Source organism: Variovorax sp. F042 (genome assembly GCF_057814215.1).
In genome coordinates this window covers 57,672-113,483 of record NZ_JBVASX010000013.1, presented here as the reverse complement: position 1 = coordinate 113,483, position 55,812 = coordinate 57,672, and the positions used below count along the sequence as shown (strand labels likewise).

Below are 55,812 nucleotides of genomic sequence, written 5' to 3'. Positions count from 1 at the left end.
ACGTGCAGGTGATCACCGCGGTGATCATCGGCGTGCTGCTCGGCCACTTCTATCCCGCGGCCGGCGAGGCGATGAAGCCGCTGGGCGACGGCTTCATCAAGCTGATCAAGATGATCATCGCGCCGATCATCTTCTGCACGGTGGTGGTGGGCATCGCCGGCATGGAAGACATGAAGAAGGTCGGCAAGACCGGCGGCCTGGCGCTGCTGTACTTCGAGGTCGTCAGCAGCATCGCGCTCATCGTCGGGCTGGTGCTGGTCAACGTGCTCAAGCCCGGCGCGGGCATGAACGTCGACCCGGCCACTCTCGACACCAAGTCGATCGCCTCCTACACCGGCCCCGGCAAGATGACCGGCACGGTCGACTTCATCCTGAACATCATCCCCAACACGCTCGTCGACGCGTTCGCCAAGGGCGAGATCCTGCAGGTGCTGCTGATCGCGGTGCTGTTCGGCTTTGCGCTGCACCGCTTCGGCGGCCGCGGCACGCTGGTGTTCGACGTGATCGAGAAGGGCTCGCACGTGCTCTTCGGCATCGTCAACTACATCATGAAGCTGGCACCCATCGGTGCCTTCGGCGCGATGGCATTCACCATCGGCAAGTACGGCCTGGGCAGCCTGTTCTCGCTCGGCAAGCTGATGGGCACGTTCTACCTGACCTGCCTGCTGTTCATCTTCGTGGTGCTGGGGCTCATTGCAAGGTTCCACGGCTTCAGCATCTGGAAGTTCATCAAGTACATCAAGGAAGAACTGCTGATCGTGCTGGGCACCTCGTCGAGCGAGTCGGTGCTGCCGCGCATGATGGAGAAGATGGAGAACCTGGGCGCGAACAAGACCTGCGTGGGCCTCGTGATTCCCACGGGCTATTCGTTCAACCTCGACGGCACCTCGATCTACCTGACGATGGCGGCCGTGTTCATCGCCCAGGCGACCAACACGCCGATGACGCTCACGCAGGAGATCACGCTGCTGGCCGTGCTGCTGCTCACATCGAAGGGCGCGGCGGGCGTCACGGGCAGCGGCTTCATCGTGCTGGCGGCCACGCTGTCGGCGGTGGGCCACGTGCCGGTGGCGGGGCTTGCACTGATCCTGGGCATCGACCGCTTCATGTCGGAGGCGCGCGCGCTCACCAACCTGATCGGCAATGGCGTCGCCACCATCGTGGTTGCCAAGTGGACCAACGAGCTTGACGAGACGCGGCTGCAGGCGGGGCTCAACAACGAGACTTGGGTAGAGGCGCAAGAGCCTGAGACGTTGGAGGCTGCTCGCACCAGCAAGATGGCCGGCTGATCGCTCGGCACGACAGCCGGGCCCTGGACAAGATGGCCGTGTGAAATAAAAGGGCAGACATCGTTCCTGCAAAATGGAGCGATGCCCCACAGCGTTTCCCTCATCAACACGATTGCCGCCGGCTTGGGGCTGGCGCTGGTGTTCGGATTCCTGGCAGCCAAGCTGCGGCTGCCCGCGCTGGTCGGCTACCTGTTGGCGGGCGTGATCATCGGCCCGTTCACACCGGGCTTCGTGGCCGACGCGGAAATCGCCGCCCAGCTTGCCGAAATCGGCGTCATGTTGCTGATGTTCGGCGTAGGCCTTCATTTTTCCCTCGACGACCTGCTAGCCGTACGCAAGATCGCACTGCCCGGCGCGATCGCGCAGATCGGCGTGGCCACGCTGCTCGGCGGTGGGCTGGCCCTGTGGTGGGGCTGGAGCCCCGGCGCAGCGCTCGTGTTCGGGCTCGCGCTGTCGGTGGCGAGCACGGTCGTGCTGCTGCGTGCGCTCGAAAGCCTGGGCATCCTCGATTCGTTCACTGGCCGCATCGCCGTCGGCTGGCTCGTGGTCGAAGACCTGGCGATGGTGCTGGTGCTCGTGCTGTTGCCGCCGTTGGCGGGCACGTTGGGCGGAAAAAGTGAACACGCCGGGCCGGCCGATCCGCTGTGGCAGACGCTGGGCCTCACGCTGCTGCAAGTCGGCGGCTTCGTGGCGCTGATGCTGGTGGTGGGGCGGCGCGTGTTCCCGTGGATCCTCTGGCAGGTCACGCGGACCGGCTCGCGCGAGCTGTTCACGCTGTGCGTGGTGGCCGCTGCCGTGAGCATCGCTTTTGCCTCGGCGGCGCTGTTCGGCGTGTCGTTTGCGCTGGGCGCCTTCTTCGCCGGCATGGTCATGCGCGAGTCGCAGTTTGCCCACCGCGCCGCGCAAGAGTCGCTGCCGTTGCGCGACGCCTTCGCGGTGCTGTTCTTCGTGTCGGTCGGCATGCTGTTCGACCCCTCGGTGCTGATCGAGCGGCCGCTGCAGGTACTGGCGGTGGTGCTGGTCATCGTGCTGGGCAAGTCGCTTGCGGCCTGCGCGCTGGTGCTGGTGTTCCGCTACCCGCTGGGCACGGCGCTCACGGTGAGCGCCAGCCTGGCGCAGATCGGCGAGTTCTCGTTCATCCTGGCCGGGCTGGGCGTGTCGCTGGGCCTGCTGCCGGTGGAGGGCCAGAGCCTGGTGCTGGCGGGTGCGCTGATTTCCATTGCCACCAACCCGTTGTGGTTCAGCCTGATAGGGCCGATGCAGAAGTGGCTCCATGCCCGTTCGTCCTTCGCGCGCGGGCTCGAATCGCGCGACGACCCGCTGGCCGAACTGCCCATGACCACCGAGGCCAAGTACCTCTCGCGGCAAGTGGTGCTGGTGGGCTACGGCCGCGTGGGGCGCCGCATTGCGGCCGAACTCGACGCGCACGACATTCCCTACGTGGTGGCCGAGCAGAACCGCGAGCTTGTCGAAAAGCTGCGCGAGGCCGGCACGCCGGCCGTGTGGGGCGACGCGGCCGACCCGGCGGTGCTGATCCAGGCCCACATCGCGCGCGCCCGCGTGCTGGTGGTGGCCACGCCCGACGCCATGAACGTGCGCCAGATGATGGAGACGGCGCGCACACTCAACCCTACCATCCAGACCGTGATCCGCAGCCACAACGAGCAGGAGGCCCGGCTGCTCACGCAGGAAACCTCTGCCACCGTGTTCCTTGGCGAGCACGAACTCGCCCAGGCCATGGCCCGTGATGTAGTCCAGCGCGCCGTGTCGATGGCCGTGCCGGCTTGAAGACGCCCGCTTTCCTCTTCTTCTCAGAGGTCTTCGATGACCAGTGTGCGGTAGCGCTGGGCGATGGAATAGGGCACGGTGCGCACCAGTTCCATCAGGCGTTCGGCGGCAGCGCCGTCTCTTGTCCTCACCAGCAGGCCCGTGTGGCCGTCGCGCGCCAACTCGGTATAGGCGCGTACCGTCGCGGCGTCGGTGCCGGCGGAGGGCAGGGGGTTGTCGGATGTCTTCGCGGTCGGGGCGATTTCGGCCAGCACCGTTTGCGCGGGCAGCAGATAGACCTCGTCGCCACTCATGCCTTTTTCGATCAGGCGGTGGCCGATGCGGTCGGCGTCTTCCGCACTCGGAAACATCACCATCGAGTAGCCGGTCGGGTAAAAGGCCCCGCCGATGCTCGATCGCATGCCCGGTTCAAGAGTGAAATGCTTCATGCTGCCTCCTGTTCTTGGAAAGGCTTCTGAAAGGTCCCTGACTACAACATTAGGTCGCACCGGCACCGGGCTCTGTAGGAGAAACCCGAAAGCACTGTCAACCGCGTGCGTACCCCGCCCATTCAAAAAAAGAACCGACAACCTTGTCAGCCACTCTTACCTCCATGCCCTCATCGAGAAACATCGCGCTCACCGTCCATGAACTGGAGGCGGGCGAGTTCTATTGGGTGCTGATGGAGGCGGTCGACGACACGCCTGGCGAGACCTCCCACGTCTATGTGCCGCTGGAGGCAGCCCACGATCCCTATGCCACCTATTCGAACGCGCTGGTGGCGGGCGTGGCCGTGATGCGGCGGCTGTTCGGACCCGACGGAAGGCCTGCCTGAGGCCCATCAGAGGCCTTCGGCGGAAGGCCTCTCCCTATAATCCCGCCGTTCTGGTGCGTTAATTCTTATTAATCCCGCCAGGCAACACGGTTCGAAGGTGCCCCGCACGCCATCTCATGGCCACGGGGTTAAACGGGAAGCAGGTGCGCCGCGTCGTTCATTCTTGATTGATTGACGCTGCAACTCCTGCGCTGCCCCCGCAACGGTCAGCGGATCTGGAAACCCTCACGCTCATGCCTCCCAGACGGCACGGGCAGCCACTGCGTTTCGGCGTGGGAAGGCGAGGGTTTCGGCCGCGGTGTGCATCCATTCATTGATTGATTGGCACGCCGCGGCGCTCCGCAAGCCCGGATACCGGCCTTCGCAACCGCCTTCGGACGCTGCGGGAGTGCGTGTCCGGGCCTGCCACCGCTTCGCGCTCGCGCGTACCGTCGCAGTCCCTTCGCCTCTTCCGCCGCGTCCTCTATCGGTCAGGAGCCTGCGGGGACGCAGGCCGGAGGAGAAGTCACATGGGTCATGCATCGCCAGCGCGCGATCGCACGGGCGCGCCGCTGCGTTGGACGCGCCTTTCGGGTCTTTCACTGGGTCTGGGGTTGGTTTTCGGGCCTTCCGCGGTCTTCGCGCAGTCGTCGGGTGAAGCAGCCAGCAGCAACAGCCAGAGCCTCAAGCCGGTGCAGGTCGAGGCCGAACGGCATACCCCGCTCGCCATCGACGAACCCTCGCACACCGGCAGTCGCCTCGGCCTCACGCCGCTGGAAACGCCGGCCAGCATCGAAGTGCTGACGGGCGACACCATCCGCGCACGCGGCGACGTCTCGGTGATCGATGCCGCCACCCGCGCCACCGGCATCACCGGCACGCCCGGCCCCGGCAATGGCGGCACCGCGATGGCGGCGCGCGGTTTCTCGGGCCACGGCTCGGTGATGCAGCTCTTCGACGGCACGCGCCTCTACGCGGGCGCGGGCACCGTCACCTTCCCGTTCGACACCTGGTCCGTCGACCGCATCGAGGTGCTGCGCGGCGCGGCCTCGGTGATGTACGGCGAGGGTGCCATCGGCGGCGCCATCAACGTGGTGCCCAAGAAGCCGACGCGCGGCCCGATCCAGAACGAGGCGCTGGTCACGGTGGGCTCCGACGCCACCCGCCAGGTGGCCTTTGGCAGCGGCGGGGCGATCAACGACAAGCTCTCTTACCGCTTCGACATCAGCCACCGCCAGACCGACGGCTTCATGCGGCGCGGGCAGGCCGAGAGCCTGGCCGTGGGCGCGGCCGTGCGGCTCGACGTGTCGCCGCAGCTGCAGTTCACGCTGTCGCACGACGAGGGCCGGCAGTCGCCGCAGCGCTACTTCGGCGTGCCGCTGATCGACGGCCGCCTCAGCAGCCAGACGCTGCGCCAGAACTACAACGTCGACGATTCGGAAATCAAGTACCGCGACAAGTGGACCCGGCTCGACGCCCAGTGGACGCCCAACAGCGCCGTCACCGTGCGCAACCAGCTCTACCGGCTGGAGAGCAAGCGCCACTGGCGCGACAGCGAGACCTACACCTACAACGCCACCACGCGGCGCGTGACGCGCGGCGACTACCTGGAAATCGGCCACGACCAGGAGCAGATCGGCAACCGCACCGACGCGACCTTCAAGCACAGCCTGTTCGGCCTGGCCAACCAGGTGCTGGTGGGCTTCGACGCGAATCACATCAACTTCCTGAATTCGAGCGACACGCCCTACGGCGGTCGTTCGGTGGTCGACCCGTTCAACTTCAATCCCGGCTACTACGTGTCGCCGGTGGCCTACACACAGCGCTACCGGACCAAGACCGACACCTACGCCTTCTTCACCGAAGACAAGCTGGCCTTCAACGAGCAGTGGTCGGTGGTGGGCAGCCTGCGCTGGGACCACGCCAAGGTGGCGCGCACCGACCTGCAGAACGCAGCCAACAACCTCGGCAAGACCTTCGAGTACGCCACCGGCCGCCTCGGCGTGGTGTATGCGCCCGATGTGTCGCAGTCGTTCTATGCGCAGGTGGCGCGCGCGGCCGACCCGCTGACCTCGCTCATCTCCACCTCGGCCACGCAGGTGCCGTTCGAGCTCAGCACCGGCCGGCAGGTCGAGGTCGGATACAAGCGCCAGCTGGCCGACAACCGCGGGGCCTGGACCGTGGCGGCCTATCGCATCGAGAAGACCAAGCTGCTCTCGCGCGACGCGACCGACCCGACCATCACCCAGCAGATCGGCAAGCAGTCGTCCGAAGGCATCGAGGCCACGCTCGACCTGGCGCTCACATCGACGCTGCGGCTCGAAGCCAACGTGGCCAAGCTGCGCGCGCGCTACGACGACCTCAACGAAGTCGTCAGCGGGCGCCTCGTCTCGCGCGCGGGCAACACGCCCACGGGCGTGCCCGAAGAGGCCGCGAATCTCTGGCTCAACTGGCGCTTCCTGCCGCAGTGGGAGGCTGACTTCGGCGTGCGCTACGTCGGACCGCGCCAGGTCGACTCGGCCAACTCGCGCAAGATCGGCTCCTACACGGTGGCCGATGCGGGCGTGAGCTGGCAGGCGAATCCTTCGCTGAAGCTTGCGCTGCGCGCCTACAACCTGGCCGACCGCCGCTATGCGGTGTCGTTCTCGAACGGCGGCAACCAGTGGTTGCTGGGCCGCCCGCGTTCGTTCGAGCTGTCGGCTCTGGTCAACTTCTGAGCGGCGCTCCCATGACTTCCGCATGGCGCCGCGCTTGGCCGGGCATCCGGCATTGGCTCTACTGGACGCACCGGTGGCTGGGCATTGGCGGCTGCCTGCTGTTCGTCATGTGGTTCGTCTCGGGCGTCGTGATGATGTACGTGGGATATCCCAACCTCACGGACGAAGAGCGGCTTGCGGGGCTGGCGCCGCTGCGTTTCGAGCAGGCGGCGGTGTCGCCAACCGCTGCACTCGACGCGCTGCCGCAGGCGGCCCGCGTGCAGCCGCGGCGCATGGTGCTGGAGATGCAGGGCGGCATCAACGCCGAGCCCGTATGGCGCATCGTCGATGCGAGCGGAGGCCGGCACACGGTCTCGGCGCGCGACGGCCATGTGCCCGGCCCGGTCGATGCCGTGCAGGCCGAGGCCATCGCGCGGGCCTTCTCGGGCCATGCGAGTGCGCATTGGGCCGAGACACTGGAGCGCGACCAGTGGACCGTGCCGCAGGGCCTGAACCCGCTGCGCCCGCTGCACCGCATCGAAGTCGGCGACGCGGCCGGCACGGAGCTGTACGTGTCTTCGCGCAACGGCGAAGTGGTGCGCGACACCACACGCTCGGAGCGCTTCTGGAACTGGCTGGGCTCCGTGCCGCACTGGATCTACTTCACGCCACTGCGCGCCGATCCGCCGCTGTGGCACGACGTGGTGGTGTGGCTGTCGGCGGCATGCATCGTTTCGGCCGTGACGGGCATCGTCATCGGCATCCTGCGGGTGCGCCTGCGGCGCAGGTTCCGCAATGGCGCGGTCACGCCGTACAACGGATGGATGGCCTGGCACCACATCGCGGGGCTGATCGGCGGCTTCTTCGTGCTGACGTGGGTCATCAGCGGCTGGCTGTCGATGAACCCCAATGGCTGGTTCCAGCGCGGGCCGGGCGACGCGGCTGCGATGGCGCGCTACACGGGTGCCGGTAAGTCGCCGTTCCCCTGGCCGCCAGCGGTGTTGCCGTCAGGCGAGGGCGAGGCCGCACCGCGCGAGGCCGTGCTGCTGTGGTTCGACGGCAAGCCGCTGCTGCAGCTGCGCGACGCGAAGGCGCGCGTGAGGGTGGTCGATGCGGCCACCGGCAGCCCCGCCGTCATCGGCAAGGACGACATCCTGCGCGCCGCCGCCCGCCTGCGGCCCGGCGCCATCACCCAGGCCACGCTGCAGACCCGCGAAGACTTCCACTGGTACGGCCACCACCGCGAGCGCACCGTGCCCGTGTGGCGGCTGCAGTTCGACGACCCCGCGCACAGCTGGATCTACATCGACCCGGCCAGCGGGCAGGTCGCCGGCAGCAACGACAGCAATTCGAGGCTGCGACGCTGGCTCTTCAATGCGGCGCACAGCCTCGACTTTCCCTGGCTCATCCAGTACCGGCCGGCCTGGGACCTCGTGGTGTGGCTGCTTTCCATCGTCGGCACCGTGGCCTCGGCCAGCGGCGTCGTGATCGGCTGGCGACGGCTGCGGCGCAAGCCTCGACCATTGGCCATATCGAAGGGGCTTGCGCAAGCAGGCCCATGAACCAACAATCAACTTTCGCACTGCGGTGCATTTCAGGAGGTGCTCGATGCACATCGAACCAGGTCTCGTCGACGGATCCAAGATCTTCCTCAGCTACGCCACGGCGGCAGCTGCTCTCGCCTACACAGGCAAGGTGGCCTTCGATACGGCCGTGAAGGACGGCCTTGCCGCCCTGGCGCTGCGCTCGGCCATTGCCATTGCGCTGGTGTTCTGCTTCTTCGAGGTGTTGCCGCATCACCCGGTGGGCGTGTCCGAGGTGCATCTGATTCTGGGCACGACCCTGCTGCTGGTGTTCGGCCTGGCGCCTGCGGCCATTGGCCTGGCGGGCGGGTTGCTCATCCAGGGCCTGTTCTTCGAGCCGCAGGATGTGCCGCAGTTCGGCATGAACGTCACCACCTTGCTGGTGCCCTTGTTCGCAACGGCCGCGCTGGCGCGGCGGATCATTCCCCAGAACGTGGCCTACGTGGACATCAGCTACCAGCAGGCATTCAAGCTGTCGGTGGCCTACCAGGGCGGCATCGTGGTCTGGGTCGGCTTCTGGGCGCTCTACGGACGCGGCACCGGGCTCGAGAACCTGAGCCAGATCGCCAGCTTCGGCGCTGCCTACATGACAGTCGTGCTTGTCGAGCCGCTGGTCGACCTGGGTGTGCTGGCCGCCGCAAAGGCCTGGCGTCGTCTGCAGGGCACGGCCTTCGTCGAGCGCCGCCTGTACAGCGCCATCTGATTCAACCAATGCATCGCCGCGCTCACGAGGTGCTGCCTCGGGGAGCGGCACGGGCGCTTGCGCGCCTGAAAGAACATCTCCCATGACACAAGCAAGCAACGCCAAGATCCCCGTCACCATCGTCACGGGCTTCCTCGGCAGCGGCAAGACCACGCTGCTGCGCCACATCCTCGGCAATGCCGAAGGCCGCCGCATCGCGGTGATCGTCAATGAGTTCGGCGAGCTCGGCATCGACGGCGAGATTCTTCGTGGCTGCGGCATCGGCTGCGACGACGAGGGCAACGAGCGCGAAGGCGCGCTGTACGAGCTGGCCAACGGCTGCGTCTGTTGCACCGTGCAGGAAGAGTTCCTGCCCGTGATGCTTCAACTGGCCGAGCGGCGCGGCGACATCGATGCCGTGATCATCGAAACCTCGGGCCTCGCGCTGCCCAAGCCGCTGGTGCAGGCCTTCCAGTGGCCGGACATCGCCAACATCTTCACCGTGGATTCCGTGGTCACGGTGGTCGACGGCCCGGCCGCCGCCTCGGGCCAGTTCGCCGAGAACCCCGAGGCTGTCGACGAAGCCCGCCGCGCCGACCCCAACCTCGACCACGAATCGCCGCTGCACGAGCTGTTCGAAGACCAGCTCTCGGCCGCCGACCTCGTGGTGCTCAACAAGACCGACCTGATGGACGACGCCGCGCGAGGGAAGGTCGAGGCGCTGGTGCGCGAAGAGCTGCCGCCCGAAGTCAAGATCGTGGCTGCCACCGAAGGCAGGCTGCCGCTCGCGCTGCTGCTGGGCCAGGGCCGCGCGGCCGAGGCCACCATCCACCTGCGCGAAAGCCACCACGACCACGAGGAAGACCACGACCACGACGAGTTCGACTCGCTCGTGATCGAGCTGCCGCCGGTGGATCGCGACGGCCTGCTCGCCGTGCTCAGCAGGCTGGTCGAGCAGCACACCATCTACCGTGTGAAGGGCTTCGTCGCCATTCCGGGCAAGCCGATGCGCCTGCTGGTGCAGGGCGTGGGTCGCCGCTTCGACCATCACTTCGACCGCCGCTGGCGCGATGGCGAGGCGCAGCGCACGCGGCTCGTGTTCATCGGCGAAGACCTCGACGAGGCGGTGCTGCGCAAGGCGCTGGAAGAGGTGAGCGCGGTCGCAGCCTGACGGCCTGAACGCATGCACCTGCTGAGCACCCAGCCCGGACGCTTCGTCGAAGACGACAGCGTCGTCACCCGGCTCGACCAGACGCCGGGCGACATCGTGGTGCTCAGCTCGGCCGACACCACGCTGGCGCTGCTCGCGGCGGCGCGCACGGCGCTGGCGGTCACCGACCCCGGCTATCCGTCGCTGCGGCTGGCCAACCTGATGCACCTGCGCCAGCCTGCGTCGCTCGACCTGTACATCGACGAAGTGCTGCAGCATGCGCGCGTGGTGGTGGTCGATCACCTGGGTGCGGAATCGGCCTGGGCCTACGGGCTCCAGCAGCTCGAAAAGCTCGCGAAGCGCAAGGGCCAGCAGCTCGCCATGTTCTCCGGCGACCTGCAGGAAGACGAAGACCTGCTTGCGCGCAGCACGGCGCCGCGCGCGGTGAGCCGCCAGCTCTGGCAGTACATGCGCAGCGGCGGGGCGGGCAATGCGATGCAGTTTTTGCGCGCGGTGGCCTTCCATGGGCTGGGCCACGGCGAAGCGCCGCTGCCGCCGCGCAGCCTGCCGCAGGTTGCGCTGCATGTGCCGCGCGGCATTGACGCTGCGCACACCGTGGCCGGCATCGACGATTTGCGCGCCGGGTGGCATGCGGGCGCGCCGGTGGTGGCACTGGTGTTCTATCGCTCGCATCTGCTGTCGGGCAACACGGTGGCTTTCGATGCGCTCGCCGCCGCATTGAGCGCAGAAGGGCTGAACCCGCTGCCGGTCGCGCTCGATTCACTCAAAGACCCGCTGTGCCTGTCCACACTGCGCGAGCTGTGCACCGAGCATGACGTGCAGCTCGTGCTCAACACCACGGCTTTCGCCGCGTTGGGGCAGGGCGCGCAGAACGAAGAGGGCGAAGGCATCGCGCTGGCCGGCGACGCACCCGTGCTGCAGGTGATCGTGAGCGGAGGCAATCGCGAAGACTGGCTGGCCGACAGCCAGGGCCTGCGCCCGCGCGACATTGCCATGCAGATCGCGCTGCCCGAGATGGACGGCCGCATCATCACGCGCGCCGTGAGTTTCAAGGGCCTGTCGCACCGCTGCGAACTTACGCAGACCGAGGTGGTGAACTACCAGCCCGAGCCTGATCGCATAGCTTTCGTCGTCGAGCTGGCGCGCCGCTGGTGCCGGCTGCGCAGCCTGCGTGTTGGCGACAAGCGCATCGCGCTGATCCTCGCGAACTACCCGGGCAGCGAGGGGCGCATCGGCAGCGGCGTGGGGCTCGACACGCCTGCCTCGGTGATGGCGATCCTGCGCGCGATGGCGGCCGAAGGCTATGCGCTGGGCGAGCCCGGCGCAATGCCCGCCGATGGCGATGCGCTGATGCGCAGGCTGCAGGAAGGCATCGCGAACGACCCCGCGCAATGGGCCGCGCGGCCGGCGTGGCAGAGCTACGGGCTGGCCGAATACTGCGCATGCCTGGCGAAGCTGCCCGATGGCATGGCGGCGGCCATCGACGCGCGCTGGGGGCCGCCCGAACAAGACCCGATGGTGCGAAACAGCCGCTTCATGATCGCCGGCCTGCGGCTGGGCCGCGTGTTCGTCGGCATCCAGCCTGCGCGCGCACTGGGCACGCTGGGTGCAGCCGACTACGCGAGCTATCACGACGCGGAGCTGGTGCCGCCGCACAGCTATCTCGCTTTCTATTTCTGGCTGCGCGAGGCCTTCGCCATCGATGCGGTGGTGCACGTCGGCAAGCACGGCAACCTCGAATGGCTGCCGGGCAAGAGCATCGCGCTGTCGCAGACTTGCTGGCCCGACGCCATCCTCGGGCCGCTGCCCAACGTGTACCCGTTCATCGTCAACGACCCGGGCGAGGGCGCGCAGGCCAAGCGACGCACGCAGGCGGTCATCGTCGACCACCTGATGCCGCCGCTCACACGCGCCGAGAACCACGGCCCGATGCAGGACCTGGAACGGCAGGTCGACGAGTACTACGACGCACTGCTGGTCGATGCGCGCCGCGCCAAGGTGCTGCGCGCGCAGATCCTCGCGGCGGTGCGGGCGCAGCATCTGGTCGAGGAACTGGGCATGCCCGGCGCGGAAGACGATGCGGTGCTCGCACGCGTGGATGCCTACCTGTGCGAGCTGAAGGAAACGCAGATCCGCGACGGGCTGCATGTGTTCGGCGCATCGCCGCGCGAGAGGCTGCGGCGCGACACGTTGCTGGCGCTGGCACGCTATCCGGCTGCCGATGGTGCGGGCGCGAATGCCGGGCTGCTCGGCGCGCTGTCGCAAGATCTGCTGGCGGGCGATGCCTTCGACCCGCTCGACATCGACGCGGCCCGGCCGTGGCAGGGCGCGCGCCCCACGCTGCTGCAATCGGTGAGCACTGAAGCGTGGCGGCATCAGGGCGACACGCGCGAGCGGCTGGAACTGCTGGCGCAGCGCCTGCTGGAAGAGGGCGCATGCCCGTCCGAACTGCCGAAGACTGCCGCCGTGATGGGCCGCATCGCGCAAAGCCTGGTGCCCGCGCTCGATGCCTGCGGTGCGCAAGAGCTGCTGCAACTCTCCCGCGCCCTGCAGGGCCGCTTCGTGCCGCCGGGCCCGAGCGGTTCGCCTTCGCGCGGCCGGCCCGACGTGCTGCCTACCGGCCGCAATTTCTATGCGGTCGATACGCGCGCCATTCCCACCCCCACCGCCTGGATGCTCGGCCTCAAGTCAGCCGCGCAATTGGTCGAGCGGCATATGCAGGAGCACGGCGACTATCCGGTGGCCATGGGCCTGTCGGTCTGGGGCACGGCCACCATGCGCACCGGCGGCGACGATCTGGCGCAGGCCTTCGCGCTCATCGGCGTGCGGCCCAAGTGGGCGCCGGGCAGCCAGCGCGTGGTCGACTTCGAGGTGCTGCCCACGGTCGGCCTCGGCCGTCCGCGCATCGACGTCACGCTGCGCATCTCCGGCTTCTTCCGCGACGCCTTTCCCAATGCCGTGCAGATGTTCGATGCAGCCGTGCAGGCCGTCGCCGCACAGGAAGACGAAGACGCCGAGCGCAACCCGATTCGCGCACGCATCCTCCGCGAGGCCGCCGCGCTGGAGGCGCAAGGTGCTTCTCCGGAAGAAGCGCGCCAGCAGGCCGGCTGGCGCGTGTTCGGCTCCGCGCCCGGCAGCTACGGCTCGGGCCTGCAACCGCTGTTCGACCATGGCGACTGGCAGACCGACGACGACCTGTCGAAGGCCTACGTCGGCGGCAGCGCCCACGCCTACGGCCAGGGCAGCGACGGCGTGCCCGCCGCCGACGCGCTGGTTCGCCGCCTGCGCGCCATGAACGTCGTCATGCAGAACCAGGACAGCCGCGAGCACGACCTGCTCGACTCCAACGACTACTACCAGTTCCAGGGCGGCATGGTCGCCGCCGTGCGCCATTTGAGCGGCCGGCAGCCGGCGATGTACCACGGTGACCATGGCAACCCGCAGGCGCCGCGCGTGCGCACGCTGAAGGAAGAAATCAGCCGCGTCATCCGCTCGCGAGTGGTCAATCCGAAGTGGATCGACGGCGTGAAGCGGCATGGCTACAAAGGCGCCTTCGAGATGGCCGCGACGGTCGACTACCTGTTCGGCTTCGATGCCACCGCGCGCGTGGTCGGCGACCACCAGTATGCGATGGTGGCCGACGCCTATGTGCTCGACGAAGCCACTCGCGACTTCGTGAGCGAACACAATCCGCGCGCGCTGCACGACATGCTCAGCCGCCTGCTCGAAGCCATGCAGCGCGGCCTGTGGCAGTCGCCCGGCAACTACAAGAACCAATTGGAAAACCTGCTGCTCGACCACGAGCAGCAGATGGAAGGAAGCCTGCGATGACCACTGCCGCCCCGATGCCGGTGCCTTTTCCCTTTGCTGCGATAGCGGGCCAGCCGCATCTGCGCCAGGCGCTGCTGCTGGCTGCTGTCGACCCGGGCCTGGGCGGTGTGCTGATCGAAGGGCCGCGCGGCACTGCCAAGACCACGGCTGCCCGCGCGCTGGCCGAGCTGTTGCCGGGTGCCCCCTTCGTCACGCTGCCGCTGGGCGCGAGCCTCGAAAGCCTCGTCGGTACGCTGGACCTCGGGCAGGCGCTGGCCGGCCATGAGCTCAAGTTCGCGCCCGGCCTGCTGGCGCGCGCGCATGGCGGCGTGCTGTACGTGGACGAAATCAACCTGCTGCCCGATGCGCTGATCGACTCGCTGCTCGACGCGGCGGCCAGCGGCGTCAACGTGGTGGAGCGCGACGGAATCTCGCATCGGCACGCCGCGCGCTTCGTGCTGGTCGGCACCATGAACCCGGAAGAGGGCACGCTGCGCCCGCAACTGCTCGACCGCTTCGGCCTGTGCGTGCAACTGCGCAACATCGGGGACGCGGCTGAGCGGCAGGCCATCGTGCGTGCGCGGCTGGCCTTCGATGCCGATCCGCAGGGCTTTCGTGCGAAGCACGCACAGGAAGAGGCCGAACTGGCTGCTGCGCTGGTTCGCGCACGGGCGCTCGTGGGAGATGCAGCGGCGCTGCCGTACGGCGATGCGGTGCACGAGGCGGTCGGTGCGCTGTGTATCGAGGCCGGCGTCGATGGCTTGCGAGCCGATCTCGTGATGCTGCGCTCGGCCCGGGCACTTGCAGCATGGGAGGGCTCGGCTGCCATCACCACCGACCACGTGCAGCGCGTGGCAGAGGCCGTGCTGCTGCATCGGCGCAAGCCTGAAGCCGAGGCTGCGGCGCCGGCCCCCGCGCCCCGAGCCGCAAAGCCCGATGGGAGCAGTAACGGCAAAGATGAAGCAAACAGCGCAGGCGACGAAGACTGGGGCGCCATGCCCCCTGAACCCGTCGGCATCGAGCGCGTGAAGCCGCTGCGCCCGCTGATCGACCGCACGCAGGCCGCCCCAAAAAAAGCCTGAGCCTCCGGGACGCCGCACCCGCTGGCGCACGCCAGGGTGACCGGAGGCAGGGTTCGCAGAGGGACGCATGGCAGGGCCGCTCGCCGCAGGGCGCAGCCTTCGACTGGCCGCGCACCCTTGTGGCACGCGGCGCCGACCGGCTGCGCGCCGGGCACCTGCGCCATCGCTCGCAAGAAGCGCGCAGTGGCGCACTCCATTGCTTCCTGCTCGACTGCTCGGCCTCGATGCGCAACGACGGCAACCTCGCACGCGCCAAGGGCCTGCTGCTCGCGCTGATGCAGGAGGCCTACCAGCGCCGCGACCACGTCGCGCTGCTGTGCTTTGCCGGCGAGGTGGTCGAGCTGCGTCTGCCGCCACGCCGCGCCAGCGCCTGGAACGACGACTGGATCGCGCCTATTGCTGCCGGTGGTGGCACGCCGCTAGCGCTGGGCGTGCAGCGTGCCGGCCAGTTGCTCGCGAAGAGCGAAACGCGGCAACGCTGGCTGTGGCTGCTGACCGACGGCCGCAGCAGCGAAAGCCCTGCGCGGCCCGAGGCCGCCGATGTTGCGTGCGTGGTCGATTTCGAGGCGGCACGAGTGCCGCTGCATCGCGCCAAGCAGCTCGCCGCGCGGTGGGACGCGCGCTACCTCACCGTGTAGGGCTGATCGGCGGTTTTTGCACCGCCGTTGCGTTACCGTGCGGCATGAGCGTCAAAACCTGCTTCCTGGCCCTTGCGTTGAGCGTGACGCTGCCTGCTTTCGCACAACCCGCGGTGCCGCCGGATGGCGCGACTTGCCAGGCGGAGGAGGCATTGCTCGAACGCGACATCGATCTTGCGCGTTCCCGGGGCCAGATGTTGCGGCGGCGAGAGCTTGCCGAGGCATTGAGCGCGCTGCAGCTGCGTTGCAGCAAGACTGCGCCGCCGGCCGAGAGCCGCGCAGCTCGCATCGACAGGCTGGAGCAGGAGGCTCGGGCGCTTCGGCTGGAACTCGATCGCACCGAGGAGCAACTGCGCAAGCTGAAGAACGAGTCGCCCTGACGCCGATGCCGGGGCGCTTACGGAGCGGACGTCTCGGTTTCTTCAGGCGCCAGCATCGTCCCCCGACAGCCCGGCGAGCCGCAATGGCAGGGGTACTTCGACGGCGGTGAGCCGTCGTCCGCCGTCAGCGAGTAGTCGATGAACAACTCGTCGCCCGCGTCCACCGCCACCAGCGTCTGGAACTTGAGCACCAGCTCGCCGCCTTCGTCGTATTCCTCCACCGCTTCGCAGTTCGGCTCGCACGAGTGGTTCAGGTGGCGCGTGGCGTTGCCGCCCTTGGAGCCGTCGATGGTCTCGTGGTTCGTCAGTGTGAACAGGTAGGTGAGCTGGTCGTCCCAGACCTTGGTGGCGATTTCGGCCTTGGTATAGCGGCGGCCTTCGTACAGGCCGAGAAAGGCTTCGGCCGGCAGGTCGCGCGTGGCAAAGGCGCCGAGGCCGTGCACGCCGCTGGGGCCCACCCGGACGAAAGGGGTGGACGAGGTTTGCTTGCGATGCTTCATGGGGGAAAGAAGGAAATGGGGGGCGTCGAGATATCAAGTGATCGGCAGCTTCGCCACGAAACAGGTGCCTTCGTCCGCACAGGACGTGACCTCCAGCGTGCCGCCATGGGCCGAGGCGATTTCCGAGCAGATGTAGAGGCCGAGTCCCAGTCCGCCGCCGGGCTTGCTGTTCTCGGGGCGCCAGTAGGGCTGGAAGATCTTCGCGATGTCGCAGGGAGGAATGGGGTCGCCGCCGTTCGTCACCGACAGCACGAGCTGGCCGTTGCGCACGTCGGCGCGAACCACGATCGGCTGGTCCGGCGCGCCGTGCGCGACCGCGTTGCCGAGCAGGTTGGACAGCACCTGCTGGATGCGGCCCTGGTCGCAGCGCACCACGCCGCTGACCGAGAGTTCGTCGCGGATGTCGAGCGCGGGATGGGCGGCGCGCACTTCGTCGATCACGTCGTTGAGTCCCGAGGCCAGGAATTCGGTTTCGCGGATTGCGAGGCCCATGCCCGAGCCGAGCCGCACGCGCGCGAAGTCGAGCACGTCGTCGATCAGCGCCGACATGCGGCGCGTGCTGGCCTTGAGCCGGGCTCCGAGCTTGACGAGGTCGGGCTCCGCCTGCCGCCGGATCAACAGTTCGGCCGCGACGCCCACCGATGACAGCGGGTTGCGCAGGTCGTGCCCCAGCACGGCGATGAACTGCTCGCGCAGTTCGGCTGCGTCCTGCGCCGACTGCAGGGCCGTTTCGGTGCGCTCCTGCCGGGCTTCGGTTTCGAGCTGGCGCGCGATCAGGTCAGCAAAGGCGGTGAACATCGTCACCACCCGGGCATCGGACACCATGGCTGGGCGCGGGTCGATGGCGCAGAGGTTGCCGAAGTAGTCGCCGTTGCTGTGGATGATGGGCACCGAGATGTAGCTCTCGATGTTGTACAGGCGCGGTGTGTGATGGTTGGCGTAGACCGGGTCGGTGCTGGCGTGGTCGATCACCACGGGCTGGCGGGCCATGCGCGATTCGCTGCACAGCGTGGTCTCCACCTTGAGCTGGCCGCCGGGCTCCAGGCCGAACTGGATGGTGTCTTCCACCGCGCAGGCGGTCCAGGTGCCGTCGGTCACGCGGGCCACGGCGGCAAAGCCCATGCCGGTGTTCTGGCAGATGATCTTCAGCAGCGAGGGCACGGCGCTGATGCGGCCGATGGCGGCCACGTCCCGCGCGATGGCCTCGTCGCTGTCGACGTCGGCGGCAGGCGCGAAGAGGGCGGCAGGCGTGTTCAAGGTGCTGGAATGGTACGCCAGGGCCCGCGAAGTCAAGGCTTGGGCTCGCCCAGCGAGGCCAGGCAGCCAACGATCGCATCGGCCGCTTCGTCCAGCCGCGGGCCGGGGCGCATCATCAGGTCGAAGCGCGCCGACGCAAAGCTGCACACGCGCCCGCGCTGGATGGCCGACATGGCCGACCAGCCGGGCCGCGAAGCCATGGCCGAGATTTCGCCGAGGGCCGAGACCATCAGCACGTCGGGGTTGGCGCGCACCACGAACTCGGGGCTCATCTTCGGGAACGGGCCGAGCGTACCGGGCACGGCGTTGCCGAGCCCGAGGCGGGCCAGCGTCTCGCCGATGAAGGAGCTTTCGCTGGCCGCGGCCATGCCGCCGTGCACTTCGAAATACACGCGCCGGCCCTGCCAGCCGGCGGGCACGCGCGCCTTGGCTGCGTCCAAGCCCGCGTCGAGCTTGCGCCAGAAGGCTTCGCCCGCACCGGGACGGCCGGTGGCGCGGGCCACGGTTTCCATCACGCGGCGCATGTCGGCATGGGTCTTGGCGTCCAGCGCCAGCACCTTGATGCCCAGGCGCTCCAGCGGCTCGGCGGCGCGGCTGCGCGGGCGCAGCAGCACCAGGTCGGGCTTGAGCGCGACGATGCGCTCGATGTTCGCGTCATCGATGCCGCCCACCTGCGGCAGCCCTTTGACCGACGCCGGCCAGTTGGCGTGGCGGTCGATGCCCACCAGCCGGTCGCAGGCGTCGAGCGCGCAGACGGTTTCGGTCAGCGAGGGCATCAGCGACACGATGCGTTTGGCCGGCGCCTGCAGTTCGAGCGTGATGCCGCGGTCGTCCTCGAGGCGGATGCCGGCTGCGTGCGCGTGCATCGCCGCCGGGCCGAGGCCCAGGGCCACGAAGGCCGCGGCCTTGGCGATCCGTCGCGCGGTGGTGGTGGAAAGGGGCGGGCGCGGGGCGGAAGAGTTCATCTGGCGGGCATCGTGAGCCCGCTATTGTCGCGGCGTCTGCATGCGCAGGCGCCGCGCCGCTTCTTCCTCGCGTGCGTCGTCCACCTCGCGCAGCACGTTGCGCAGGTCGACCGGGCCGGTCTCGTGCACGAACGCGCCCGTCAGCTCCGTCTCGGGGCGCAGCAGGCCGCGTTCGTAGAGGTGCCAGATCTCGTCGCCGTAGTGCGTACGCAGCAGCGCGGGCGCGAACTGGCCGAAGAAGTCGCGCAGGTTCCCGACGTCGCGCAGCAGCATGCGCCGCGCGTGGTTGTTGCCCGCGGCGTCCACCGCCTGCGGCAGGTCGATGATCACGGGGCCGTCTTCGGCCAGCAGCACGTTGAACTCCGAGAGGTCGCCGTGCACGATGCCGGCGCACAGCATGCGCATCACTTCCTTCAGCAGGCTGGCGTGGTGGCGTATCGCGTCTTCGGGCGAGAAGGCCACATCGTTCAGGCGCGGGGCGGCATCGCCGTTGGCGTCGGTCACCAGGTCCATCAGCAGAACGCCTTCGAGGAAGTTGTGCGGCGTGGGCACGCGTACGCCCGCGGCGGCCAGGCGGTAGAGCGCATCGACCTCGGCGCTCTGCCAGATGGCCTCGGTCACCTGCCGGCCGAAGCGCGTGCCCTTGGCCATGGCGCGCGCCTCGCGGGTGTTCTTGACGCGGCGGTTCTCGGTGTAGTCGACGGCCTGGCGGAAGCTGCGCTTGTCGGCCTCCTTGTAGACCTTGGCGCAGCGCGTCTCGTCGCCGCAGCGCACGACGTAGACCATGGCTTCCTTGCCGCTCATGAGCTGGCGCACCACGGTGTCGATCAGGCCTTCGTCGATCAGTGCCTGCAGTCGCTGGGGTGCTTTCATGAACGTGTCTCCTGGAGGAAGGTTCTCAGGCTTTCCGTGCCGATCTGGTAGAGCCCATCATGCCTGTGCGCGGCATAGCCGAGCCGGTGGTTGATGGAGAGCATGGGCTCGTTGACCTCGGCGTTGTGGGTAAAGGCCATCGCGACCTCGGGATGGTGCTCGCGCACGAGCTGCAGCATGGCGGCCTTCACGCCCTTGGCCAGGCCCTTGCCACGCCAGCGCCGCGCCACGGCTGTGAGCCGCTGGTGCATGCGGTCGGGGAAGCGCTGGTTCCAGGCGGCGTCGCACACCGCGACCACTTCGTCGCCGTCGAGCAGCAGCACGAGAAAGTGATCGCCGCCTCGGCGGTCCATGTCGGCGTACCAGGGAGGGAAGTCTTCGAGGTCGTAGCGCATCGGTGGCCGTTCGAGATTGGTGGTGGGCGCGTCGTTCAGCAGCGCGGATAGCGGCGCCATCAGCGTCGCGAGCCGTTCGAAGGGCACGCGGCCGGCGTGCACCTCGGCGCGCAGACCGTGGGCGGGTGCGAAGCCTTCGGCACGCCAGCGCGCGAGCGCCTGCCAGTCGAGGCCGGCGAAGGCCATGCGGTTCTCGACGATGCGGTGCTTCTCGACAGCGCCGATAACCTGCAGGAAGGCGTGGCCTTCGGGCAGGTGCGCCTTGATCGTCGCAACGGACTTGCCGTGCGCCTCCATCAGCGCCAGCAATGTGCGAAGCAGTGCGCTTGCCACGCCGCGGCGCCGGTGGGGACGCAGCACGCCGCCCCAGGTTTCGAGGAACGGCACGAACGCCTCGTACTCCGGCGTGCCTTCGCGGCGAAAACTCGCGCTCAGGCTGCCGATGAATTCGCCGTGCTCGCCGACGGCCAGCATGCGATGAACGACATACAGCGGGTTGGGCCGCTGCACGTTGTACCGGGTGTCGGCATCGGGAGCGATGGGGTCGCCGGGAAAGTCTTCTTCGGCGCGCAGGCGCCAGTACGCGAGGAAGTTGCCCCAGTCGGCTTCGCTCGCGCACTGGGGATCGAAAACAGTGGTCACGGTATGCCGCGCGGATGCGGCACGGGTTTCGAGCATGGTCGTTGGCCTTGATTCGACAAATGAACGGGGCGCCGCCGGCACATGCGTGCCGGTGGCGGCGTTTGAATCGGGGCGGCTTGGGGGCGTCGCGACGGCCGGAGGCCGCGCGGGGCAGACTGGCTACGCGATAGACGCGTGAACGATCAGCTGTTCAGATGAGGCCCGACAAACCGCACGTGCATGGGGGCATGAATTACAGCGTCTTCCATCGCGCACCTCCGCTTTCTGTGTGGTTGTCGAAGGAGCGAATGTAGCGGGCTTGCCGCGTGCTGTGAAGTGGCGTGTGGTTTTGGCGCATGCAACGCGTCAGTTCTTCATGCCGTGCACGATCGACGCTAGCAACGAAGACACGAAGACGGCCGCGATGAAGCGCAGCCAGCCGGGCTTGCGCTGCACGAAGTTGCTGATCGCCACGCCGCCCGTCAGCAGCCAGATCAGCGGGCTGGTGCCCGCGAGGAAGACGCTGACAACGTAGAGGGCTTGCAGCATCACGCTGAAGATCCAGCCGAGTTGGGAGGCGAGGCTTGGCACCTGCGCGGCGGCTTGCCCGGATGGGGGCGATGCCGCAGTGGTCGTGCGTGCCGTTGCAGGTGCTGTGGGCTTGGCCGGCTGGGGCCGTGCCGCTTCGCGCTGGGCCTTCTTTTCTTCCGCCAGTTGCTCGGCGGTTTTCTCCAGCACCGGTGCGGGCGCCTCCGTCGGCTGCCACCATGCGGGCCAGGGCGCCTTGCCTGCGGCGGATTGCTTGCGGAACTCACCTGCAGGGAGCTTGCGTTGAGAGGCCTGCGGGACTGCAGGTGTCGCTGTACCGCTTCGTTGGTGCTTGGCAGCCAGCGCACGCACGCGCTGCAGGTACGGCTCGCCACGCGCCGGGTCGGTCATCGCGATGAAGTTCGCGTAGCCGCGCAGCGCGCCGATCACGTCGCTGTTGCCGTTCCATTGCAGGCCCTGCGGTCCGTGCCGCTCCGCCTGGTGCAGTACGGCGCGAAAACGCCGCAGGGTGTCGCGGTCGATCGAGAGCTTGTCGTTCACCACGATGCCCGTCACATGCTGCTGCTGGTGCTTGCGCATGACCTGCTGCTTGTCCGGGTGCACCGTGAGGCCTTCGCTGGCCACGATCTGCTTCACGCGCCATAGCAGCTTGCCGGTGTCGCGGCTGTGCTCGGGGCCGGCCGAGAAGCTCAGGTCATCCGCATAGCGTGTGTAGCGAAAGCCCAGCTTGGCAGCGCTCGCGGCGAGCCGCGCGTCGAGGCGGCGGCACAGCAGGTTGGTCAGCATCGGGCTGGTTGGGGCGCCCTGCGGCAGCACGCGTTCGCCGCGCGCGACGAAGTAGCGCCGGCCGTCGAGCTGCACTTCGTCGGTCGGCGCCTCGGTGCACACCAGCGCCAGCAGGCTCGCCACCTGCGACGAATAGCCGAGCTGGCGGAACACGCCGCGTACGCGGCGCATGCCGATGGAGGGAAAGAAGTCTTTCAGGTCGAGGTTGATCACCACGTCCTGGCCCACGTGCGGCGCGGCATTGGTGAGGATCGAGCGACCCGGCAGAAAGCCGTGCACGGCCTCGTGAACCGGCATCTTCGCGAGGATGTTGTCGAGCACCCAGTACTGCGCACGCTTCATGCGCGGCATGGGCGCGGAGATGTGGCGCTCGCCACCGCTCTTCTTGGCGATGGTGAAGCGCTGGTAGTGGCTCACGCTCGCCACGTCGCGGTGCCAGGCGAGAAAGCGCAGCTCGCCGAGGCCGATGCCCATCGCCTGCGCCAAATCGCCTGCGTGGTCCAGCGCGGGCAGGGCGTTGCGGGCCAGTGCCTGGCTGTCGCTGTGCGCTTCGTTGAGACCGCCCGAAACGCCGTCGCCCACGTAGAGCAGCTCGCGCTGACGCCGCTCGTGCCACGCCACGGCTCGCGCATGGCGGCCTTGTGCGAGGCGCTGGCGGGTTTCCTCGCGGCGTTCGCGGGCCTTGGCCATGCGCTCTTGGCGCATCGTCTTCAGGGCCCTGTCACGGTCCTCGATGCCGCGCAGTTCGTCGCCGAGCTTGGAGAGCGCCGTCTGCAGTTCGCTTTCGCGGCGGATCAACTGGGCTTCGACCGTCGGCTGCGCCGCGTCCTGCGGCCAGAAGCCGAGGCGCTGCATTTCCTCGAGAACGACTTCCTGCTTGGAGCCCTTGCGGATGCGCTCGTACAGCTCCTCGCGCGTGAGTGCCGAGTCGGGAATGGAAGAAGAGGAGGCGAGAGACTGCATGGTCATGGCGCTGCGCCACTGGCCGATGCACTGCTGATGATGAATCAGAAAAATTGCGAACGAAGCGGGAATCTCGTCGAAGAGCCTCGGGACTGGAGGGCTCCACTCGACGCCGTATGGCCATGGTGACGCCGATGAGCTTCGAGGAAGCCGCACTGTTATCGCGTCACCATGGCCATACGGCACAGTGAAGAGACGTCCAGTGACGCTTGGGAAGTGCTGTGTACGAGGACGGCGATACGCCGTCCGGATTGCAAGAGCCTTCCCGCTCCGTTCGCAAAAACAGTGTATCAGCCGATGTGTGCGGTGGTCCTTTCCTGATCGGTCGATGTTGCTGCCGGATTGGCCGACAAGCGCAGCGCGAGCATGTGCTCGCACGGGCCCTTGGTCATGCGGTGGCGGATGAAGTGGGAGCACTGGCAGTCGCCCGAGGCCACGCGCTGGTCGGCGTCGAGCTGCAGGCTCATGAGGTATTCGCGCTGCCCCGAAGCGCCCTTGCACTTGCCGCTCAGCGTGAGGCCGCCGTCGGGGCGAGCCAGCGTCTTCACGTTGGCGATGCGGCGCGCCTGCACCAGTTCGGCCGCTGCCTCTTCTTCGGGGCTGGCGTAGCGCAGCTTGTCCATGGGCAGCGGCTCGCGGCTCAGCTCGCGCAGCCGCCACACGCCGTGCGCAAGGTCGTACACCACGCGCCCGGCCTGCACATAACCGCCGAGGGCTGCATCGACCGTGAGGGTCGACAGGCCGGTGGCCGCTGCGAGCTCGGCCGTAGTGGCGCGCCAGCGTTCGCCCAGCGCCGCGAACACGCGCAGTTGGCTGTCCTGGTCGACCGTGTGGCGCGGCTGCAGCAGCTCGAAGTGGCCGTTGCGCGACCAGTCGTTGGCGGTCCAGCCCGAGAGGCCGAGCGTGAATTCCATATCGGGCAGTTGCGCTACCCAGAAGCTCGGCATGCCCGTGCCCAGCAGGTGCACCGTGAAGCCCTGCGCCACCGGCACGAGGCGTTCGAGCTGCAGCAGGCGGCGCCGGCCCCACACGCGGATGTCGATGTCGGAGGTGGCACTGTGCGTGGAGCGCGGGCACACCAGCTCGTGGCCCCAGGGCTCGAACAGGATGCGCACCGGCTGCCCCGGCCGCAGGATGAAGCGCAGCGAGCGCGGGCCCACGCGCTCCTTGCGCCGGCGCAGCACGAGGCAGATGTTGTGCACGTCCATCGGGTGCAGCTGCAGCCGCTGCGCGGGCAGCAGCATCGCGCTGCTCACTTGCAGGAAGCCGCGCACCCAGCTGTCGGGCACGTCGATCTTCGGCTCGTGGAAGGCCGGGTCGTTGTCGCTCTGCACCTGGAAGCCGCCGGGGTCGATGGCCAGGCGCGTGGTCTTGTAGTCGCGGATCTTCTGGAACTCGTCGTAGAGCGATTCGGAGTAGTCGACGTTGGTGGTGCCGAAGGCGTGGTCGCTCACGCGGTCGAAGATGTCGTGGCTGCACGAGAACATGCCGTAGCTCGACTCGTCCTGGCTGAAGCACTCGAAGAACACGCGGTCGGGGTGCACCGTGATCACCGGGTCGAGCACGAACCAGGCTTCGCGGTTGACCTGGTAGATGTGGTCGAAGTAGCGCTGCTGCGCGCTCATGAAGGGCTGCAGCACGGCCCGCTTGCTCTTGCGCAGCTCGGCCAGCTCGTTGCTGATGGGCGCCATCTGCGCTTTCAGCTGGTCGCTGCGCGCCATGAACTGCGCGAGCAATTCGTTCTCTTGCCCGGCCAGCCATTCGAGGTACGCGCTCTTGTCGCGCGGCTTGAAGCGCAGGTCGCCGACCACCACGTCGTGCAGCGCCGACATGCCTTCGCGAAACGGCAGGTGCCGGTTGATGTCGGCGACGAAGTGAACCGGCGCGCGCAGCGTGTCGGGCGCGAACTGCAGCGCCGTGCTGTTCGCGGTGTGCTGTGCGCCCGAGTGGCCGAAGTAGCGGTACTGGAATCTCATGCGGCGGGCCCTCCTGTGGAGGCTGCGGGCGGTGCGCGGCGCGGCGCGACGCTGCGCACCGATGCGGTCTGCAAGGGGTTGTCCAGCTCGGGGAAGGCGGCCTGGATGCTGCGCAGGCCGGCCACGTACTGGGCGCGCTCGGTGATGGCGCCAGTGACAGCCTGCCGTGCGAACACGCGCGCGACGATGCGTGCGATGTCTTCCGAATGCATCGCCTGCGCGGCCAGGAACTGCATGACTCGTGCCTTGGCCAAGCGGCCCCGGTTGGCCTGCGACAGCACGCTCAGGAAGTAGGGCTCCAGCCGCGCGAACACGTCGGGCTTCTGGCTCGCGGCCGAGGCCAGCCAGTTGGTAACGAACAACTGCATGCCGGGCGAGGGATGCTGGCTCAACTGCAGCATGTAGGTGGTGACGTCGGTCACGTCGAAATGCGTTGTGAGCAGCTCGCGGCCGAGGCGCTGGGCGCCAGCGTCCTTGTGATCGCACAGGCGTACCAGCAGCGCCGGCGTCCACTGGCTCGCGCCGCTTTGCGCGCCGAACCATTGGCGGGCCCAGTCGCGCGCGTCGTCCCAGCGGCTGTCGAACATGCGCAGGGCATCGCCTAGCTGCGCCAGCGTGCGTTCAGGGTTCGCGGCCAGCTGGTCCATGGCCCAGCGGCGTGCGGCGGCGGTGTCGACGAGGCCGAGGCTGGCGGTCTGCAGTACGTCGAAGCCTTGTGGGTCTTGCTGAGGAAGCAGCCATGCGCCGAGGCGCTGTGCGCCCTTGCTGCGCGCTTCGAGCAGGCGCAGCGTGACGGCGGGCTCGCCGCGGCGCGTGTGCTCGGCCAGCGGGCCGCACAGCCATTGCAGCAGCGCATCGAACACGCCCTCGGCGGCTTCGGCGCGGAACAGTTCGTCGCGCAGCAACGGCATCAGCGCGGCACCGAAGTCCGGGTGCGTGGGCAGCAACTGCGCGAGCCGAGGCGCGACAGCTGCGCGCACGGCCGGCATCGGGCTGCTGCAGAAGGCGGCGAACAGCTCGGGCTGGGTAACCAGCGTGGCGTCGGGCAGGGCCGTGAACAGCCGCACGCCGGCACCGCGCAAACGCTCGTCGTCGGACTGCAGCAGGCGCGTGAGCACGCCCACTGGCAGGCCCTGAACCGACGCCGGGTGCAGCAGCAGCCATTCGGCCGCGGTGCGCACCACGTCAGGGCTCGCATGGTCGAAGAGCGCGAGCAGTTCGGGCAAGGGCGCCTTGGCGGCCGCGGTGCGCAACAGGCCTTGCAGGGCCCACTGCAGGTTCTCGCAGATGGCGTCGAGCTCGGGTTGCCCGGCATCGCAGGCCGAAAGCCATGCGAGCAGGCTGCCGCACAGGGCATCGAGCGTTGACGGGTTCGGGGCGGCGGCCTGCAGAAGCAGGCGCGACGCGCGGCGCACTTCGGCATCGGCCGAGGTCAGCAGCATCAGCAGAAGGTCGACCTGCTGGCTGTAGAGGCCCGGGTCCTGCGTGATGCATTCGAGTGCAAGGGCGCGCGCCTCGGCCAATGGCGAGCTCAGCAGCGCAGGCAGCCAGGGCAGGGCCGGCGCACCCGCCGCGATGCGCTGGTGCGCGATGGCAAGGGCGAAGCGCGCGGTGTCATCCCAGCTGCTGCCCAGCAGGCGCCAGACGGCGGGCGCCTCGAGCGCCTCGCAGAAGGGCTTGTTGTCCTGCAGCGCGCGCGCCGCAAAGGCATGCACTGCGCCGCAGCGGCCTTGCTGCATCAACTGCAGCAGGGCCCGTGGATGGCGGTCCCAGCGCTCGGGCCAGGCTTCGGTGCGGTTCAGGCGCTGCGCGGGCAGCGGTGTGTTGCGGCGCCAGCGCAGCCCGCCGCGCTGGGCTTCCCATTCGGCGTCATGGCGGTGCAGCAGCTGCATCAGCACCAGCCAGCGGCTGTAGGGGCCGGTGTGCCAGCTGAGGGGCTCGGGTGTCCAGCGGGTTTCGCGCTGCTGGCCGGCGGTGCCGGCTTCGGCATCGTCGGCCGCGAGCAGCACGCCCATGGCCAGCTGCAGCCAGCTTGCCTCGTCGGCCGTGCCGGCCAGAGCCAGCCGGCGCAGGCTGCGCCAGGTGCGGCGGCGCAGGTAGTCGCGTGTGCGCTGGCTGTAGGCGAGGCGGCTGTCGGGCCGCACGATTTCCTTCGCGATCTCGACATAGCGGCCATTGACCTGCGCCCAGCGGCCACCCGTGCGGAAGGCCGCACGCTGCGTTTCGAGGCGCTGGTGCAGCACGCCGAGCAGGGCGTAGTCGCCCGCGAACTCCGCGCCCTTGTACAGCCGGCGCCATGCGCGGAAGCTGCCGGCTGCGAGCTGCAGTGTTGGCGCAATTTCCATCAGGGCTGTGCGCGCGAGCCCGTCGGCTGCCGGGCTTTCGAGCAGCGCGAGATCGAACAGCTGCTCGACCCAGGCCGCGTACTTCAGACCATTCCAGAGCGCGGGGTCGGCCAGGTGCTGCCGAAGCAGCGGCATGGCTTGTTCAACGGGCAGCTCGCTCATGGTGGCCCAGGCGCGGCGCAGCGGCGCGGGCCAGTCGTCCACGATGCGCGCCGTTTCGGCCGCGCGCTGTTCGGCAGGCCAAAGGTTCAGCGCGGCCCAGCGCGCAGCGCGGGCGACTACGGGCGTGCGGCCGCGCCGGGAGAGTTCGCGCATCGCCTCGAACGCACCGCCGTCGCCGCAGCGGCCGATGGCCCAGGCGATGCAGTAGTCGAGCAGCGGCTCGCCGGTTTCGATGTGGTCGATAAGTTGCGGCACGGCTGCAGCCAGCCGGCGCTCGCCGATGCGCCACACCACGCGGCTTCTGCGCACCGGGGCCAGCAGGCGCCATGCATCGGGGCGGATGCTGGCCAGCAGCACGGCGTCGCCGGGGTGTGCGAGCACGGCGGTTGCAGTGGTAGTGATGACGGCCTCGGCGACCGCCCCTTCGATCGCATAGCCCTGCGCGATCTGCGCTGCCACGGCGCGTTCGAAGGCGGCGTTGGCGGCCTCCAGTGGCAGCGGCGACGGCGTGTAGACCGTTTCCTTCCACTGCAGCCCGTCGCGGCTGGTGCTCACGTGCACCACGTGGCCCGGCGCTTCCGGCAGGGCGAACAGTTCCACGGTGCTGAAGCCCGCGGCGCCTGTCGCGCCCGGCTTCGTGCGGATCAATTTCTCGGAGCGAATGCGCTTCACGCGGAGGCCTCCCTGCCTTCGGTTGGGTGCTTGTGCTTTTTGTTTCGCTGCGCATCTTAGCGGCCATGCGTGCCAATTTGCGCGTGTGTAGCATCGCGGCCTGAGATTCACCCCAGACATCTTTCCCATGCCGAATGCAGAACAGACCCCTCAGTCGAGCTTTCTCTACTTCACGGGCCAGGGCTCGGACAAGGTCTACCAGGTGCACCTGCGCCTCAAGGACGACGGTTGGGTGGTCGACTACGGCAACGGCCGGCGAGGCGGCACGCTCTCAACCGGCACCAAGACCAGCAGCCCGGTCGCCTACGAGGCGGCGCTGAAGATCTACGACAAGGTCGTGAAGGAAAAGACGTCGAAAGGCTACACGCCCGACCAGTCCGGCGCGCTCTACACCTCGACCGACCTGGCCGGCCGCATGAGCGGCGAGCTGCCGCAACTGCCCACGCTGATCCTCGAAGAGCAGGCCGCGCGCTACTTCGACGACCCGGGCTGGGGCCTGCAGGAAAAGGCCGATGGCGAGAACCGCATCCTGCTGATCGAGGGCGAGGCGGTGCGCGGCACCAACCGGCGCGGACTGTTCGTCGATATTCCGCAGGCCTGGGTCGGCGTTGCGGATGCGCCGGCGGGGCGCACCGTGATTGCCGGCGAGCACGTGGGCGATGCCTTCATGGCCTTCGATCTGCTGGAACTTGGCGGGCAAGACCTGCGCGCCGCGCCGTTCATCGAGCGCTTCGGGCATCTGCGCAAGGTCGCTGAGCTTGTTTCGTGGATGACCGTGCTCGAACTCGAACTCACCGCCGAGGGCAAGCGCCGCCGCGCCGCCGAGTTGCTGGCCGCGCATGGCGAAGGCTATGTGCTCAAGGCGCTCGACGCGCCGTTCTCCGCAGGCCGCAGCAGCACCAGCCTGAAGTTCAAGTTCAACCAGAGCGCGACCTGTGAGGTGATCCGCGTCAACGCTCAGCGCTCGGTGGCCGTGGGGCTGCGCGACGAGGCGGGCGTGATGATCGACCTGGGCAACGTGACCGTGCCGCCCAACGAGGCGCTGCCGGCCGTGGGCATGCTGGTCGAGGTGCGCTATCTCTACCGCTATGCGGGCGGCAAGTTCGAGCAGCCCGTCTACAAGGGCCAGCGGCCGGACATGACGCCTGCAGACGCAGTGCTGTCGCAGGTCACGCGCATCAAGGATCGAAGCGCGGTCCTCGACGACGAAACGGCCTGAGCGCCAGTCAACCCGAAGAACCGAAAGCCGCGCGCAGCTTCGCCGCGAGCCGGTTCGCTTCAGCGGCGGTGGCGATGTTGGTGAAGCCCATCAGCAGGCCCTGGTCGGCAGGCCCCGCAACGCCGCGTGCCGACAGCGGCTGGCAGTTCAGCCCCGCCTGCTGTGCGCGGCGGGCCAGCGCCACATCGCCTTCACGGCGCCCGTCGAATCGCGCGATCAGGTGCATGCCGCCACTGCGCAGGTCGACGCGCACCGTGTCGCCGAAGGCCTTCAGCAAGCCGGCCACGAGCATTGCGCGCCGCCGTGCATAGAGCAGGCGCATCTTCTTCAGGTGGCGCGAGAAGTGCCCCTCGCGCATGAAATCCGCCACCACGGCCTGCGTGATCTGCGGACTGCCGTTCGACCATGTGCGCGCGGCCTCCTCGAAGCGCGCGCGCAGCGATTCGGGAACGACCAGGTAGCCCAGCGCCAGCCCGGGGTAGAGCACCTTCGAGAAGCTGCCCGCGTACAGCACGCGGTCGTGGCCGTCGAGGCTCTTGAGCGCCGGCAGCGGCGCTCCGGCATAGCGGTACTCGCCGTCGTAATCGTCCTCGACGATCCATGCGTTCGCCTGCGAGGCCCATTCGAGCAGCTGCAGCCGGCGCGCGAGCGTCATCGACACGCCCAGCGGCGCCTGGTGCGAGGGCGTGACGACGGCCATGCGAGCCTTCGGTGCCTTGCGCAGGCCGCGCGCGACGACGAGGCCGTCTTCGTCCACCGGCACGGGCACCGTGCGCTGGCTGGCGGCGCGTAGCACTTCCTGCGTCGGCGGAAAGCCCGGGTCTTCGATCCACACGCGGTCGTCTTTCTTCAGCAGCGTGCGCGCGACGAGCGCGAGCGATGCGCGGTAGCCGCCCGTCACCAGCACCTGCGAGGCGTGGCACGACACGCCGCGCGACACCAGCAGATAGGCCGCGATGGCTTCGCGCAGCGGGGGGTAGCCGCAAGGGTCGCCGTAGAACATGTCGGCCGCGTTCGTAGCCCGCGCACGGCGGGCCGTGAGGCGCGACCACAGCTTGCGCGGGAACGCGTCGAGCGCCGGAATGCCCAGCTGCATGGGCGGTGGTTTGCCCGGCTGCTTGAGCGCATCGCCGGAAGCCCGCGTATCGGTGCGCCGTGGTTCCCGCCGCGTGGGCCGATGCAGCGGCAGCGACGGCGAAACCACGGTACCCGCCTGCCCGCGCGAAGAAAAATAGCCTTCGCCCATCAGCTGGTTGTAGGCCGTCTCGACGGTGCCGCGAGCCACGCCGAGCTCACCGGCCAGGCTGCGCGCCGATGCCACGCGGTCGCCGGGGCGCAGCGTGCCTTGTTCGATGGCGCTTCGGTAGCGCTCGTAGATCTGGCGGAACAGCGGCGTTTCTTTTGCGCGGTCGAGCTTTGGCGTCATGGCCTGGTCATTTTCAAGATTCTTGGCTCTTTTCGATGGGGCATCGTAAATCCATGATCGACTTTCCAAACAGCCTGGAAGGAAGAAGCGCAATGAGCGAGAAGGTATTTTTGGCAGGTGCCACCGGAGCGGTCGGCGCCGCGCTGGTTCCATTGCTTATCGAAGCGGGCTATACCGTGCATGGCAGCACGCGTCGCGCTGACCGTGCGGGCGTGCTGGAGGCGCAGGGCGTGCATCCGGTCGTCGTCGACGTGTTCGATGCGGCGGCGCTGCGGGCCGCGCTGGTGCGCATCGCGCCGTGGGGAGTGATCCATCAGCTCACCGACCTGCCCAAAGACCTGGATCCGAGCCGCATGGCCACGGCTGTGGTGCTCAATGCGCGTGTGCGCACCGAGGGCACACGCAACCTCGTGGCCGCCGCGCAGGCTTCGGGTGCGAAGCGGCTGGTGGCGCAGAGCATCGCCTGGGCCTATGCGCCCGGCCCCAAGCCATTTACGGAAGAGCAGCCGCTCGATACGGAGGCGGAAGGTGCGCGCCGCATCAGCGTCGACGGCGTGGTTGCGCTGGAGAAATGCGTGATGGCTGCGCAGGGCATGACCGCCACTGTGCTGCGCTATGGGCAGCTCTACGGTCCGAACACTTCGACCGATACACCCAAAGGCCCGAGCCCGTTGCACGTCGCGGCCGCGGCGCGGGCTGCGTTGCTGGCATTGCAGCGTTCGACCGGCGGCATCTTCAACATCGCCGAAGACGGCGCCGAGGTCAGCACCGAGAAGGCGAAGCGCACGCTGGGCTGGCGTGCCGATGCGCGACTGTCTCAAGGAGCCATGCCATGAACGCGATGCCTCTCTTCCTGCGCCACCGTGCGCGCGCCGGGCTTGCGGCGCTGACTGTTGCAGCCATGGGTTGGGCATTGCTGCCGCACGCGAGCAGGCAATCGACCGTGCAGTTCATCGACGACATCTGCAGCGCCGTGAGCCGACCGATGTTCGCATCGGCGCCGGCCCCCGAAGGCTCAGCCGCCGCGGCACGGCCGCAGACCTCGACCAAGGTGATCTCCTGCGAGGCGCTGCCCAACGTGCCGGGCAAGTCAGTCACCACCGTCCTCGTCGACTTTCCGCCGATGGCCTATTCGCCGGCTCACAGGCATCCGGGTTCGGTGACCGCCATCATTCTGGAAGGCACTGTGCGCTCGCAGCTGGCCGGCGGTCCGGTAGGCGACTACAGGCCCGGCGAGACCTTCTTCGAGCCGCCGCGCACGCTGCATCTGTTCGCGGAGAACCCCGATCCGGTGAAACCTGCGAAGCTGGTGGCGGTGTTCGTGGCGGAAGAGAACTGCGGGCCGCTGCTGCTGCCACCCTGAGCTACCGCACCCGGTCTCCGTCGCGAACCGACTCCACCGCGCCGTTGTAGAAGCGAACGATGCCCAGGAAGTTGCCCTGGCCGCGGTGGTAGACCCAGTCTTCCATCGGCACGCACTGCTGCGTTATCACTTGCTGCGCGGGGCCACCGGGGTAGGGCGACAGCACCCACGCCACCTGCGGGCGGGGCACACAGACGAACTCCTTCGACATCGGCTCGCCGCACTTCTGCACCACAGAGAACTTGGAGTCGCCGACGCCGGAGAGCGAGCCGTTGCAGCTCAGCGATTGGGCCGATGCGACGCCGGTGTGCATGACGGCGGCAAGTGGGAGGAGTGCGATCGCGGCGAGTGCGCGCATGGTGTCGATGGGCTCCTTGAGCAGCCTGGGACTGCGGTGGGCCCCGATAGTTTCTCTTGCCGTCATCACGACCGCGGGCCACGCAGCTTGGCGACGCCGAAGCCCAGCGCCAGAGCCGCGCAGAGAAAAACCAGCAACGCGAGCCAGACCGATCGCGTGAACGCATAGGTGCCCAGCGTGGCGCCCGCGGCGAGCGCCACGGCCAGCCATTCGAGCACCGGGTCGATCCAGCTCCTGGGCTTGCTGCTGCGTTGCGCGGCCAATGAGCGTTCGTGCTTTTCGATCTGTTGCTGGGTTTGCGGCTTTCGCGGCTTCCGTTGCCTTGGGTCGGGGAAGAGAGCTCTCAGCGCCGGCGTGGGCCATGCGTCGTCCGGCGATGCGCCGATGCCCGCCAGTTGCCAGACCGCGTCCGCATCGCGGCGTGAGAGATCCGACATGAGGCCATCGAGCACCTTCTTGTCGTTCAAGCGGTCGATGGAGGCTAGCTCGGCGCGCAGCCACGGCTCTGCATCGGCGGCATCAGGCAGCCCCTGGGTCCGCAGCAGGATGTGACTCTCGAAGCCGCGTGCGGTCCAGGCTTCGAAGCCTTCGTAGAGAGGTCGGTAGCGCTCGCCGATGGCCGCGATCACGGCTTCGCGCCGCGATGCGAGCCGCCGCAGCGCGGAGGTTTTGTCGGTGACGAGGTACGGGTAGGCGGCGTCGGCGCCGAATTCTTCCAGGCATTCCTCGCGCTCGATAGCGCTTTCTTCATCATCGATGTCGTATGCGTCGACGAAGCGTGCGTGGCGGATGTCGCTCTCGCTGAAAAGCGCTCGCCAGAACAGCGGGAAGAAGGCATTGGCCTCGAGCTCCCCGCCGTGGCCGAAGAAGCCGCGCCATTCGTTGCGGCTGCCTTCGGGCATGCGGGGCAGGGTCGAGCTGGACAGGTAGACGGGGTGGGACATCTTCTTCGCTCCGGGCAAGGGGCGGGCGTCATCTTACGGGCGCGGGCGCAGATTGCTTTCTTGTAATCCGCGTGTCAGGCGATGGCCGGATGGGCTTTCCAGAATCCAGCGCGTGCAGTTCTCATCACTCGCCATTCATCATCCCAAGGAACACCATTCATGAAACGCGCATTCCTCACCACCACCGCTTTCGCCACGTTGCTCGCCGCATCTGTCACAGGCGCCGCCGCATCGGGCACGCACGACAACGCTATCGGCAAACCCGGCGTGGCCGCCAAGGCGACTCGCACGGTCCAGGTCGACATGACCGATGGCATGCGCTTCACGCCAGCCGACATCAGCGTCAAGCAGGGCGAGACCGTGCGCTTCGTGGTCAGAAACTCCGGCAAGCTGAAGCACGAGTTGGTACTTGGCACCCAGCAGGACCTGAAGGCGCACTACGCTTCCATGATGAAGAACCCCGAGATGGAACACGCTGAGCCGAACATGGTGACGCTCGCGCCAGGCAAGACCGGCGAGGTCGTCTGGCAGTTCACCAAGGCGGGCAAGGTCGACTTCGGATGCCTGCAGGCGGGGCACTACGACGCCGGGATGAAGGGCGTGGTGAACGTGGCCAGTGCCGCGGGCAAATAGGCCTGGGCGCGGCGCGATTGTTTCCATCACATGAACGCCGCGGTTCCTTTTGCTGCGGGTTTTTACCTACTCATCGGCTCACAATTCATCTCACAGACCAGCCCACAAGCGAATCTGGATGAACAGGCCCCGAGCGAGGTGGCCGCCCCCCGAAGGGACGGTGACCCACCCAAGACCGGTTCGAAACCATCCCGTATGCAAAGAACTGAATTGAAGGAAATCTAAATGACCGCCTCGAAGCTCCTCTCCGCCATCTCCATCGCACTGCTGGCTGCTGCCGGTGCCGCTCATGCCGAAAGCTATGACGGTGTGCATCAACTGACCTCGGCCACCAGCCGCGCCGACGTCGCCAGCCAGGCCTTGGTGGCCGCACGCAGCGGCAACCCCTATGCCGACGGCGCCAACTCGGGCCCCGTGCAACTGATCGCCTCGACGACCAGCCGCGCTGCAGTCCGTGCTGAAGCGGTGGCTGCCGCCCACAGCGAGAACCCGTATGCCGAAGGCGTGACCTCGCGTGTCGCTCCGGTGCTGGCAAGCGGTGTCGATCGTTCCACCGTGCGTGCCGCAGCCCGCGCTGCTGCTCGTGGTGACGCTCTGCCGCTGTAATCGACAACGGCAACGCGCATAAATAAAAGCCGGGCCCTGCGAAAGCGGGGCCCGGCTTTTTGTTTGTTTGTCCAGGGGGCGAGCTAGTAGACGCGCTCTTCGATCGGCCCCACGCGGTCCGGATAGAACGCCACGTAGTCCTTGATCTGCGAGACATGCTCGTACGGCGACTCGTAGGTCCACACCGCATTCACCGAGCGCTCGCCGCCGGCCGGAATGCTGTAGTAGTTGCACTCGCCCTTGTACGGGCAGTAGGTTGCATGAGACGTGCGCTCGAGCAGCGACATCTTCACGTCCTTGCGGGGTATGTAGTGCACGGTTCCGAAGTGCGCCTCGCGCAGCGTCAGCGCTTCGCGCGTATCGGCGACGACGCAGCCATCGACCGACACCACCACGCGAAGCGGGTTGGGTGCAATGGTGATCGGATGGTCGGGGCCGGGGGTCTTGATGGTGCGTTCTGCGGTAGCGAACATGAGAAAGCTCCTTCGGGCAATCGGGGTGACGCAAGAATCGGCGGATGCGCATCTTGCCGCGATGCCGTGGCGATTAGAAGTAGCCAGAAAATCGACCCATTCGCGACATGGTTAAAGACCGCGAATTCATTTGAATGGCTCTGGGAGCCTTTCGGATTGTGATTCAGCATGTAAGGAATACTGAAGTTCCATATCTTCGGTGCGCAGGTTGCGTGTGGTCACGAATGTGTGTGCTTCACGCATCAGCCTTCGATGAGTCGAAGGCCCACGGTACCGCCGATTACCAGCGCGATGCATGCCATTCGCGGTGCGGAAAGGGCCTCGCCGAAGAACAAAACGCCCATCAGCACCACGCCCACCGAGCCGATGCCGGTCCAGATTGCGTAGGCCGGGCCCAGCGGCAGGTAGCGCAGCGCCCTGGCCAGCAGGTAGATGCTGAGCAGCGCGGTCGACACGCCCACGACCGACGACACGAGCCGTGTCCAGTCTTCCGATCGCTTGAGTGCGGCGGCCATCGCGATCTCGACGAGACCTGCCGCCAGTAGAAATATCCAACCCATGAAAAAACTCCTTCGATGCTGTTGCGGGTAGAGCCGAACCGGATAATTCCGGGCCGGGCACCGATCAACAAGTACGCACCTTTTGGTAACCATGGGAAATTCAAAGACGCCATCGAAGAAGTCCGAGCCTGTGGAAGAAGCCGAGGCGGCACCCGCCGATGTGTGGAATGCCGACTGCCCTTCGCGCCGCGTGCTGGAGCTCATTGCCAACAAGTGGGCGCTGCTGGTCATTCCGCTGCTGCGCGGCAAGCCGCAGCGCAACAACGAACTGCTGCGCAAGGTTGGCGGCATCTCGCAGAAGATGCTCACGCAGACCCTGCGCGACCTCGAGCTCAACGGGCTGGTGCTGCGCGAAGACCACCAGACGGTGCCGCCGCACGTCGAGTACAGGCTCAGCCCGCTCGGCCTGTCATTGAGCAAGACGCTGATCGCCGTAGACCGCTGGGCCGAGGCGAACCATGCACAGATCGACGCGGCGCGGCACCGTCAGTGATACCTTCGCCCGACCTCGAGCGATCCATCGAAGGACCGAAGTGAAGAAGAACAAACTCGCCACGCTGTTGCTCGCTGGCCTATTGGCCGCCAGCGCCTGGGCCCAGGACTGGCCCGCCAAGCCCGTGCGCGTGATCGTGCCCGCGCCGGCCGGCAGCTCGCTCGACCTGATCGTGCGCACGCTGGCCGACCGCCTGCGCGTGATGTGGAAGCAGCCCGTGGTGGTCGAGACCAAGGCAGGCGCGGGCGGCCTGATCGGCATGGACACGGTGGCCAAAGCACCGCACGACGGCTACACGCTCGGCATCGGCTTCAACGGCCCGATTGCCTTCGGCCCCTACATGTACGCACGCATGCCCTATGCGCCCGCGCGCGACCTTGTGCCCATCGTGCTCACGACCTCGCAGCCCAACGTGCTGGCGGTGCAGGCGGGCAACCCCGCGAACACGCTGCCCGAGTTCGTCGAATGGGCGAAGAAGCGTGGCAACAAGTTCAGCTATGCGTCGGTGGGCGCGGGCAGTTCGTCGCATCTCACGATGGAGTTGTTTCGCAGCGCGGCGCATATCGAGGCGGTGCACGTGCCGTACTCGGGCTCGCCGCCCGCGGGGCTGTCTCTGGCGGCCGGCGACACGCAGGCGCTGTTCACGGTGGCGCCCGCGCTGCTGCCGCTGATCCAGGGTCAGCGCGTGAAGCTCATTGCCGTGACCAGCGCCAGGCGCTCTGAACTCATGAAAGACCTGCCCACCGTGGCCGAGTCGGGCTACCCGGGTTTCGAGTCGCTGGCCTGGAACGGCTTGTTCACCGCCAGCGGCACGCCGCCCGAGGTGGTGCGCCGCATCAATGCCGACGTCAACGCCGTGCTGCAGGAGCCGGCGGTGCGCGAACTGCTGGCCAACCAGGGGCTGGTGGCGGGTGGCGGCTCGCCGGAAGAATTCAAGGCCTTCATCGACAGCGAAGGCCGCAAATGGGGTGCGATCATTGCCAAGGTTGGCATCCGCCTCGACCAATAACACTCCCACACTCCCGACAACCCACGACAGAAGACTCCAGGAAGAGAAAGAACATGGAACAGCAGTTTCCCCGCGACATCTACACGGAACCCGAGCCCGATCCGCACACGCTCGCCAACCTGGGCCCGCTCACGGGCCTGGCGGGCCTGTGGATCGGCAAGGCCGGCCACGACGTGAGCCCGAAGGAAGACGGCCCCGAGGCCGAGGCCTACATCGAGCATGCGGAGTTCCAGCCCATCGACGCGCAGACCAACGGGCCGCAGATCTTCTACGGGCTGCGCTACCACCTGCGCATCGTCAAGCCCGACGACGTGGAAACCTTTCATGACCAAGTCGGCTACTGGCTGTGGGAGCCCGCCACGGGCGCGCTGATCCAGACGCTGTCGATCCCGCGCGGGCTCACGGCCATGGCCACGGGGCACGCGAAGGCCGAAGACCGCAGCTTCAGGCTCGAAGCTGTGCGCGGCGGCGAGACCAACGGCATCGTGGCCAACCCGTTCCTGGAGCATGCGTTCAAGACGCTGCGCTACAGCATCGAAGTGACCATCCACGACGACGGCAGCTGGTCGTACGAGCTTGAAACGGTGCTCAGCGTGCTCGGAAAGCCCGAGCCCTTCAGCCACACCGACCGCAACACGCTGCGCAAGATCGGCGAGCCCACGCCGAACCCGACTGCACAGGCTGCAATGGCGGCAAACGCCGCAGCCTGAGGCGCTACTTCGCGAGTGCCGCTTCCACGTCCGCCTGGAACTTGGCCGAGCACCACTCGGTCGCGCCGAAGTACAGCGACGCTTGCGCACCGCTCGCGAGCGTCGATTGCGCAGACACGCCGAGCGCGAAGTCTTCGTCGAGCGCACCCCAGAACGATTCGACGTTCTTGCGCCAGTAGTTCACCGACTTCTCGGTCTTCGGCAGCCCGGGAACGAGCGTGCTCGCGATCACGCGCGAGCGCCCCGGCGATTCGGGCAGCACGGTGAACGCGTTGGCGTGGTCGCCCTCGTGCAGGATGAAAGTCGCCGGGAAGAAGTAGTAAATGATGTTCGAGTGCGGCCCCACCTGCCATGCCTGCGTGGGCGTGCCGCGCAGGCTTTCGATGCTGCGCTTGGGCAGGAACAGGCGCTGGTGCTGCCGGTCGTGGTCGGCCATCAGCAGGTTGTCGTAGAACAGCGCGGCGATGCTGTTGCGGTGCGCGTACTGGAAGTGATACGTCTCCAGGTTCGCCTCGAAAGGGATCTTCCAGTTGGCCGCGTTGTCGAAGGCGTGCTGGTGAAACGGCACCCAGCTGTCGTAGCCCCATGAGCGCAGGTCGGCGCCGAATCGGCCCAGCCAGTTGTCGATGTCGATCCTGGCGCTTTCGCCGTTCGCCACTACACGGGGGATGGCCCAGACGAAGCCCAGCGCTTCGGCAACCGGCACGCGCGCCAGGCCGCAATCCGATGCTGGCGCATGCGGAAAATCTTCCACCGACGGGCGCCCGCGCAGCGTGCCATCGAGCCCGTAGGTCCAGCTGTGGTACGGGCAGATCAGGGCGCGTTGATTCGATGCGCCGGGCGGCTTCAACCGCGCGCCGCGGTGGCGGCAGGCATTGACGAAGCCGTTGAGTTCTCCTTCTTGCCCGCGCACAAACATCAGCGGCATGCCGGCCACGTCGATGGCGAACGAATCGCCGGCATTCGGGAGAGACGCCGAAGGGCACAGCGCCAGCGGATAGCGCCTGAAGATGCGCTCGACCTCCCGTTCATGGCGTTCAGGATCGAGATAGCGCGTCACCGGACTGACGCCCGGCTCACCGCGCTCGCTGCCGCCGGTCTCGATCAGCGCGAGAGCGCGCCGGATCAGTGCAATCTGTTCTTCATGCTGCATGCGCGCGATTGTGGCGAGCGAGTCGTGCGGCGGCTTGCTTCAACTGGTCGTGTTTCTCTGCCCGGATAGAACAAACACGCATAGCTCATAACCGGTTATATCGATAGCCTCAGGGCATGGACCTGAAACAGCTGGAGTACTTCATCCGCGTGGCCGAACTCGGCAGCTTCACCCGCGCGTCGGACGTCATCGACATCGCGCAGCCCGCATTGAGCCGCCAGGTGCGCCAGCTGGAAGTGGAGCTGCGGCAGAACCTGCTGGTGCGCAACGGCCGCGGCGTGGTGACCACGGATGCCGGCAAGCGCCTGCTGGAGCATGGCCGCGGCATCCTCCACCAGGTCGAGCGGGCAAGGGAAGACATGAGCCTCATGCGGGATGCGCTGGCCGGTCGGGTCGCCGTCGGCCTGCCGCCTAGCGTGGCCGGTGTGCTGACGGTGCCGCTGGTGCGGGCCGTGCGTGAGCGGCTGCCCGATGCGGCGCTGTCGATCACCGAGAACCTATCGACGGCAATGCAGGAATCGCTGCTCACCGGCCGGCTCGACATTGCGCTGCTCTACAACCCGCAGCCTTCGCCCGACGTGGACAGCGAGACGGTGCTGGAGGAGGACCTGTTCCTGGTCAGCGCGACCAAGGGCACTGGGCCGGCGCGGCGTGGCGCGCCACTGGCCTTGCATCAGCTGGCCGAGCAGCAACTGGTGATCCCGACCCGGCCCAATGCGATCCGCATGCTGGTCGAGGCGGAGCTTGCCGCCATCGGCCGGCGGCCGCAGATCGCGCTGGAGATCGACGGCGTTCCGGCCATCCTCGCGCTGGTGGCCGATGGCGCCGGCCACGCCGTGCTGTCGCGCAATGCGGTCACCCTCGCGGGACGGTCGCAGCGCTATGCGATCAGGCCAATCGTCAAGCCCGGCCTGCGCAGCCGGCTGGCGCTGGCGACCAGTTCGCAGCGGCCAGTCACGCGCACGCAGCGGGCCATGGGGGAACTGCTGCGCGAGCTCGTGCAGCAGCACCTCGGTGCCAATGCAATGGCCGATGCGGCTCAGAAGCGGTGACGCACGCCCACACCCACGCTGCCGCTGTTTCGAAAACCGGTCAGCCGGTCTTGCATGTAGACCGCGTACAGGTCGGTCCGCTTTGACAGAAAGTGGTCATAGCCGGCCGTCCAGGTGGTGCGGTGTGTTTCGGCGGCGCCCGTCACCTTGCGCTCGGTGCGCGCCACCGAGGCGAGGAAACGCCCTGCACCCACCGGAACCGCCGCGCCCAGCTGCGCGGTATTGGCGGTGGTACGAATGTCGGGCGTGCGGGTGCGCTGCAGCTGGCCGTACAACTGCACGGCCTTGAAGTCGTAGGAGGCGCCGATCAGCGCGGCATCCTGCCGGCCGATGGTCGTGGTGAAGCCGGGGCCCGTCTTGGCCTGCTGCACAGACACCACGGCGGCAAAGGGCCCGGCCGCGTAGTTGAGGGTCAGGTTCAGGTTGCGGATGCCTTCGCGGTCCTGCACTTCGCCCATGCCGTAGAGCAGGCTGGCGCGCAGCCCGGCGAAGGTAGGCGAGGTGTACTGGATGGCATTGCTCCACACGCTGTCGCCGAGCACGGCGCGGTTGTACGTGGGCTGCCATGTGTGGAGCATGACGGGCGAGAACTGCAGCGACACGCCGAACGGATTGAAGGCACCGCTGGCCACGAACATCGGATTGGTCTGCCGGCCGAGCGACAGCTGGCCGAAGCCGCCGGCCAGGCCCACCCACGCGTTCCGCGAGAAGTACGGGTCGGTGCTGTTGCGCCCGAAGGTGCCGGAGTCGGTCTGGAAGAAGCTTTCCAGTGCGAACTGCGCCTGCAGCCCATCGCCGAGGCTCTCGCTGCCTCGTACGCCCCAGTAAGCCGTCGTCATGCCGCCGCTGCCGAGCACCTTGGTGCGGCCGGGCTCGTCGCTGCGCTGCATCGATCCGACGAAGGCATCGAGCAAGCCGTAGATCTGCACGCTGGCCCCAGGGTCTGCGGCAGTCTGTGCCCACGGGGAATGCGTGGTGGTGCACAGAGCCAGCACCGGCAGGGCGCGTAGCGAAAGTGCCTGAAGGCGGGAAAGTCTTCTCATGTCGTCTGTCTCCTCGTTGTGATTCGTAGCCTGCAAGGGCGCAGGCGCGCGCATCCGCACGCCACGGTCGTGCCGTGGCGTGGGGGCGGTGTCAGTGGTGTGTACGAAGCGCGGCGGCGGCGCTCAGTCGTACCAGTACAGGCGGGTCGGGTTGTCGACCAGCAGCTTGCGAAGCTGCGCCGGGTCGTCGCTGAACAGCGGCAGCAGGTCGACCAGCTTGCCGTCGTCGGGCATTTCGCGCACGTTGGGGTGCGGCCAGTCGGTGCCCCACAGCACGCGATCAGGCGCGGCCTCTATCAGCCGGCGCGCGAAGGGCACGGCGTCTGCATAGGGCTGGCCCTGGGTCGAGAGGGTCTGCGAGATGCGCTCGGCGCCGCTCACCTTGACCCACGCGCGCTCGTCGCGCATCAGCTCCAGCATCATCTCGCAGGCCTTCTGGCCGAGGCCGTGCTCGACCATCGTGCGGCCCATGTGGTCGATGACGAAGGGCACCGGCAGCGTGTCGAGGAATGCGCGGTAGGTGACAAGGTCATCTGCGTCCAGGTGCAGCACCAGGTGCCAGCCCAGCGGCCGGATGCGCTCGGCCATGCGCAGCACCGTGGGCAGGTCGGGTGCGCCGCCCAGGTGCTGCACGAAGTTGAAGCGCACCGAGCGCACGCCGGCCTTGTGCAGCGCGGCGAGTTCGGCATCGGTGATGCCCGCGCCCACCATGGCTACGCCGCGGTAGGTGTCGGGCGATTGCGCGATGGCGTCGAGCATGGCGCGGTTGTCATGGCCATGCACGCTGGCCTGTACCAGCACCACGCGTTCGATGCCCAGCAGTTCGTGCAGGGCGCGCAGCTTTGCGGCGGGCGCATCGGGCGGCGTGTAGCGGCGGTTGTCCGAATACGGAAACACGTCGCCGGGGCCGAACACATGGCAGTGCGCGTCGCAGGCGCCAGCGGGCAGGCCGAACGTGGGGCGGCTCGGGTTTGGATGGGGCGGGGCGATGGTTTTCATCAAGGCTGGTTCACTGCTTACTGCTTGGGAATGCCGGCGCGCTGGATCACGGCCGACCAACGTTGGATCTCGCTGTCGAGCAGCCGCGCCTGTTCCTGCGGTGTGCTGCCGCGCGGCTCCACGCCGAGGCTCTGCAGGCGCTTCTTGACTTCGGGCGAAGCCAGCGCCGCACGGGCCTCCTGGTTCAGGCGGGCGATCACGTCGGGCGGTGTCTTGGCGGGCGCGGCCAGCGCGTTCCACGATGCGACCTGGAAGCCTGGCGTCCCGCTTTCCGCAACGGTCGGCACGTCCGGCAGGCTGGGCGAGCGCTTGTCGCCCATGACCGCCAGCGCGCGCATGGCCTTGCCTTCGATCTGCGAGAGAACGGGCGAGAGGATTTCCACCGCCACGTCGACCTGCCCGCCACGCAGCGCCGTGACCACGGCCGGCGTGCCGTTGAAGGGCACGACCTGCGCATCGATGCCGAGTGAACTCTTCAGCAGCTCTCCTGCCAGGTTCTGCGTACTGCCGACGTTGATGGTGCCGATGTTGAGCTGGCCTGGATGGGCCTTGGCGTGAGCCACCAGGTCGGTGAATGTCTTGAACTTGCTGTTGCTCGCGGCGAGTACCGCCATGTCGAAGTAGCCGAGCGTGGAGATCGGCGTGAAATCTTTCACCGTGTCGTAGGGCAGCGACTTGAACAGGCCCACGCTCACGGCATTGCCGTTGGACATCAGCAGCAGCGTGTGGCCGTCCGGCGGCGCCTTGGCTACCGTGTCGGAAGCCACCACGCCACCCGCGCCGGGCTTGTTGTCGACCACGATGCTCTGGCCCATCGATTCGGACATCTTCTGGGCCACGCTGCGCGCGACCAGGTCCGCCACGCCGCCGGCACCGAAGGGCACGACCAGGCGGATCGGACGCGAAGACAGGGGGGCGGCCAGCGCGGGCGATGCGCGCAAACCGGCGGCCAGGGTCAGCATCAGGCCGACGAAGCCGCGACGGGAATGTCTCATGTGTCTCCTTGTTGAACTTGTGTGCGGCCTTGCGCGCCGCCGACCCGAACTATTGCCCGTGGGTCATCCCCCGGCAAGATCGCGTTCGCACTGGGAGATATAGTTTTTCGGCATGGCTGGGCGCTCGCGTGGCGCTCAGCGTCAATCCAGCCGCAGCGACCCCAGCCGCGCGACGATCAGGTCGTGCAGCGTCTGCGCAGCCACCGACAGGCTGCCTTCGCGCCGCTGCACCATGTAGAGCGTTCGCGTGAGGGAAGGCAGGGGCAGCGGCCGCGTCACCAGCGTCTCGCGCTGGAAGTGGAACAGCGTGAGCGCGGGCACCACGCTGATGCCCAGCCCAGCCTCGACCAGCCCCATCACGGTGGCCAGGTGCTCCACTTCGAACACCGCATTCAGCCTTTGCGGATGCAGCGCCGCGTCGAGCGCCTGCCGCACGCTGCTGTTGCGCGCCATCTGGATGAAGGGGTGGGGCGCGATCTTCTTCACCGTGAGGCGCGGCTCGCGCGCCAGCGGATGGTCGGCGCGGCACACGAGGTGGAAGCGGTCGGTGCAGAGCTTGCGCGCACGCAGGTCGCTGTCTGCCGTGCCTCCGGCGCCCGAGGCGGCGAGCGCGAAGTCGGCCTGGCCGTTGCGCACCAGCGCGATGCAGGCGTCGGACAACGCATCGTCCAGGTCGATGCGGATGCCCGGCCAGGCTTGCATGAATTCTGCGAACACCGTGGGCAGCCAGCCGGCCGCGAGTGAGGGCAGGGCGGCCACGCGCACGCGGCCCTTGCGGCGCTCCACATGATCGGCGAGGTCGCCCATGGCGCTGCCCATGTCGTCGAGCAGCCGGCGCGCGGAGCCCTCGAACAGCCGGCCCTCGGGCGTGAGCTGCACGCTGCGAGTGTCGCGGTCGAAAAGGCGGGTGCCGATTGCGTCTTCGAGCGTGCGGATCAGCGCGCTGAACGCGGGCTGCGAGAGATGGCTGCTCTGCGCCGCGCGCGTGAAGTTGCGGTGCTCTGCCAGCGCGAGAAAGGCGCGCAGCTGCCGCGTGGAGAGGTCGGGCGTCTTTCTCATAATGTCTCTCTTGTTATTTGAAAAGCGGATCAATCGATCCGTATTTTCGATTTTACGGATGACCAGCCGCTGCCTACAGTGCACGGCAATGAACTCCATTGATCCGCCCACGCTGCTGATAGGTTGCGCCGCCGGCTTCTCGGGCGACCGCACCGACGCCGCCGGGCCGGTGGTCGACACGCTGATCGCGCGGTTGGCAAGCGGCCCCAAGGGGCAGCGCGCCTTCCTCATCTTCGAGACACTGGCTGAGCGCACGCTCGCGCTGGCCCAACTGCGCCGCCGCGACAACCCTGAAGCGGGCTACGAGCCGCTGCTCGACCACATGCTGCGCCCCGTGCTCGCGCGTTGCCTGGCGCATGGCATCCGCATCGTGAGCAACTTCGGCGCCGCCAACCCGCGCGCCGCCGCCCGGCATATCGCCCGGATGGCGCGCGAACTGGGTGCGAGCGCGCCGCGCATCGCGGTGGTGGAGGGCGACGACCTGTCGGGGCCCGAACACCGCGCGCTGCTGAACGAAGCGCTCGGCGCGCAGATGGAAGGGCTGCGCATGGTCAGCGCCAATGCCTACATCGGCGCCGAGCCGATTGCCGCCGCGCTCGACGCGGGCGCGCAGATCGTGGTGTGCGGCCGCGTGGCCGACCCGTCGCTCACCGTTGGCCCGGCCATGTCGCACTTCGGCTGGCGCGCCGACGACTGGGACCGGCTGGGCCGAGCGACCATGGCGGGGCATCTGCTCGAATGCGGTGCGCAGGTGTGCGGCGGCTACTTCGCCGACCCTGGCTACAAGAACGTGCCGGGGCTGGAAGCGGTGGGCTTCCCCATCGCAGAGATCGACGCCGACGGCCGCTGCACCATCGGCAAGGCCGACGGCACAGGCGGCCTCGTAAGCGAAGCCACGGTGAAGGAACAGCTGCTCTACGAAGTGCACGACCCTGCGGCCTACTTGACGCCCGACGTGGTCGCCGATATTGCCGACGCCGAAGTGCACGCGCTGCCCGGCGTGGATCGCGTTGCGCTCTCCGGCGTGCGCGGCCATGCGCGGCCGGGCCGCTACAAGGTCAACGTCTGCCATGAAGGCGGCTGGCTGGCCGAGGGCGAAATCTCCTATGCGGGGCCGCGCGCCGAGGCCCGTGCGCGGCTCGCGGCGGACGTGCTGCGCAAGCGCCTGGCCGGACTCGCGTTGCGCGTGGACCTGATCGGCGCGCTGAGCATCCTGGGCGACGACGCGGGCCGTGCGCTGGCGGATACACCCGACGCCGGCCTGCGCGACGTGCGCCTGCGCGTCGCGGCCACGCATGCCGATCGCGCGCAGGCCGAGCGACTGGCGCGCGAGGTCATGGCGCTCTACACCTGCGGCCCGGCAGGCGGCGGCGGCGTGCGCACCGCGCTCACGCCGCGGCTCAACACGCTGTCGTGCCTGCTGCCGCGCGAGGCGGTGCCGGTGCGCTTCGAACTGCTCGGCGAGGAGGCCCTGGCATGAACACCACTACCGACACCGTCGAAGTGCCGCTGTACCGCGCCGCGCACGGCCGCACCGGCGACAAGGGAGATCGCTCCAACATCAGTGTCATCGCCTGGCACGCCGAGCTCTATCCCTTGCTGGTCGAGCAACTCACGACCGAGCGCGTCGCCGCGCAGTTCCACCACCGCGCACCGTCGCAGGTGCAGCGCTTCGTGTTGCCGAAGCTGCACGCGATGAACTTCGTGCTCGACGCGGTGCTGGACGGGGGCGTCAACGACGCGCTGAACCTCGACGCACATGGCAAGGCGCTGTCCTTCCTGCTGCTCGACATGCCTGTCCGCGTACCTCGCGCGCTTGTGCCCTTGCTGGCCGGACCATAGCCGCAGCTCTTTTCTTTTCCCCTAGCCATTCCATCCGGAGACAAAACAATGAAACGATTTCCCCTCACCGTGCTGACCGCCGCACTGGCCCTGATGCCACTGCTGAGCCATGCGCAGGCCTTCCCCGAGAAGGCCATCACCTTCGTCGTGCCCTTCGCGGCCGGCACCGCCACCGACCAGATCGCACGCGCGCTCGGCAACCAGATCGCGGCGGAGACGAAGCAGGCCGTCATCATCGACAACAAGGCCGGCGCCAGCGGCTTCATCGCCTCGCAGAACGTCGCCAAGGCGCCCGCTGACGGCTACACGGTGCTCATCACCACTAACACCACGCACGCGGCCAACGAGCACCTGTTCAAGAAGCTGCCCTACGACCCGGTGAAAGACTTCGCGCCCATCGCGGCGCTCGGCAAGGGCGGGCAGATCATGGTGGTGAATCCCTCGTTCCCTGCGAAGAACGTGGCCGAGTTCATCGCGCTCGCGAAGAAGGATCCGGGCAAGTACAGCTTCGGCAGCGGCAGCTCGTCCAGCCGCATGGCGGGCGAGCTGCTGCAGCAGATGGCCGACATCAAGCTGCTGCACGTACCCTACAAGAGCAACACGCTCGCAGTGACCGACCTGCTGGGCAGCCAGATCAACATGATGATCACCGACACGGCCACCGGCCTGCCGCAGGTCAAGGCCGGCAAGCTGCGCGCGCTGGGCATCTCCAGCTCGGCACGCTCGCCGCTCGCGCCCGACGTGCCCATCATCTCCGAGGCCGGTGTGAAGGGCTACGAGATGGGCTACTGGTTCGCGGCCTATGCACCCGCGAAGACGCCGCCCGCAGTGGTCAAGCGGCTCAACGAATTGCTGGTGAAAGCCGCGAAGAGCGAGGCTGCGAAGACCGCGTTCTACGAGCCGACCGGCACCGAGGTGTTCACGACCTCGCCCGAAGAGCTTGCGAAGTTCCAGGCCAACGAGTCCCAGAAGTGGGGTCGCATCGTGAAGTCGGCCGGCATCGAGGCCGAGTAGCCCGCGCGCCGTAGCGGGGACCGGCGCCGCAACGCGACAAGACACACAACGAAGGAGACAAACCATGAAACGCTGGAGCCTTTGGGCTGCCACGGTGGCTTCGGCCGCCCTTTTTCTGAGCGCATGCGGTGGAAGCGGCGGAGGAGGTGGTGGCGTGCTGCTGCCACCGCCCACCACCACGACACCCACCACACCGCCCGTGACTGCCACCGCGCCCAAGTACAAGCTCGCCATCACGGCGACCGAAGACGTGCCCGGCACATTCGGCAGCGTGGGCGCCTACGAGAAGATCACCGGCACCTTCACCGGCGAGGTCGATCCGAAGGACGCTCGCAACGCCATCATCCAGGACCTGTCGCTCGCGCCGCTTAATGCGAACGGCAAGGTCGAGTACACGTCGGACTTCGTGCTCTTCAAGCCGAAGGACATGACCAAGGCCAGCGGCGTGCTGCGCTACGACGCGCCGAACCGCGGCAACATCGTGAGCCTCGATCCGTACTTCGCCTCGCGCGGCTACGTGTTCCTGACGGCCGCCTGGCAGGGCGATGTGCCGGCCGGGCCCGGCAAGCTCACGCTGAAGGTGCCGGTCGCGAAGAACGCCGATGGCAGCAGCATCACCGGCACCTACCGCGCCGAGTTGCTGCCTACCGCAGCGAACAACGATTCGCTGCCCTTGCCAGGCGGCCCGTTCAATGCGGCGATGCAGGCCTATGCCACCGCGAGCCTCGACAACACGAAGCCCGGCTATGTGCTCACTCGCCGCATCAACGAAGGCGACGCGCGCCAGCTCATTCCCGCGAGCGAGTGGAAGTTTGCGAAGTGCAGCGCCGCCACGCCGTTCCCCGGTACGCCCGACGAGACGAACGTCTGCCTCAAGGACAAATGGGACCCGGCCTACTTGTACGAACTGGTCTACATCGCGAGAGACCCGAAGGTCATGGGCCTGGGCCTCGCGGCGCTGCGCGACATGATCAGCTTCTTCCACCGCGACGCGAGCGATGCGGCGGGCACGGTCAACCCGGTGGCTGCTGCCATCAAGAACACCATTGCCTCGGGCGTCTCGCAGTGCGGCAACTTCATGAAGACCTTCGTGCACTTGGGCTTCAACGAGGACCGTGCGGGCCAGAAGGTGTTCGACGGCGTGTTCGCGCAGATCGCGGCGCGGCAGACCAACATCAACATGCGCTTCTCCATTCCTGGCGGCGGCGGTGGCGTGCGCGCCGACCACACGGCCTTCGGCCAGGCCGGCACGCGCGGCCTTTCGAAGGACTACGTGGACGACGTGGCGCAGCGGCGCGGCGGCATCCTGTCGCGCTGCGAGGCGAGCGGCACCTGTCCCAAGCTCTTCATCGGCTTCAGCGGCACCGAGTTCTGGACCCTGCAGGGCTCGCCGCTGCTGACCGATGCCTGGGGCACGACCGACCTCGTGCAGCCCGGCGACGCGCGCATCTACTACTACGCGAGCACGCACCATCTGCTGGGCCTCCCGTCGCTGCCGGGTGCAAGCGCAGGGGCGCTGTATGCGACCAACGGCAATGCCGGCGTGATTCCGGTCGTGCGCGCGCTGTACCAGAACCTGGAAGACTGGGTCGTCAAGGGCACGACACCGCCCGACAGCCAGGTGCCGAAGCTGGCAGACACCACGCTGGTGCGGCCGCAGCAGGTCAAGTTCCCGGCGATTCCGGGCGTGAGCTACACGGGGCTGGTCAACACCTATTCGCTGCTGGACTGGGGCCCCAACTACAGGCCGCAGGACGAGAGCGGCATCGCCACGCAGGTGCCGCCGGCCTACCTGGGCCGCGACTACGCGATCCTGGTGCCGCAGGTGGATGCGGACGGCAACGACATCGCGGGCATCCGCAGCCTGGACGTCACCGTGCCGCTGGGCACGAACACCGGTTGGAACTACACCAACCAGCCGGGCAGGATCGACCAGGCGGGCCTGTTCGGGTCGTACTTTGCGTTTGCCAAGACGGCGGCGCTGCGCGGAAGTGATCCGCGCCCGTCGCTGCAGGAGCGCTATGTGGATCAGGCGGGCTACATCGCGGCCTTGACTGCGGCCGCCAATGATCTGGTGGCGAAGCGCTTCATGCTGCGTGTGGATGCCGACGCGGCGATTGCCAATGCGCTCGCCAATCCGGTGCTTCCTTAAGCCGAGTGCACCCCAAAGCCCGTCTTGCCCGGCGCGATGTCTTCGCGCAGGGTGAGCGCGGGAATCTCGTAGTCGCCGGCGTTCTGCCGGCGGAACGGGATCGGGTCTGTGGTGAACAGCGTGTCGAGCCGCTGACCCAATTCCTCGGTGATGCGTGCGTAGGCTGCCTCGTCGACCTTGTGCGTGCGATGCACCACGTACGGCGGCAGCACGTCGAATCCGGGGTAGTAGAGGATGCCGTGGTGGATGGGAAACAGCAGGTCGTCCATCGGCCCGTTGATGCCGCGCGGCGCGTAGTGCGATGCCCAGCCGCCGGTCGTCACCACCAGCATCGCGCGCTTGCCGGCCATCACGCCTTCGCCGAAGCGGTCGCCCCAGTGCGTGTCCGAATGCTCGCCGAGGCCGTAGGCAAAGCCATAGGCGTAGATGCGCTCGACCCACCCCTTGAGGATGGCGGGCATCGAGTACCACCACAGCGGAAATTGCAGGACGACCGCGTCGGCCCACAGCAGCTTTTCTTGTTCGGCGGCGATGTCCGCGGTTTGCGTGCCGGCCTCGAATGCGTGAAGTGAATCGAGCACGGGGTCGAAGCGCGCGGCGGTGTCGCGCGCGGGGAAGTCGTCGGCGTCGAGCGCGGGCTTCCAGCGCATGGCGTACAGGTCGGACACCTGCACTGAATGGCCCGCAGCCGTCAGGCGTTCGAGCATGAAGCGATGGAGCGCGCCATTGAGCGAGGCGGCTTCGGGGTGGGCAAGTACCAGAAGGATGTTCACGGTTTCACAAGGGTTCGAATGAAGATGCCCTCAGGTTAGGCTTCGTAGCGATATATTGGAAATGAATAGTCTGAATTCCAGGAATTGCCATGAACAATTTCAGCCGCCTTGACCTCAACCTGCTGGTCACGCTCGACACGCTGCTGGCCGAGCGCAATGTCACGCGTGCGGCCGAGCGGTTGAACCTGTCGCAGCCCTCGGTGAGCGTGCAGCTCGCCAAGCTGCGCGAAGCGTTCGACGACCCGCTGCTGGTGCCCGCGCAGCGCGGCATGCGGCCCACCGCGCGCGCCGATGAACTGCGCGAGCCTCTGCGCGAGGCGCTTGAATCGCTGGGCCGTGCAGTGGCGCCAACTCGGCCTTTCGATCCGGCCGAGGCGACCACCACCTGGCGCGTTGCCGCGGCCGACTATGCCGAGTCGGCCATCCTGCTGCCGGCGCTGGCCGGGCTGCGTGCCGCGGCGCCGCACACGCGGCTGGCCGTGGTGGAGGCCGTGCCTTCGCGCATGGCGCGGCAGCTGGAGAGCGGTGAGGTCGACCTGTTCTTTCACACCAGCGTGGGCGCGCCGCGTGGCCTGCATGCGCGGGTACTTTTCCACGAACGCTACGTGCTGGCTGGGCGGGCAGGGCATCCGCGCCTGAAGCGCCGGCCGACGCTCGCGCAGTTCTGCGCGCTGGAGCATGTGGTGGTGTCGCTCGCCGGCGGAGGCTTCGCCGGGCCAACGGACGAGGCGCTGGCCGAAAAGGGTTTGACGCGGCGCGTGGCGCTGTCGGTGCCGCACTTCCTCTTCATGATGTCGGTGCTGGCCAGCACAGACATGGTCGCGATGCTGCCCGAGCGGCTGGCGCGCGGCGCGGCCGGGCTGCGGATGGTGGAGGCGCCGCTCGAAGTGCCCGGCTACGAGATGGCGATGCTCTGGCACGAGCGTCGGCACCGCGACCCGGCGCACAAGTGGCTGCGCGAGCAGATCGTTGCGAGCCTCTGAGCCGGGCTCGGAAGGCGGGCTCAGAAGGCGCTGATGGCCTTGTCGGTTTCCGCCTTGCGGTGCAGCGGCAGCCACAGCGTGAAGCGCGTCCCGGTGCTGCCGGACTGCCAGCTCACCGTGCCACCGATCACCTGCGCGCGCCGCTGCTGGTTGCGCAGCCCCCGTCCGCTTCGGCGCAGGGCCTCTTCCACGTCGAAGCCTTCGCCGTTGTCTTCGATCACCACGTTCACGCCTTCATCGACCGTCGCGGTGCTCACGCAGATGACGGTGGCCCGCGTGTGGCGCAGCACGTTGGCGACGCATTCCTGCACGATGCGCAGGATGTGCAGCGCGCCGTCCGGGTCCAGCCAGGGCAGCGAGGGCACGGGTTGCACTTCCCATTGCAGCGTGATGCCGGCGCTCTCGATGCGCGGCGCGAGGCGAAAGCGCATGGTTGCCAGCAGGAGCAGCAGGTCGGCTTCCACGTTTTCCATGGAGTCGATCACCAGCCTCAGGTCTTCCATGCAGCCCTTGAGCACGCGGGAAATCTCGGCCTCGCTCATGGCGCCTCGCTCCACCGAGCGGATGGCGCTGATCAGCGAAGAGCCCAGCCCGTCGTGCATGTCCTGCATGAGGCGGCGGCGCTCGGCATTGAGCATGTGCTGGTTCTCGATCACGCGCAGCCGCTGGTAGCTTTGCTCCAGCTCGGCTTCGCGCGCCTGCAGGCGCTGGGCCAGTCCCTTGTTCAGCCGGGCCACTTCGGCGAACGCGCCTGTGTAGCGCTGGAACATGATGTACGAGAAGACGAAGAACAGGCTGATGATGGCGTAGGGAGAGGTGTACACGGCCTCCGGGCTGACCAGGTTGTTCTGCAGAAGCCCGTCATAGGAAGTGAATGCGACGGCGAAGACAGTCCAGCCCGCCACCAGTCGTCCCTCGGGCAGTTGCGCGCGCAGCGCCTTGCGCAGGTTCACCGCAAAGATCGTCACCGCGACGGGCAGCACCATCAGGTTGAGCAGGGGCGTGAACAGGTAGAGACTGACGATATCCGTCGACACATGGGGCAGCGTTGCGATATTGCAGGCCAGCGCCAGGGTCACCGACACACGGGTCAGCCAGGGTGATGGCTGCTGGTGAAGGCGCTGCAAGAACAGGTGGATGAGGACGATCAGCCAGAGCAGGCTGGCCACTGTCATCCATTCGAACCAGTCGTCCGAAATCGGGATGAAGCTGCCGCCCGCGTAGTAGTGAAGCGTGCGCAGGAAGGCGAGCGCCGAGATGGCAAAGAACAGCAGGTAGAGCGATTCGCGCCTCTTGAACAGCCACACCGCGAACGCGAATGCGCCAACCGCCAGGAACGCGGCGCTGCCCATGAAGGGCAACTGCACCTGCAGCAATTGGCGGATCTGGTAGCGCCAGCTCAGCGATTCCTCGTCGCCCACCCACAGGGTCGAAAAGCCGCTGCCGCTGTTGCGCAGGCGGTCGACGCGAATCAGCACAGATGCCGGGGCGGGCGTATTGGCGGTCGCGTTCAACGGCAGCAGGAGCGGATGGTTGTAGCCGTTGTGGATGGGGCTGCCATGCGACTGGTAGAGCAGCACGCCGTCGCCGTACACCGCGATGTTGCCCAGGGTTTTCCAGCGCGGGAGGTAGAGAAGCTGCTGCTGCGTCTTCGGCGTCAGCCCGGACAGTTCGATGCGGTACCAGTCGGTGACGGTTCGCTCGCCGCTCGACGCATTGGGCACCAGTTCGCGCCGGGCTGTGTGGGGGAGGCTGACAGTCTTCCAGCCATCGGTTGGCAGCGCGGCGTCCACGATATGCCGCGGAGGTGCGGAATAGCCTGTGCCGGAAACCGAGAGCAACTCGGCCTGCGTGATGTGGACAGGGCCGTCGTGCTGCGGCACCGCATCCGCCGGGAGTTCATCGGCGTACGCAAAAGACAGGAAGGCCAGCGGCAGGGCCAGCCAAAGCCTTGCGATCCACCGGCTGATTCGCCAACAGCCTTTGCTGCCTAGCCTCATAGATCGCTTCTGCCTCGGAAATCACTTTTCGCGTGCTGTGGATGCGCCGGACGATTGCCGGCACCGTGCTGTAGCCATCTTTTGACGAGCCCAGACTCCCGCTCACGCGGGCGGGCGCAATTATGTCCTCGCCCAGCCTTTCCGGCCAAACCAGGCAACTTGCCGCAAATTCTTGAATGGCATAGGCCGTCCGTCGAATGCACAGCGGCGGCCTCGCGCCCTAGCATGGAGCGCGTCGCCGCTCTTGCCGCACTCTGCCCGATGCACCGATGAAAACGCTCGCGTTCCTGGCCAGCCTCGCCGGCATGGCATTGCTTTCGCTCGCCACGGGCGCCGCCGAGCCCGCCAAGGACCACCCGCTGGTTGGCCGCTACGAGGGCGCGGTGCTCGACGGCTACAAGGCCGCCGCCTACGACGAGGTCGGCCTCATCAAGGAGCCGTTCCAGAACTGGGCCGGCGGCAAGCCCGACCTGCTCAAGGTCGAGGGCAAGGTGACGCTCTACCTCTACAGGCTGCCGAAGGACCGTTCGCTCCTCGAAGTGCAGCGCAACTACGAGTCCAGCCTGAAGGCCAAGGGCTTCGAGGTGCTCTTTACCTGCGGCACGGCCAATGCCTCCTGCTACAAGCCGCGGCCAGGCAGCGTGGACACCAATACGCCCTACGACTTTGCGCTGGCCTTCGACGACCCCGAGTGGCCGCGCCTGGGCAGCCGCGGCGACTACGCGCGCAACTATTTTTCGGTGAGCGGCCGCTACCTGCTGGCGAAGAAGGCCGGGCCCACGGGCACCGTCTACGCCAGCATCGCGCTGGCCGAACACAACGCCGATGTCGGCAACCACGCCTTCGTGCGCGTGGTCGAGAGCAAGGCGATGGAAGACAACAAGATCGTGTTCGTCGACGCGACGGCCATGCAGAAGAGCCTGGCGGAGACGGGGCGCGTCAATCTCTACGGCATCCTGTTCGACCTGGACAAGGACATCATCCGCCCCGAGTCGCAGCCCACGCTCGACGAGATGACCAAGCTGATGCGCAGCAACCCGCCGCTGAAGCTGTCGGTGGTGGGGCACACCGATGCGCAGGGCGAGGCGAAGCACAACGACGACCTGTCGAAGCGCCGCGCGCTGGCGGTGATCGCGGTGCTGGTGAAGGCTGGGGTGGATCCGCGCCGCTTCACCACGCGCGGTGCGGGCGCGTCAGAGCCGGTGGCGCCCAACGACAACGAGGCGGGGCGGGCGAAGAACCGGCGGGTGGAACTGATCCGCCTATGAAGGAGCTCGCTCGCGCCCTCAAATGACCGGCACGCTGGTTTCCTTCAGCACGCGCAGCACGAAGTGCGACTTGCTGTGCCGGATGCCCGGGATCTTGTAGAGCTTTTCGCGCAGCAGCCGCTCGTAGTCGCGCGTGTCGCGCACGGCGATGCGGACGTAGTAGTCGTAGTCGCCCGACACCAGGTAGGCCTCCTGTATCTCGGGAATGGTCGCGAGTACGCGGCCGAAGTCGTACAGGGTCTCGTCGGTGTGGCTTTCGAGCGTGACCTGCACGATCACCGAGTCGTGATAGCCGAGCTTGGCCGGATCCACGTCGACCGTGTAGCGCTTGATGACGCCAGAGGCTTCGAGCTTCTTGATGCGCGTCCAGCAACTGGTGGGCGACAGGCCGACCTCGTTGCCGATCTCCTGCAGGGTCTTGCGCGAGTCGAGCAGCAGCACGCGCAGGATCGCCAGGTCGGTCTTGTCAAAAGATCCTTCGTTGTCGCCGGGTGTTTGCCGATTGGTTTTCATTAATCGAGCTTAAAGAGCCAAAAGAAAGAAGCATATTTTGCTCCCGAACCGGAAGAATTGACGGCATGCGACTGCTCGACCTACCCCTCACGCCCTCCCTCTCTCTTCACCCGGAAACGCCAGCGCGCATTCGCAACGGCGCCGAAGCCCTGCTCGACACGCTGGTCGAGTGTGGCGTGGACACCATCTTCGGCTACCCCGGCGGCGCGGCGCTGCCGCTGTACGACGCGCTGCACGGCGAGCCGCGGCTGCGCCATGTGCTGGTGCGCCACGAGCAGGCGGCCGTGCATGCGGCCGAAGGCTATGCGCGCAGCACCGGCCGCGTGGGCGTGGTGCTGGTCACTTCGGGGCCGGGCGTGGGCAACACCATCACCGGGCTGCTCGATGCCATGAGCGATTCGGTGCCGGTGCTTTGCATCAGCGGGCAGGTGGCAACGGCCGTCATCGGTACGCAGGCGTTCCAGGAGAGCGATGCGCTGGGCATGTCGCGTTCGGTGACCAAGTGGAACCGGCAGGTGCGCTCGGCCGACGACGTGCCCTCGCTGGTGCGCCGCGCGCTGGAGATCGCTACCACCGGCCGCCCTGGGCCAGTGCTGCTCGACGTGCCGAAGGACATCCAGCTCGACCGCCTGGGCCAGGCCCCCGAGCCAGCGCCGCTGCGGGCCCTGCGCACGAGCCGCATGGCGCTGCCGCCCAAGGCCATGATGCAGCGCGCCGCCGACCTGCTCTCGACCGCGCGCCGGCCCGTCATCTACGGCGGCGGCGGGCTGGTCAATTCGGGGCCTGCCGCGTGCGGGGCCTTTGCGAAGCTCGTGAACCTGCTGCACGCACCGTGCACGCTCACGCTGATGGGGCTGGGCGCGTTCCCCGCGTCCGACCCGAAGTTCATCGGCATGTTGGGCATGCACGGCATGCTCGAAGCCAATCTTGCAATGCACGAGGCCGACCTCGTGGTGTGCGTCGGCGCGCGCTTCGACGACCGCGTGACCGGCAAGCTCGACGAGTTCTGTCCGCATGCACGCAAGATCCACATCGACATCGACCCTGGCAGCATCAACAAGGTGGTGCGCGTGGACGTGCCGATGGTGGGCGACTGCGAGGTGATCCTCGAAGGCCTGCTGGCGCTGCTGCCAGCGGAGGGCTTCGCGCCAGAGCGCCTTGCACCGTGGTGGGCGCGCATCGAGCGCTGGCGCGCG

The 55,812-nt window shown here is 67.6% G+C and carries 49 protein-coding genes and 1 riboswitch (2 of these 50 running past the window's edge); of the genes, 27 read left to right on the top strand and 22 right to left on the bottom strand.

The genetic code is table 11. From position 1 onward, the window contains the following. A protein-coding gene (locus ACZYSP_RS28800) for a dicarboxylate/amino acid:cation symporter (protein ID WP_093080304.1) crosses the window boundary here: on the top strand, nt 1–1,289 show its 3' portion. It extends 55 nt beyond the left edge of the window; the window shows 1,289 of its 1,344 coding nt (coding positions 56–1,344); its start codon lies beyond the left edge, outside the window; it ends in the stop codon at nt 1,287–1,289. Nucleotides 1,290–1,370: 81 nt separating this feature from the next. Beyond that, nucleotides 1,371–3,077 (top strand): cation:proton antiporter domain-containing protein, encoded by a 1,707-nt coding sequence (locus ACZYSP_RS28795; protein WP_093080307.1) that lies wholly within the window; start codon nt 1,371–1,373, stop codon nt 3,075–3,077. Between the two features lie 23 nt (nt 3,078–3,100). Here the strand turns inward: ACZYSP_RS28795 and ACZYSP_RS28790 are convergent, their stop codons facing one another. After that, nucleotides 3,101–3,505, bottom strand: a complete 405-nt coding sequence (locus tag ACZYSP_RS28790) for a hypothetical protein (RefSeq protein ID WP_093052597.1) — start codon at nt 3,503–3,505, stop codon at nt 3,101–3,103. A gap of 164 nt (nt 3,506–3,669) precedes the next feature. Between ACZYSP_RS28790 and ACZYSP_RS28785 the strand changes: the two genes are divergently transcribed. The 9 genes from ACZYSP_RS28785 to ACZYSP_RS28745 all read left to right on the top strand — a co-directional run bounded on the left by ACZYSP_RS28785 (nt 3,670) and on the right by ACZYSP_RS28745 (nt 15,912). After that, nucleotides 3,670–3,891: a hypothetical protein gene (locus ACZYSP_RS28785; protein ID WP_093052594.1), complete on the top strand. Its 222-nt coding sequence runs from the start codon at nt 3,670–3,672 to the stop codon at nt 3,889–3,891. A gap of 79 nt (nt 3,892–3,970) precedes the next feature. Beyond that, nucleotides 3,971–4,268: riboswitch (cobalamin riboswitch) on the top strand. 132 nt (nt 4,269–4,400) lie between these two features. Further along, on the top strand, nt 4,401–6,587 hold the full coding sequence (locus ACZYSP_RS28780) for a TonB-dependent receptor (protein WP_489017909.1): 2,187 nt from the start codon (nt 4,401–4,403) through the stop codon (nt 6,585–6,587). Between the two features lie 11 nt (nt 6,588–6,598). After that, entirely contained in the window at nt 6,599–8,128 is a 1,530-nt protein-coding gene (locus ACZYSP_RS28775; RefSeq protein WP_489017907.1) for a PepSY domain-containing protein, read from the top strand. A gap of 46 nt (nt 8,129–8,174) precedes the next feature. Next, nucleotides 8,175–8,852, top strand: coding sequence for an energy-coupling factor ABC transporter permease (locus ACZYSP_RS28770; protein ID WP_489017905.1), 678 nt, complete (start codon nt 8,175–8,177; stop codon nt 8,850–8,852). 82 nt (nt 8,853–8,934) lie between these two features. Further along, a complete protein-coding gene (cobW, locus tag ACZYSP_RS28765) occupies nt 8,935–10,002 on the top strand; it encodes a cobalamin biosynthesis protein CobW (RefSeq protein WP_489017903.1) in 1,068 nt (355 codons plus the stop codon). A gap of 12 nt (nt 10,003–10,014) precedes the next feature. Continuing rightward, on the top strand, nt 10,015–13,833 hold the full coding sequence (gene cobN, locus ACZYSP_RS28760) for a cobaltochelatase subunit CobN (RefSeq protein WP_489017901.1): 3,819 nt from the start codon (nt 10,015–10,017) through the stop codon (nt 13,831–13,833). Beyond that, nucleotides 13,830–14,894: a magnesium chelatase ATPase subunit I gene (locus tag ACZYSP_RS28755; protein WP_093080322.1), complete on the top strand. Its 1,065-nt coding sequence runs from the start codon at nt 13,830–13,832 to the stop codon at nt 14,892–14,894. The genes cobN and ACZYSP_RS28755 overlap by 4 nt, the downstream gene beginning before the upstream one ends. Before the next feature lie 119 nt (nt 14,895–15,013). Next, nucleotides 15,014–15,532, top strand: coding sequence for a vWA domain-containing protein (locus tag ACZYSP_RS28750; protein WP_256216936.1), 519 nt, complete (start codon nt 15,014–15,016; stop codon nt 15,530–15,532). 44 nt (nt 15,533–15,576) lie between these two features. Continuing rightward, nucleotides 15,577–15,912 carry a DUF1090 family protein gene (locus tag ACZYSP_RS28745; protein ID WP_093080326.1) on the top strand — a complete coding sequence of 112 codons (336 nt, stop codon included), beginning with the start codon at nt 15,577–15,579 and terminating at the stop codon, nt 15,910–15,912. 17 nt (nt 15,913–15,929) lie between these two features. On the opposite strand, the gene ACZYSP_RS28740 is transcribed toward ACZYSP_RS28745, so the two are convergent. The 8 genes from ACZYSP_RS28740 to ACZYSP_RS28705 all read right to left on the bottom strand — a co-directional run bounded on the left by ACZYSP_RS28740 (nt 15,930) and on the right by ACZYSP_RS28705 (nt 27,976). Further along, nucleotides 15,930–16,412 carry an SET domain-containing protein gene (locus tag ACZYSP_RS28740; RefSeq protein WP_093080329.1) on the bottom strand — a complete coding sequence of 161 codons (483 nt, stop codon included), beginning with the start codon at nt 16,410–16,412 and terminating at the stop codon, nt 15,930–15,932. A 33-nt stretch (nt 16,413–16,445) separates the two neighbouring features. Further along, a complete protein-coding gene (locus ACZYSP_RS28735; RefSeq protein WP_093080331.1) occupies nt 16,446–17,669 on the bottom strand; it encodes a GAF domain-containing sensor histidine kinase in 1,224 nt (407 codons plus the stop codon). A gap of 32 nt (nt 17,670–17,701) precedes the next feature. Next, nucleotides 17,702–18,634, bottom strand: a complete 933-nt coding sequence (locus tag ACZYSP_RS28730; protein WP_093052562.1) for an ABC transporter substrate-binding protein — start codon at nt 18,632–18,634, stop codon at nt 17,702–17,704. 21 nt (nt 18,635–18,655) lie between these two features. Further along, complete coding sequence (locus ACZYSP_RS28725; protein ID WP_093052559.1) at nt 18,656–19,507, bottom strand: PA4780 family RIO1-like protein kinase; 852 nt, start codon at nt 19,505–19,507, stop codon at nt 18,656–18,658. Next, nucleotides 19,504–20,580 (bottom strand): GNAT family N-acetyltransferase, encoded by a 1,077-nt coding sequence (locus ACZYSP_RS28720; RefSeq protein WP_093080334.1) that lies wholly within the window; start codon nt 20,578–20,580, stop codon nt 19,504–19,506. Before ACZYSP_RS28720 ends, ACZYSP_RS28725 begins: the two co-directional genes overlap by 4 nt. A gap of 309 nt (nt 20,581–20,889) precedes the next feature. Next, nucleotides 20,890–22,827 carry a reverse transcriptase family protein gene (locus ACZYSP_RS28715; RefSeq protein ID WP_489017897.1) on the bottom strand — a complete coding sequence of 646 codons (1,938 nt, stop codon included), beginning with the start codon at nt 22,825–22,827 and terminating at the stop codon, nt 20,890–20,892. 284 nt (nt 22,828–23,111) lie between these two features. Then, nucleotides 23,112–24,797 carry a hypothetical protein gene (locus ACZYSP_RS28710; RefSeq protein WP_093080339.1) on the bottom strand — a complete coding sequence of 562 codons (1,686 nt, stop codon included), beginning with the start codon at nt 24,795–24,797 and terminating at the stop codon, nt 23,112–23,114. Beyond that, on the bottom strand, nt 24,794–27,976 hold the full coding sequence (locus tag ACZYSP_RS28705; RefSeq protein ID WP_093080341.1) for a hypothetical protein: 3,183 nt from the start codon (nt 27,974–27,976) through the stop codon (nt 24,794–24,796). The genes ACZYSP_RS28710 and ACZYSP_RS28705 overlap by 4 nt, the downstream gene beginning before the upstream one ends. Before the next feature lie 127 nt (nt 27,977–28,103). Between ACZYSP_RS28705 and ACZYSP_RS28700 the strand changes: the two genes are divergently transcribed. After that, nucleotides 28,104–29,195, top strand: coding sequence for a hypothetical protein (locus ACZYSP_RS28700; RefSeq protein ID WP_093080344.1), 1,092 nt, complete (start codon nt 28,104–28,106; stop codon nt 29,193–29,195). Nucleotides 29,196–29,202: 7 nt separating this feature from the next. Here ACZYSP_RS28700 and pdxR read toward each other — a convergent pair whose 3' ends face one another. Beyond that, on the bottom strand, nt 29,203–30,621 hold the full coding sequence (gene pdxR / locus ACZYSP_RS28695) for a MocR-like pyridoxine biosynthesis transcription factor PdxR (protein WP_093080346.1): 1,419 nt from the start codon (nt 30,619–30,621) through the stop codon (nt 29,203–29,205). A 92-nt stretch (nt 30,622–30,713) separates the two neighbouring features. Here pdxR and ACZYSP_RS28690 point away from each other — a divergent pair, with 92 nt between their 5' ends. Continuing rightward, nucleotides 30,714–31,457 (top strand): NAD-dependent epimerase/dehydratase family protein, encoded by a 744-nt coding sequence (locus tag ACZYSP_RS28690; protein ID WP_093080349.1) that lies wholly within the window; start codon nt 30,714–30,716, stop codon nt 31,455–31,457. Next, nucleotides 31,454–31,984 (top strand): cupin domain-containing protein, encoded by a 531-nt coding sequence (locus ACZYSP_RS28685; protein ID WP_371258863.1) that lies wholly within the window; start codon nt 31,454–31,456, stop codon nt 31,982–31,984. Before ACZYSP_RS28690 ends, ACZYSP_RS28685 begins: the two co-directional genes overlap by 4 nt. A 1-nt stretch (nt 31,985) precedes the next feature. Here ACZYSP_RS28685 and ACZYSP_RS28680 read toward each other — a convergent pair whose 3' ends face one another. Continuing rightward, nucleotides 31,986–32,342: a DUF2845 domain-containing protein gene (locus ACZYSP_RS28680; RefSeq protein WP_093080351.1), complete on the bottom strand. Its 357-nt coding sequence runs from the start codon at nt 32,340–32,342 to the stop codon at nt 31,986–31,988. Between the two features lie 65 nt (nt 32,343–32,407). Then, entirely contained in the window at nt 32,408–33,286 is an 879-nt protein-coding gene (locus ACZYSP_RS28675; protein WP_093080354.1) for a hypothetical protein, read from the bottom strand. A 159-nt stretch (nt 33,287–33,445) separates the two neighbouring features. Here ACZYSP_RS28675 and ACZYSP_RS28670 point away from each other — a divergent pair, with 159 nt between their 5' ends. Both ACZYSP_RS28670 and ACZYSP_RS28665 read left to right on the top strand, forming a co-directional pair. After that, entirely contained in the window at nt 33,446–33,919 is a 474-nt protein-coding gene (locus ACZYSP_RS28670) for a cupredoxin domain-containing protein (protein WP_093080355.1), read from the top strand. A 225-nt stretch (nt 33,920–34,144) separates the two neighbouring features. Continuing rightward, complete coding sequence (locus ACZYSP_RS28665) at nt 34,145–34,525, top strand: helicase SNF2 (RefSeq protein ID WP_093080358.1); 381 nt, start codon at nt 34,145–34,147, stop codon at nt 34,523–34,525. A gap of 83 nt (nt 34,526–34,608) precedes the next feature. Here the strand turns inward: ACZYSP_RS28665 and ACZYSP_RS28660 are convergent, their stop codons facing one another. After that, on the bottom strand, nt 34,609–34,998 hold the full coding sequence (locus tag ACZYSP_RS28660) for a DUF427 domain-containing protein (RefSeq protein ID WP_093052527.1): 390 nt from the start codon (nt 34,996–34,998) through the stop codon (nt 34,609–34,611). 242 nt (nt 34,999–35,240) lie between these two features. Continuing rightward, nucleotides 35,241–35,558 (bottom strand): DMT family transporter, encoded by a 318-nt coding sequence (locus ACZYSP_RS28655; RefSeq protein WP_093080360.1) that lies wholly within the window; start codon nt 35,556–35,558, stop codon nt 35,241–35,243. Between the two features lie 91 nt (nt 35,559–35,649). Between ACZYSP_RS28655 and ACZYSP_RS28650 the strand changes: the two genes are divergently transcribed. The 3 genes from ACZYSP_RS28650 to ACZYSP_RS28640 are packed head-to-tail and all read left to right on the top strand — an operon-like array spanning nt 35,650 to nt 37,770. Further along, nucleotides 35,650–36,051: a winged helix-turn-helix transcriptional regulator gene (locus tag ACZYSP_RS28650; RefSeq protein ID WP_093080363.1), complete on the top strand. Its 402-nt coding sequence runs from the start codon at nt 35,650–35,652 to the stop codon at nt 36,049–36,051. Between the two features lie 40 nt (nt 36,052–36,091). Continuing rightward, nucleotides 36,092–37,060 carry a Bug family tripartite tricarboxylate transporter substrate binding protein gene (locus ACZYSP_RS28645; RefSeq protein ID WP_093080366.1) on the top strand — a complete coding sequence of 323 codons (969 nt, stop codon included), beginning with the start codon at nt 36,092–36,094 and terminating at the stop codon, nt 37,058–37,060. A gap of 53 nt (nt 37,061–37,113) precedes the next feature. After that, entirely contained in the window at nt 37,114–37,770 is a 657-nt protein-coding gene (locus ACZYSP_RS28640; RefSeq protein ID WP_093080369.1) for an FABP family protein, read from the top strand. Nucleotides 37,771–37,774: 4 nt separating this feature from the next. Here the strand turns inward: ACZYSP_RS28640 and ACZYSP_RS28635 are convergent, their stop codons facing one another. Beyond that, a complete protein-coding gene (locus tag ACZYSP_RS28635; protein ID WP_093080371.1) occupies nt 37,775–38,923 on the bottom strand; it encodes an aromatic ring-hydroxylating oxygenase subunit alpha in 1,149 nt (382 codons plus the stop codon). A gap of 116 nt (nt 38,924–39,039) precedes the next feature. On the opposite strand from ACZYSP_RS28635, the gene ACZYSP_RS28630 reads away from it, so the two are divergent. After that, on the top strand, nt 39,040–39,975 hold the full coding sequence (locus tag ACZYSP_RS28630) for a LysR substrate-binding domain-containing protein (protein ID WP_093080374.1): 936 nt from the start codon (nt 39,040–39,042) through the stop codon (nt 39,973–39,975). Here the strand turns inward: ACZYSP_RS28630 and ACZYSP_RS28625 are convergent. The 4 genes from ACZYSP_RS28625 to ACZYSP_RS28610 all read right to left on the bottom strand — a co-directional run bounded on the left by ACZYSP_RS28625 (nt 39,963) and on the right by ACZYSP_RS28610 (nt 44,071). Beyond that, the gene (locus ACZYSP_RS28625) at nt 39,963–41,018 is read right to left on the bottom strand and encodes a porin (RefSeq protein WP_177192854.1); all 1,056 of its coding nucleotides are present in this window, start codon (nt 41,016–41,018) and stop codon (nt 39,963–39,965) included. The genes ACZYSP_RS28630 and ACZYSP_RS28625 overlap by 13 nt on opposite strands. Before the next feature lie 123 nt (nt 41,019–41,141). Continuing rightward, nucleotides 41,142–42,017: an amidohydrolase family protein gene (locus ACZYSP_RS28620; protein ID WP_093080378.1), complete on the bottom strand. Its 876-nt coding sequence runs from the start codon at nt 42,015–42,017 to the stop codon at nt 41,142–41,144. A 17-nt stretch (nt 42,018–42,034) separates the two neighbouring features. Then, nucleotides 42,035–43,012 (bottom strand): Bug family tripartite tricarboxylate transporter substrate binding protein, encoded by a 978-nt coding sequence (locus tag ACZYSP_RS28615; protein ID WP_093080380.1) that lies wholly within the window; start codon nt 43,010–43,012, stop codon nt 42,035–42,037. 141 nt (nt 43,013–43,153) lie between these two features. Continuing rightward, nucleotides 43,154–44,071, bottom strand: a complete 918-nt coding sequence (locus tag ACZYSP_RS28610) for a LysR family transcriptional regulator (protein ID WP_093080383.1) — start codon at nt 44,069–44,071, stop codon at nt 43,154–43,156. 88 nt (nt 44,072–44,159) lie between these two features. Between ACZYSP_RS28610 and ACZYSP_RS28605 the strand changes: the two genes are divergently transcribed. The 4 genes from ACZYSP_RS28605 (at nt 44,160) to ACZYSP_RS28590 (ending at nt 49,079) form a co-directional block, all read left to right on the top strand. Beyond that, nucleotides 44,160–45,551 carry an acyclic terpene utilization AtuA family protein gene (locus ACZYSP_RS28605; protein WP_093080386.1) on the top strand — a complete coding sequence of 464 codons (1,392 nt, stop codon included), beginning with the start codon at nt 44,160–44,162 and terminating at the stop codon, nt 45,549–45,551. Next, a complete protein-coding gene (locus ACZYSP_RS28600; RefSeq protein WP_093080388.1) occupies nt 45,548–45,913 on the top strand; it encodes an AtuA-related protein in 366 nt (121 codons plus the stop codon). Before ACZYSP_RS28605 ends, ACZYSP_RS28600 begins: the two co-directional genes overlap by 4 nt. 48 nt (nt 45,914–45,961) lie before the next feature. Continuing rightward, nucleotides 45,962–46,927 carry a Bug family tripartite tricarboxylate transporter substrate binding protein gene (locus ACZYSP_RS28595; protein WP_489017888.1) on the top strand — a complete coding sequence of 322 codons (966 nt, stop codon included), beginning with the start codon at nt 45,962–45,964 and terminating at the stop codon, nt 46,925–46,927. Nucleotides 46,928–46,991: 64 nt separating this feature from the next. Beyond that, complete coding sequence (locus ACZYSP_RS28590) at nt 46,992–49,079, top strand: alpha/beta hydrolase domain-containing protein (RefSeq protein ID WP_093080393.1); 2,088 nt, start codon at nt 46,992–46,994, stop codon at nt 49,077–49,079. Here ACZYSP_RS28590 and ACZYSP_RS28585 read toward each other — a convergent pair. Continuing rightward, nucleotides 49,076–49,852 (bottom strand): NAD(P)H-dependent oxidoreductase, encoded by a 777-nt coding sequence (locus ACZYSP_RS28585; RefSeq protein ID WP_093080396.1) that lies wholly within the window; start codon nt 49,850–49,852, stop codon nt 49,076–49,078. The two genes, ACZYSP_RS28590 and ACZYSP_RS28585, sit on opposite strands and share 4 nt — an antisense overlap. A gap of 89 nt (nt 49,853–49,941) precedes the next feature. Here ACZYSP_RS28585 and ACZYSP_RS28580 point away from each other — a divergent pair, with 89 nt between their 5' ends. After that, a complete protein-coding gene (locus ACZYSP_RS28580; protein ID WP_093052481.1) occupies nt 49,942–50,835 on the top strand; it encodes a LysR family transcriptional regulator in 894 nt (297 codons plus the stop codon). Nucleotides 50,836–50,855: 20 nt separating this feature from the next. On the opposite strand, the gene ACZYSP_RS28575 is transcribed toward ACZYSP_RS28580, so the two are convergent. Beyond that, nucleotides 50,856–52,835, bottom strand: coding sequence for a sensor histidine kinase (locus ACZYSP_RS28575; RefSeq protein ID WP_093080399.1), 1,980 nt, complete (start codon nt 52,833–52,835; stop codon nt 50,856–50,858). Nucleotides 52,836–53,104: 269 nt separating this feature from the next. Between ACZYSP_RS28575 and ACZYSP_RS28570 the strand changes: the two genes are divergently transcribed. After that, a complete protein-coding gene (locus ACZYSP_RS28570) occupies nt 53,105–54,103 on the top strand; it encodes an OmpA family protein (RefSeq protein ID WP_093080401.1) in 999 nt (332 codons plus the stop codon). A gap of 18 nt (nt 54,104–54,121) precedes the next feature. Here the strand turns inward: ACZYSP_RS28570 and ACZYSP_RS28565 are convergent, their stop codons facing one another. Then, complete coding sequence (locus tag ACZYSP_RS28565) at nt 54,122–54,616, bottom strand: Lrp/AsnC family transcriptional regulator (protein ID WP_489017884.1); 495 nt, start codon at nt 54,614–54,616, stop codon at nt 54,122–54,124. Between the two features lie 65 nt (nt 54,617–54,681). Here ACZYSP_RS28565 and ilvB point away from each other — a divergent pair, with 65 nt between their 5' ends. Further along, a protein-coding gene (gene ilvB / locus ACZYSP_RS28560; RefSeq protein ID WP_093080404.1) for a biosynthetic-type acetolactate synthase large subunit crosses the window boundary here: on the top strand, nt 54,682–55,812 show its 5' portion. Its footprint extends 651 nt past the window's final position; the window shows 1,131 of its 1,782 coding nt (coding positions 1–1,131); it begins with the start codon at nt 54,682–54,684; its stop codon lies beyond the right edge, outside the window.

What these genes read in the sequence shown, in the direction of transcription:
- ACZYSP_RS28795 (WP_093080307.1), top strand. Translation starts at nt 1,371, where the DNA reads ATGCCCCACAGCGTTTCCCTCATCAACACGATTGCCGCCGGCTTGGGG.
- ACZYSP_RS28790 (WP_093052597.1), bottom strand. Translation starts at nt 3,505, where the DNA reads ATGAAGCATTTCACTCTTGAACCGGGCATGCGATCGAGCATCGGCGGG.
- ACZYSP_RS28785 (WP_093052594.1), top strand. Translation starts at nt 3,670, where the DNA reads ATGCCCTCATCGAGAAACATCGCGCTCACCGTCCATGAACTGGAGGCG.
- ACZYSP_RS28780 (WP_489017909.1), top strand. Translation starts at nt 4,401, where the DNA reads ATGGGTCATGCATCGCCAGCGCGCGATCGCACGGGCGCGCCGCTGCGT.
- ACZYSP_RS28775 (WP_489017907.1), top strand. Translation starts at nt 6,599, where the DNA reads ATGACTTCCGCATGGCGCCGCGCTTGGCCGGGCATCCGGCATTGGCTC.
- ACZYSP_RS28770 (WP_489017905.1), top strand. Translation starts at nt 8,175, where the DNA reads ATGCACATCGAACCAGGTCTCGTCGACGGATCCAAGATCTTCCTCAGC.
- cobW (WP_489017903.1), top strand. Translation starts at nt 8,935, where the DNA reads ATGACACAAGCAAGCAACGCCAAGATCCCCGTCACCATCGTCACGGGC.
- cobN (WP_489017901.1), top strand. Translation starts at nt 10,015, where the DNA reads ATGCACCTGCTGAGCACCCAGCCCGGACGCTTCGTCGAAGACGACAGC.
- ACZYSP_RS28755 (WP_093080322.1), top strand. Translation starts at nt 13,830, where the DNA reads ATGACCACTGCCGCCCCGATGCCGGTGCCTTTTCCCTTTGCTGCGATA.
- ACZYSP_RS28745 (WP_093080326.1), top strand. Translation starts at nt 15,577, where the DNA reads ATGAGCGTCAAAACCTGCTTCCTGGCCCTTGCGTTGAGCGTGACGCTG.
- ACZYSP_RS28740 (WP_093080329.1), bottom strand. Translation starts at nt 16,412, where the DNA reads ATGAAGCATCGCAAGCAAACCTCGTCCACCCCTTTCGTCCGGGTGGGC.
- ACZYSP_RS28730 (WP_093052562.1), bottom strand. Translation starts at nt 18,634, where the DNA reads ATGAACTCTTCCGCCCCGCGCCCGCCCCTTTCCACCACCACCGCGCGA.
- ACZYSP_RS28725 (WP_093052559.1), bottom strand. Translation starts at nt 19,507, where the DNA reads ATGAAAGCACCCCAGCGACTGCAGGCACTGATCGACGAAGGCCTGATC.
- ACZYSP_RS28720 (WP_093080334.1), bottom strand. Translation starts at nt 20,580, where the DNA reads ATGCTCGAAACCCGTGCCGCATCCGCGCGGCATACCGTGACCACTGTT.
- ACZYSP_RS28715 (WP_489017897.1), bottom strand. Translation starts at nt 22,827, where the DNA reads ATGACCATGCAGTCTCTCGCCTCCTCTTCTTCCATTCCCGACTCGGCA.
- ACZYSP_RS28710 (WP_093080339.1), bottom strand. Translation starts at nt 24,797, where the DNA reads ATGAGATTCCAGTACCGCTACTTCGGCCACTCGGGCGCACAGCACACC.
- ACZYSP_RS28700 (WP_093080344.1), top strand. Translation starts at nt 28,104, where the DNA reads ATGCCGAATGCAGAACAGACCCCTCAGTCGAGCTTTCTCTACTTCACG.
- pdxR (WP_093080346.1), bottom strand. Translation starts at nt 30,621, where the DNA reads ATGACGCCAAAGCTCGACCGCGCAAAAGAAACGCCGCTGTTCCGCCAG.
- ACZYSP_RS28690 (WP_093080349.1), top strand. Translation starts at nt 30,714, where the DNA reads ATGAGCGAGAAGGTATTTTTGGCAGGTGCCACCGGAGCGGTCGGCGCC.
- ACZYSP_RS28685 (WP_371258863.1), top strand. Translation starts at nt 31,454, where the DNA reads ATGAACGCGATGCCTCTCTTCCTGCGCCACCGTGCGCGCGCCGGGCTT.
- ACZYSP_RS28680 (WP_093080351.1), bottom strand. Translation starts at nt 32,342, where the DNA reads ATGCGCGCACTCGCCGCGATCGCACTCCTCCCACTTGCCGCCGTCATG.
- ACZYSP_RS28675 (WP_093080354.1), bottom strand. Translation starts at nt 33,286, where the DNA reads ATGTCCCACCCCGTCTACCTGTCCAGCTCGACCCTGCCCCGCATGCCC.
- ACZYSP_RS28670 (WP_093080355.1), top strand. Translation starts at nt 33,446, where the DNA reads ATGAAACGCGCATTCCTCACCACCACCGCTTTCGCCACGTTGCTCGCC.
- ACZYSP_RS28665 (WP_093080358.1), top strand. Translation starts at nt 34,145, where the DNA reads ATGACCGCCTCGAAGCTCCTCTCCGCCATCTCCATCGCACTGCTGGCT.
- ACZYSP_RS28660 (WP_093052527.1), bottom strand. Translation starts at nt 34,998, where the DNA reads ATGTTCGCTACCGCAGAACGCACCATCAAGACCCCCGGCCCCGACCAT.
- ACZYSP_RS28655 (WP_093080360.1), bottom strand. Translation starts at nt 35,558, where the DNA reads ATGGGTTGGATATTTCTACTGGCGGCAGGTCTCGTCGAGATCGCGATG.
- ACZYSP_RS28650 (WP_093080363.1), top strand. Translation starts at nt 35,650, where the DNA reads ATGGGAAATTCAAAGACGCCATCGAAGAAGTCCGAGCCTGTGGAAGAA.
- ACZYSP_RS28640 (WP_093080369.1), top strand. Translation starts at nt 37,114, where the DNA reads ATGGAACAGCAGTTTCCCCGCGACATCTACACGGAACCCGAGCCCGAT.
- ACZYSP_RS28635 (WP_093080371.1), bottom strand. Translation starts at nt 38,923, where the DNA reads ATGCAGCATGAAGAACAGATTGCACTGATCCGGCGCGCTCTCGCGCTG.
- ACZYSP_RS28630 (WP_093080374.1), top strand. Translation starts at nt 39,040, where the DNA reads ATGGACCTGAAACAGCTGGAGTACTTCATCCGCGTGGCCGAACTCGGC.
- ACZYSP_RS28625 (WP_177192854.1), bottom strand. Translation starts at nt 41,018, where the DNA reads ATGAGAAGACTTTCCCGCCTTCAGGCACTTTCGCTACGCGCCCTGCCG.
- ACZYSP_RS28620 (WP_093080378.1), bottom strand. Translation starts at nt 42,017, where the DNA reads ATGAAAACCATCGCCCCGCCCCATCCAAACCCGAGCCGCCCCACGTTC.
- ACZYSP_RS28615 (WP_093080380.1), bottom strand. Translation starts at nt 43,012, where the DNA reads ATGAGACATTCCCGTCGCGGCTTCGTCGGCCTGATGCTGACCCTGGCC.
- ACZYSP_RS28610 (WP_093080383.1), bottom strand. Translation starts at nt 44,071, where the DNA reads ATGAGAAAGACGCCCGACCTCTCCACGCGGCAGCTGCGCGCCTTTCTC.
- ACZYSP_RS28605 (WP_093080386.1), top strand. Translation starts at nt 44,160, where the DNA reads ATGAACTCCATTGATCCGCCCACGCTGCTGATAGGTTGCGCCGCCGGC.
- ACZYSP_RS28600 (WP_093080388.1), top strand. Translation starts at nt 45,548, where the DNA reads ATGAACACCACTACCGACACCGTCGAAGTGCCGCTGTACCGCGCCGCG.
- ACZYSP_RS28595 (WP_489017888.1), top strand. Translation starts at nt 45,962, where the DNA reads ATGAAACGATTTCCCCTCACCGTGCTGACCGCCGCACTGGCCCTGATG.
- ACZYSP_RS28590 (WP_093080393.1), top strand. Translation starts at nt 46,992, where the DNA reads ATGAAACGCTGGAGCCTTTGGGCTGCCACGGTGGCTTCGGCCGCCCTT.
- ACZYSP_RS28580 (WP_093052481.1), top strand. Translation starts at nt 49,942, where the DNA reads ATGAACAATTTCAGCCGCCTTGACCTCAACCTGCTGGTCACGCTCGAC.
- ACZYSP_RS28575 (WP_093080399.1), bottom strand. Translation starts at nt 52,835, where the DNA reads ATGAGGCTAGGCAGCAAAGGCTGTTGGCGAATCAGCCGGTGGATCGCA.
- ACZYSP_RS28570 (WP_093080401.1), top strand. Translation starts at nt 53,105, where the DNA reads ATGAAAACGCTCGCGTTCCTGGCCAGCCTCGCCGGCATGGCATTGCTT.
- ACZYSP_RS28565 (WP_489017884.1), bottom strand. Translation starts at nt 54,616, where the DNA reads ATGAAAACCAATCGGCAAACACCCGGCGACAACGAAGGATCTTTTGAC.